Source organism: Pseudomonas sp. SWRI22 (assembly GCF_014268395.2).
GTDB classification, from domain to species: domain Bacteria; phylum Pseudomonadota; class Gammaproteobacteria; order Pseudomonadales; family Pseudomonadaceae; genus Aquipseudomonas; species Aquipseudomonas paracarnis.
Genome location: NZ_JABWQK020000001.1, coordinates 865074 through 922744, shown reverse-complemented (window position 1 = coordinate 922744; position 57671 = coordinate 865074). Strand labels below are relative to the sequence as shown.

Sequence of the window (57671 nt, the reverse complement as noted above, 5' to 3'; positions counted from 1 at the left end):
GTGTCGCCACGGTTAAGGCGCATGAAGTTCGCGCATAGCCCGGGGCCTGTCGCAGGGCCTTCGCAGCCCAAGGCGTCGCTGAGGTCCAGCGGTACCACGCGGGAGGGGCCATTGTCATACAGCGAGGCCGGAAAGCTGTGGTAGGGAATGCGGGAAATCAGGTTGGCACTGATGGGATTCGCCGCCTTGCTGTACTCGAAGTACTCGGCGTCCACTTGGTTGATATCCGTCAGTGCGGGGTCGAATTCACGGTTCATCAGGCTCACCTCAGTCTTGGGCTGGATCGCGCAGCACGGTTGAAGCGCTGCACGGGCTAAGTGGACTATAGGCATTGCCCACTGGCGGATGAATGCCTGTAACGGCACAGCAGTTATGCGAAACGGGGCAGTTAACGCAATTGGAACCAGGTGGTTTTCAACTGGGTGTACTTATCAAACGAATGCAGCGACAAATCGCGCCCGAACCCCGACTGTTTGCCGCCGCCAAACGGCACGGTCACATCCAGGGCGTCAATGGTGTTGACCGACACGGTGCCGGCATTCAGGGCACGCGCCACGCGATGCGCACGGTTCAGGTCATCACTCCACACCGATGCCGCCAGGCCGTAGACGCTGTCGTTGGCTTGCCGTATCGCCTGTTCTTCGGTATCGAAGGCACTCACCGCCAGCACGGGGCCAAACACCTCCTCACGGGACAGGCTCATGTCAGCGGTGACGCTGGCGAATATCGTCGGCTGGATGAAGTTTGAACAACCCTCGATGTTCAACTGTTGGCCACCGGTCAACAGCGTGGCGCCTTCTGCGCGAGCCTGCCCGATGGCTTGCATGATGCGTGCGGTTTGCCCGCTGTCGACAATTGCACCGGCGGCGCTGGCAGGGTTCAGTGGGTTGCCGGGCATCCAGGCGTGGGATTTATCGATCAGGCGCTCGATGAACTCGTCGTGGATGCAGCGTTGCACATAGAGGCGCGAATTGGCCGAACACACCTCGCCCTGGTTGAAGAATATCCCGAAGGCCGCCTTCTCCGCCGCCAGGTCCAGGTCCTGACAGTCTGCAAACACCAGGTTCGGGCTCTTGCCACCACACTCCAGCCACACCTGCTTGAGGTTGGACTGCGCGGAGTACTGCATGAAGTACTTGCCCACTTGGGTCGAACCGGTAAACACCAGGCAATCGACGTCCGGGTGCAACCCCAGTGCCTTGCCGGCGCCCTCGCCCATGCCTGGCACCACGTTCAGCACGCCCTCGGGGACGCCCGCCTCGAGCGCCAGTTGGGCCAGGCGCAAGGCGGAAAACGGCGATTGCTCAGCGGGCTTGAGTACCACGCTATTGCCTGCCGCCAAGGCGGGTGCCAATTTCCAGGCGGCCATGTCCAGCGGGAAGTTCCACGGCACCACCGCTGCGATCACGCCCAATGCTTCGCGGGTAATGGTCGCCAACGCGTTGTGGGCAGTCGGCGCGACCTGATCGTAGAGCTTGTCCAGGGCTTCACCGTACCAGGCGAAAACATGGGCCGCGCCGGGTACGTCGACGTTATAGGCGTCCATTACCGGCTTGCCCATGTTCAGGGAGTCCAGCAGTGCGAGTTCTTCGCGGTGGGTCATCAACAGGTCGGCGAGTTTGATCAGGACTTTTTTGCGTTCGCCTGGAGGCATGCGCCGCCAGGGGCCGATGTCAAAGGCGCGGCGTGCGGAGCGCACTGCCAAGTCCACTTCAATCTCACCGCAGGCGGCGACACGTGCAAGGAGCTGGTTGGTCGCCGGGTTGATGGCGTCAAAGGTCGCCCCGGACAGTGCAGCGACGGCCTGGCCGTCGATCAAGGCGGTGTTGATGAAGGTTTGCCGGGCAGCGCGTTGCTGCCAATAGTCGAGGTTGAACATGCTGTACTCCTGAATTGGGCCGTAAGGCTTTTGTAGGAGCGAGCTTGCTCGCGAAAAACTCAAGGGCGCCGCGTTCATCCAGGAAGAACGCGTTATCGTTGACGGTTTTCGCGAGCAAGCTCGCTCCTACGGATGAACCGAGGTGGGGCCTGTTCATTCGGCCATTTGCAGTTCCGGCATGCGTACCCGGAACCCACGCGTGACGCAGAACAAACACACCAGCCCCAGGGCCATCCAGCACAGGCCGATGGTGAACGACAGGCCGGACAGGCTCGTCCACAACCACAGCGTGCTGAGAAACCCCAGGCCCGGCAGGGCGGCGTACAGCAGATAGTTGCGTGTACCGCGCAGCTTCTGGTCGCCCAGGTAATGCTTGATCACGGCCAGGTTCACCGCCGAAAACGCGAACAGCGCGCCAAAGCTGATCATGTTGGCCACGGTGTCCAGGCTGATGAACAGCGCAATCAGCGAAAACAGGCTGACCAGCATGATCGCGTTGGCCGGCACGCGTTTTTTCGTCACCAGCTTGCCGAATACCCTGGGCAACGCGCCGTCGCGGCCCATGGCGAACAGCACGCGGGACACGCTGGCCTGGGAGACCATCGCGGAGGCGAAACAGCCCGCCACATAGGTGGCGGTAAACGCACTCACCAGTAGCTCGCCGCCGACCCGGCGCATCACATCGACCGAAGCCGAGTCGGGATCGGCAAAACTATTCCATTCCGGGAAGACCATCTGGGCGCAATACGACACCACCAAAAACAGCAACCCACCGATCAGCGACACCGCCATGATCGCCTGCGGAATGGTACGACGCGGGTCAGGTGTCTCCTCAGCCATGGTCGACACGGCATCAAACCCCAGGAACGACAAGCACAGCACCGCCGCGCCGGTCATGATCAGCGGCACGCTGAAACCTTCATGGTGAAACGGCTTGAGCAGCGACACCGGCTCGGCTTGCCCGCTGAGGTTGTGGATCGACAACCCCACGAACACCACGATGAACACCAGTTGGGCCACGATCAGCACCCAATTGACCCGGGTAATCGACTCGATACCCACCAGATTCAGCGCCGTCACCAGGGCAATGGAGCCCAATACCCATACCGCGGTGGGCACGGTAGGAAAGTATTCGGACAAGTAGATGCCGATCAGCAAATAGCTGAGCAGCGGCAGGAAGATGTAGTCCAGCAGCAAGGTCCAGCCGGCGATAAAGCCGAAGGAGGCGCCAAACGCCTTGCGCGTATAGGTGTAGACCGAGCCCGAATACGGGTGCGCCTTGACCATGCACCCATAGCTGTAGGCCGTCAGCAGCATGGCAGCCAGGGTCAACAGGTAGGCGGTGGGCAGGTGCCCCTTGGTCATTTGGGTCACCAGACCGTAGGTGGTGAACACCGCCAGCGGCACCATATACGCCAGCCCGAACAGTACAAGCCCGACAAGGCCCAGGGGTTGTCGAAAGCGGCGCGATGAGGTTGGTGGGGTTGGGGTTTGATGGACGGGAGTATCGGCTACGTTTGTTATTGTATTCATTGCTGACTCCTGGAAAGTGGAATGCAGGGCGCCGCGGCGTTCGATCAAATCGACACCTTTGATGAGTCATCCATTGGGAGCGGTGGGCAGGCCGCTATGGGCCGCCCACCCTGTTCAACCGAAGCGGCACGCGGGGGCTCAGCCCTTCACAGTTTTCCCGCGATCCGTGCGGTGCGGTCCACCGCAATGCGGGTCTTGTCGACCAGTTCATCGAGCTCCGCGCGGCTGGCTACCAGGGCCGGCGCCATGATCATGCGGCCCAGGGTCGAGCGAATGATCACGCCTTCTTCAAAGCCAAAAGTGCGGCATTGCCAGGCCAGGTCGTTTTCATTGGCAAAGCGTTTGCGCGTGCCTTTGTCCTCGACAAACTGCAAGGCTGCCAGCAGGCCGGTGCCCTGGATCTCGCCGATCAGCGGGTGGTTGCCAAAGACTTCGTGCAGGAGCTTGTGCAAATACGGCCCGGTGTCGTCCTTTACCTGGCGCACGATCCCTTCGTCACGCAAGGCCTTGAGGTTGGCCAGGGCCACCGCCGCCGCAACCGGGTGCCCGGAATACGTCAGTCCATGAGCAAACACCCCGCCCCGCTCTACCAGGGCTTCGGCCATGCGCTTGCTCAATACCAAACCGCCCATGGGCAGGTAACCTGAGGTCAGGCCCTTGGCGATCGACAACGTGTCGGGTTCGAAGCCGAAATGCTGATGGGCAAACCACTCACCTGTACGACCGAAACCGCCAATCACTTCATCAGCGCACAGCAGCACATCGTATTGGCGACAGATACGCTGGATCTCTGGCCAGTAGCTTTCTGGCGGAAAAATCATGCCGCCGGCGCCCTGGAAAGGTTCAGCGATAAAACCGGCGACGTTTTGCGCGCCCAACTCCAGAATTTTTTCTTCCAGTTGCAGGGCGCAGCGCCGCCCGAACTCGGCCGGAGTCAAGTCACCGCCCTGGGCGTACCAATAAGGCTCGTCAATGTGCGCGACGTCCGGGATCAAGCCGCCCATTTCATGCATGAATTTCATGCCGCCCAGGGCAGACGCCGCCAGGGTGGAGCCGTGATAGCCGTTCCAGCGACCGATCATGATCTTCTTCTGCGGCTTGCCGAGCACTTGCCAGTAGCGGCGTACGGTGCGGATCAGCACCTCATTGGCTTCGGAACCGGAGTTGGTGTAGATCACATGGCTGTAGTGCCCTGGCAACAGGCTGAACAGCAACTCGGACAGCTCGATCACCGCCGGATGAGTGGTGTGAAAGAACATGTTGTAGTACGCCAGCTGATCCATCTGCGCAGCCGCGGCAGCGGTCAGGTCCTTGCGCCCATAACCCAGCTGCGTGCACCACAGGCCCGACATCCCGTCCAGGTAACGCTTACCCTCGCTGTCCCACAGGTACAGGCCCTCACCGCGGACCATTACGCGCGGGCCTTCGGCATTCAGCGCCTTTTGATCCACAAAGGCATGGATATGGTGGGCCGCGTCCGAGGCCTGGTAGTCCTGGGTCTGGCGTTGCGGTTCAAAGGGTAGGTTCATGGCTTTTTCTCTTGTTGTGGGTAGTCATGCAGCCGGTCAACGGCCTTTGCTCATGTAGCGTTCGAGGGGGTCTTTGCTCAGCCCGCCCTGGGCCTCGGCCAACGAGTCGATAAACAGGGAAAACAGTTCCGATTGCGTGCCGATGTCGAGCTTGCTGTAGATGTGCTTGCGGTGGGACTTGATGGTGTCTTCGGAGACCCCGAGGCGCTCGGCCAGCGAACGTGTGGAGTGGCCGCGCAGGATCAACTGGGTGATCCGGCATTCGCGTTCGGTGAGCAGCGAGGAGCCGAAGTTGTTGAGTGCCGAGTGAATACGCTGTTCCAACAGGCTTTCGAAACGCGCGCCCTGAGTCTCCAGGCCGACGAAGTGCTTGCCCAGCACTGCCAATACCCATGGTGCTATGCGCTTGAAATGCTCGGTGGTGTCCGCGTCGAGCTTCTGCGTAAAGGCCAGCGACACCGCCAGGCTCAAGCCGTTGCTCGCCTGCAGGATGTAGTTGAGCTCATCCTCCAGGTGCGAATGCCGGTAAAACGACTGGTAGTACTCGCTGTGCTCAAAGTGGTCGGGGGCCACATCGGCGAGGTCGTAGCAGCCGGAAGTGGCGCCCTCCACGCAGGCGCCGTAGAACGGGTCGAGCAAGTAAAAACCGGAGAGGTACTGGCGCACATTGCCCTGGGGCAGCCATGGCCCGTCCAGTTCGAACAATGCGCTGGGCATGCCGTCGTGGGGGTACAGGTACAAGGTCGTGGCCTGAATGGGGCGGATACACCCTAGGGCATCGAACAACGTGGCGGCAAACCCCGCGTGCCCGATGCTCTCGGTCACCCTGGCTATCTGTTCGAACCACTGGGCTGAAGACAGTCGATCATTATCCACTTCGAAGACTCGCCGTCATAACGGTTGGGTGCGACACCAGGACACTGGCGCCGGGGACTGAAGTGATAGTCCCACACCCGCAAAGTCATCGAAATCACCCCTTAGGGTGAGGGGGTGCGCTGGAACCTCGGAATCGCCAAGCCCAGGCTTTCGCGCAAGGTCGAGCCCTCGTAGGCCGTGCGATAAACACCGCGCTCTTGCAGCAAAGGGATTACCTCCTGAGTAAAGCGATCAAATTGCCCAGGGTGCCCGATGTAGATATTGAACCCGTCCACCGCCCGTGCCTCGAACCAATCCGCCATTTTCTGCGCCACCGTGACGGCGCTGCCCACGAACGCGCCTGGGCGCAATTGCCGGCCAAATTCGACGGCCTGGCGCAGGCTGAAGCCCTGCTCCCGCGCCTGGTCGGCGATGCGTTTGGCAGCGGTGAAAAAACTGCTGCGCGCGGCCTCCAGGCTCTCTTGCGGGAACGGCGCATCCAGGTCGTATTGGCTGAAATCATGCCAGCCAAAATTGCGCCCGAACTCCTTGAGTGCCAGCGCAAAACTGTGGTCGAGCTGATGGTAGTGCTGCTCGATTTCCCGGGCATGGGCATCGGTGTCGCCCACATAAATTTCCGCACCGGGCATGATCAGTACCTGTTCCGGATCGCGCCCCCGTTGTGCCGCCCTGCCCTTGATATCCCGGTAAAACGCCTGGCCCTGCTCGATACTGGCCGCGTGGGTGAAGATCACATCGGCGGTGGCGGCGCCCAGGTCGCGGCCTTGCTCCGAGTCGCCGGCCTGGAAAATCACCGGCTGGCCTTGGGGCGAGCGCTGGATATTCAGCGGGCCCACCACCGAGAAGTGTTCGCCCTGGTGATTCAGGCTGTGCAGCTTGCTCGGGTCGAGAAACTGCCCAGTGGCACGGTTACGCACAAACGCATCGTCTTCGTAAGAGTTCCACAGCCCCTGTACCACCTGAACGTGTTCGGCGGCACGCCCGTAGCGGGTGGCATAGTCGTAATGTTCGTCGCGGCTGTAATTGCCGGCGGTACCGGCATCGCCACTGGTCACCACGTTCCAGCCGGCGCGGCCTTTGCTGATCAGGTCCAGGGAGGCGAGGCGCCGGGCGACGTTATAGGGCGAGTTATACGAGGTGGTCAGCGTACCGACCAGGCCGATATGCCGCGTGCTCACGGCCAGTGCCGACAGCAAGGTCAGCGGCTCCAGGCGATTGAGGTAATGGGAAGGCGAGCCTTCGGTGATGAACTGGCTGTCGACGATGAACAGCAGGTCGAACAGCGCCGCCTCGGCCTGGCGCGCTATCTGGATGTACCAATCGACGTTGACGCTGGCATCGGCCGGCAATTGCGGATCAAGCCACAGGTTATGGCGGCCCGGCCCACCGCAGCCCATGGTCAGGGCGCCCAGTTTGAGCTGTCTTTTAGTCATTGCGCAGTAGTCCTTCAAGCGGTCAGGGCTGGGTGGTGGCGACGGCGGGCTGCAAGGCGGCTGCAAATGAAGGGTCGAACAACGTGGCGGCCGAGTAAGACTTGACCAGGCCCAGGCCGGCAAAAAAGTCCACGGTCTTTTGCGCCTCGATGGGCGCCTGAGGCGTCAGCGGCTCGACGGTGGTGCGTGCGCGGGCAAACCAGACGCGAGCGATGTCGGCATCAGCGCGGGTGCGCTTGGCCCAGGCATCGGCATACGCGTTGGCGTTGGCCGGGCTTTGGCGGGCCCAGTCGCGGGCTTTTTTCAGGCGCTGGAGGAAGTCGCTGATGGGTTCACGCTTGGCCTCGACAGCACTGGCGTTGGCGGCAATGAAACTCTGGGCCGGGATCAAGTCTTCAGCGGTTGCCAGCACCCGCGCACCTTGGCGTTCCTGTTGCGTGACGTAGGGTTCCCAGGTGGCGATCACGTCAACTGCACCGCCTTCCAGCGCGTGGGAGGCATCCAGGGCGCTGAGGTAGCGCCATTGCAGCGAATCCCGCGCAACCCCGGCCTTGTCCAGTGCGGTCAGCAACAGTTGCTGGCTCCAGGAACCTTTCCAGATCGCAGCGCGCTTGCCTGCCAGATCGGCCAGGCTGTGGATCGACGAGTCTTTTTTTACCAGGATGGCTACGCCGTCGAGATTTTGCCGGCTGACGGCAATCACCTTGATCGGTGCACCCAAGGCGCCCAGGAACAACACCGGGGCATCCCCGAGCAGGCCCAGGTCCAGGCTGCCGACGTTGAGCGCTTCGGCCACCGGCGACCCGGCCGTGAACTGCTTCCAGTCCAGCGTGTAAGGCAGGTCATCGAGCACCCCCGCCGCTTCCATCACGGCCTGAGCGTTGTAGCTCTGGTCGCCGACCACCAGGGTTTGCGCCTGCGCCGTCAGGCACAGCAAAGAGGCGGCCAACCCGGCCACCAGGGTTTTGAGGTAACGCACGTTCGTCTCCAGATGCCTTGTGGGGCATTCAAGTCGATCCGCACGCACGGTCTCGGTTTTAAAAAGCTTTTATCTGTGGCGAGGGAGCTTGCTCCCGCTGGGCTGCGTAGCGGCCCCATGCTCCTGACAAGAGCAGGGCCGCTTCGCGCCCCAGCGGGAGCAAGCTCCCTCGCCACAGGTTTTTGGGTGTCCGGGCTATTTTCGTGGGGCTGAAGGCGAGATGTAAAATACTAATAACGCATAACCTAATTCATTAATAATGCGCATATCGCATCACGCTAGCGCGGCAATTCAACCCGAGCCACCAACCCCGACCCACGTCGATTGTTCAGGCTCAGCTCACCGCCCTGCTCGCGCACAATGGCCCGCGCTGCCGAGAGCCCAAGCCCTACCCCACCGGTATTGCGGTTGCGTGAGGTCTCGAGACGAAAGAAAGGGTCGAACACACGCTCCAGGTCCGCCTCGGGAATCCCCGGGCCCTCATCGTTGACTTCGATGCACACCCTCTGGTCGTCAACACTCAGAGCAATGCTGGGGTGCCGGGCGTACTTGGCGGCATTTTCCAGCAGGTTGACCACCACCCGTTTAAGCGCCAATGGCCGGCCGTGATAGACCAGATGGGGCGGCCCCCGGAAGTCGACCGCCAGCTGCTGGTCGCGATAGTCGTCGATGATGGTTTGCAGCAATTCAGACAAATCGAATGCCGTGCTGTGCTCCAGTACCGTATCGTCGCGGAAAAACGCCAGCGCGGCGTTGATCATCGACTGCATTTCCTCGACATCGCGAATCAGCTTGTGCTGATGGTCCAGATCCTCCATGAACTCACAGCGCAGGCGTATCCGCGTCAAAGGCGCGCGCAAGTCATGGGAAATGGCTGCCAGCATCTGGGTGCGTTCGCCGATGAAGTGCTGGATCTGCGCCTGCATGGTGTTGAAGGCGATAGTGGCCTGGCGTATTTCGTCGGGGCCTTCGATGTCGATGGGCGGTGCGCGCAGATCGCCGCCGAAGCGTCTGGCGGCACTGGCGAAACGCTGTAACGGCTTGGCCAATTGCCGGGTGGCCACCCAGGCGACCAGCAAGGTGGCGATCAACCCCAGGATGATGATCACCGCAATCCGCGTGGGTGCGCTCAGGCCCCAACTGCGTTCGGGTGGGATGAAGGACAACCAGCTGCCATCAAGTAACTGCACCAGCGCGACATAATGCGCGTCGGGGCTGCCACGGGGCCAATCGTCCGGGCTGTACACCTGAATGGTGCGCCCCGTGCCAAACAACGCCTGTATCCCAGGGACTTCGCCCGCCTGTAGCACGTTGCCGCCGCTGGGCAGGCCGAAATCCACGGGGTCGGTATGCCACGTCACCTGCAACCGCGCATCGCTGGCCGCTGCAGCCAGGTGCGAGCGCAACGGCGCAGGCGCCGCCTCGATCACTTTCAACGTCGCGGCCATTTGTTCCAGCAACCCCGTGCGGTCGATGGGCGGACGCGCCCACACCCCGGCCACCTGCACGAACAAGGCATTGAGGGCCAGTGAGGCGAGCATCGCGGCGAGAATGGTCAGGGCGATCCGCCGATTCAGGGTGTCGCGGCGCAGCAGGCGGCGAATCATGCGCGGGTCACCGGGGCAGTGAACAGATAGCCGCCATTGCGCACGGTGCGGATCAGGTCCGGGCGCTTGCAATCGGGCTCGATCTTGCGCCGCAGCCGGCTGACCTGCACGTCGATGCTGCGGTCGAAGGCGTCGTGGCCCTGGCCGTGGGTCAGGTCGATCAACTGGTCGCGGGTGAGAATGCGCTGGGGGTGTTCGAGAAACACTACCAGCAGGTCGAACTCGCCACCGGACAACGGGATCATGACGCCCTCCGGCGAACGCAGCTCGCGACAGGTGATATCCAGATGCCAACCGGCGAAGGCAATCACCGGGCGTGAGCGCTCGTCGGCCGCGATGACCGGCTGTCCCGCACGCCGTTGCACAGCGCGCAGGCGGGCCAGCAATTCGCGCGGGGCGAAGGGTTTGGTCAGGTAGTCGTCGGCGCCCAGCTCCAGGCCAACAATGCGGTCGCTCAGCTCGCCCATGGCCGTGAGCATGATGATAGGGATGCCGAACTGCGCCCGCACTTTCTGGCAGAGGCTGAGGCCGCCTTCGCCGGGCAACATGAGGTCGAGGATGATCGTGTCCGGCCGCTGTTGTGCGACGGCCGCCCACATGGCCTCGCCGTCGGCGGCCACGTCGACTTCATAGGCGTGCTGGACGAAGAATTTCTTCAGCAATGCCAGCACTTCCACGTCGTCATCGACGATCAGCAGTCTGCTCACGTTCACAGATTCCCAGGCCAAAAAAAGAACGACATCTAAAACCATTCCGGCGCTGGGGTCATTTATTTCAATCGAGCAACATTCCTTCGCCACGGACACAACCCGGACATCTTTGGGCAAAACCTGTCGGGCATTCTGCACATCTCCCACTCACGAAAGACGCCTATGAAAGTTTCGAGCAGCAGGTACACCGAGCAAGCAGCAGGCGATGCGCGGCCACTGGTACTGAGCCAGCGCACCTCTTCCCCGGCTCAGGACAGCCCGATGCTGTTCCAGGAATCCTGCCTGGGGCTGAACGCGGACCTGGACCGTATCGTGCTGCGTCGCTACTTCGAACACTACAGCCCCGACGCCGGGCGCTGGGTCGAGTACGCCCACTCCATTCCCATCGCCGAGCTTGTCCACTGGATCATGACCCATGGCCAGTTGCATATCGAATCGTCACACGACACTCCAAACGAACAGGCAACCCATTGATGGCCCGTAAATGCTCACTCCTGCTACTGATGGCGGCCACCCTGAGCCTGATGGCTTGCAGCAGCAACAAGGTCGAACCCGAGCGATATACAGGCTTTCTTCATGACTACAGCCTGCTTAAAGAGCAACAGAGCCCGTCGGGCCAGACCGTACTGAGTTGGATCAGCCCAGCCTTGAAGCGCGGCCGCTACAAGCAGGTCTACCTGGCGCCTAGCCAGTTTTTCCCGGCTGTTGAACCCAGCGCCCAGATCCCCCAAAGCACGCTCTCCCACGTCACCGGCTACTACGACCTGGTACTGCGCTCGGAACTTGGCAAATACGTTTATCTGGCCTCAAAACCTGGCCCTGACACCCTCACAGTACGCCCTGCGATCACCCGCATCGCCACCAGCCCCCAGGGACTGCGGTTTTATGAGTGGCTGCCGATCACCCTGGTCGCAGCGGGCGTGAGCGCCGCCACAGGCATACGCGATCGAGACAGTGAAATCGCCACGGAGCTGTCATTGGAAGATGGTTCGACCGGCGATGTCGTGGCGGCCATGGTGCGTAAAGGCACCGGCGCACCCCTGGCCAATGACAAGCAAGTCATGACCGCCGACAACGTCAAGGACGTGCTCGACGGCTGGGCCCGCGACCTGGGTACGTCGTACAGTGCAGTCGCTCGATAACCCTCGCCGCGCTCAAACGTCATAATCACAGGGGCATCTGCGTGGTAATCTCCCGGCACCACGAATAGACATTGATCGTCACTTGACGATGACCAAAGCCAGGAAAGACCATGCCCAAGATTTCTCACTCAGCGCTACGCCGTAACTTCCGTGACCTGCTGGCAACGCCCCTGTGCGTTGAAACCGCCTCCGTATTCGACCCCATGTCTGCCCGCATCGCGGCCGACCTGGGGTTTGAAGTGGGAATCCTGGGCGGCTCCGTCGCCTCCCTGCAGGTGCTGGCGGCCCCCGACTTTGCGTTGATTACCCTGAGTGAGTTCGTCGAGCAAGCCACCCGCATCGGCCGTGTGGCCCAGTTGCCCTTCATCGCCGATGCCGACCATGGCTACGGCAACGCCCTGAATGTAATGCGCACCGTCGAAGAGCTGGAACGCGCCGGCGTCGCTGCGCTGACCATCGAAGACACCCTCTTGCCTGCGCAATTCGGGCGTAAATCCACGGACCTGATTTCCGTCGAAGAAGGCATCGGCAAGGTCAAGGCCGCGCTGGAGGCGCGTGTCGACCCGGCGCTGTCGATCATTGCGCGCACCAACGCCGGCGTGCTGCCCACCCGCGACGTGATTGCGCGGACCAAGGCCTACGAAAAGGCCGGCGCTGACGGCATCTGCATGGTCGGCGTCATGGACTTCGACCACCTGGAGCAAATCGCGGAGAACCTCAGCGTTCCGCTGATGCTGGTGACCTACGGCAACCCACAACTGCACGACAGCGAGCGCCTGGCCAGCCTGGGCGTACGCATCGTGGTGGCCGGGCATGGCGCCTATTTCGCCGCGATCAAGGCCACTTACGACAGCCTGCGTGCCCAGCGCCAGTTGACCCACAGCACCTCCAACCTCAGTGCGACGGAATTGACCCACACCTACACCTTGCCTGAGAGCTATGTGGCGTGGGCCGAAGAGTTCATGGATGTAAAAGAGTAATCAATCACTCACGGCTCAGCCGTTGGCGCATCCCTGCGCTGGCGGCCGGGCCGGGCTGTACCACGCACTGATCCATCGCCACCCACGCACCCTCCTCCGTCGCCATCATCGGCTGCACCGGCCGGCCCGTCTCGCGTTCCACCACCTTGACACTGATGCCCTCCTCGGCGTAATGCCGATTGCCCCACGCAACCAACGCCATCAGCACCATACGAAAGTCTTCGCCTCTGGCCGTCGGCACGTATTCGTACCGTGGCGGCCGCTCGCTGTAGGCGCGGCGCTCCAGCATCCCCGCGTCTACCAAGCCATTAAGGCGGCGCGTCAGCATGTTGGGCGCGATGCCCAGGCTGCGCGAGAACTCGTCAAAACGGCGCAAGCCGTGCAAGGCGTCGCGCATGATCAGCATGCTCCACCACTCCCCTACCCGTTCAAGGCTACGGGCGATGGGGCATTCGGCACTGATGAGGGATTTGCGCTGCATAAGTATTCCTGTGTGCGAGTACAAACTTGTATGACGCCATGTTACTTTCATGATGATAGTGACGTCCATACGCTGTGTACCCTTCAAGCAACAGGAGTCGATTGAGCATGAGTAAACGTATCGTCGTGACGGGCATGGGCGCGCTGACGCCGCTGGGGTCGAGCGTGGAATCCACTTGGCAGCGCTTGCTGGACGGACAGTCGGGCATCCGCCGGTTGCCGCAAGAGTTGATCGGTGATCTGGCGGTCAGCATCGGCGGCCAGGTGCAGAGTGTGTTGCAAGACCCCGAAGCCGGTTTTGATCCTGATCGACTGTTGGCAGCCAAGGAACAGCGCAAGATGGACCGCTTTATCCTGTTTGCCCTGGCGGCGGCGGATGAAGCCCTGAAGCAGGCCAATTGGGCCCCCAGAACACCCGAAGAGCAGGAACGCACGGCAACCATCATCGCCTCCGGCGTCGGCGGTTTCCCGGCCATTGCCGATGCGGTGCGCACCACCGACAGCAAGGGCCCGCGTCGTTTGTCGCCCTTCACCATTCCATCGTTTCTGAGCAACATGGCCGCCGGGCATGTGTCGATCAACTATGGCTTGAAAGGCCCTCTGGGTGCGCCAGTAACCGCGTGTGCCGCCGGGGTTCAGGCTATCGGCGACGCAGCGCGAATGATTCGCTCCGGGGAAGTCGACGTCGCGGTATGCGGCGGTGCCGAAGCGGCGATTCATCGCGTCAGCCTTGCCGGATTCGCCGCAGCGCGAGCGCTGTCCAGCGATTTCAATGCCACCCCGCAGCGCGCTTCGCGACCCTTCGATCAGGCGCGCGACGGATTTGTGATGGGCGAAGGCGCCGGCATTCTGGTAATTGAAGAACTCGAACATGCCCTGGCGCGGGGCGCGCAGCCGATTGCCGAACTGGTGGGCTATGGCACCAGTGCAGACGCCTATCACATGACCGCAGGGCCTGAAGACGGTGACGGTGCGCGCCGGGCAATGACTCAAGCGTTGCGCCAGGCGGGCATCGAGGCGTCGCAGGTGCAGTACCTGAATGCCCACGCGACCTCCACACCTGTGGGAGACAAAGGCGAGCTGGCGGCAATCAGGACGCTATTCGGTACTGGCGGTAGCCCGGCGATCAGCTCGACAAAATCCGCCACCGGCCACTTGCTCGGTGCTGCGGGGGGCATCGAAGCCGTCTTCACCGTGCTTGCCCTGCGTGACCAGATCGCGCCAATGACACTCAACCTGGAAAACCCGGACGCCCTCGCCGACGGCCTGGACATGGTGCGCGATGAGGCGCGTCCCATGCCGATTGAATATGCGCTGTCCAATGGCTTCGGCTTTGGCGGCGTGAACGCCAGCGTGCTGTTCCGACGCTGGATATAAGCCGGGGTTTGCCCCTGGAGTGAATTTCACCGACCATGGCGCCTTTCTGTTCCTGCCAACACGAGGTGCCCATGGCCAACCACGACCTGTCCTATACCCCTGACCCGGACGCCGATTCCATCTCCTCCGACGTAATCGGCTTCAACGGCATCCTGGTCTCCACCCAGATTCCCACCCATGCCGATGGCAGCCTGGAACTGGGCGATATCACCCTGCAAAGCGAGTGCACCCTGCAAGCGCTGAAAGTCGCGCTGGAAAAAGCCGGCAGTTCCATGGACCGGGTCATGCACCTGACCATCTACCTCACCGACATGGCCGACCGTGCTGCGTTCAACGAGGTCTACAAGCGCTTTTTCGCCAAGCCCTGGCCAGTGCGGGCGGCAGTGGGCGTTGCCGCCTTGGCGGTGGAAGGTATGCGGGTGGAAGTGACGGCGATGGCTGCCAAGGCTTGAATCTGTGACGTTTTTAGAACCGAACTGATCGGAATGTTGAACGCGGTCAAAAAGGCGGGAGCTGGCTTGCCTGCGATAGCGGTGGTGAATGTTCAATCGCCATCGCAGGCAAGCCAGCTCCCACATTGGGGCTTCGTTGCGTTGAGTAATGCGTTCGCTTAACGGACTTGCATTAGGCCCGACAGCCCTGCGGTAGATGCCGCCCAGGCATTTCACGGCTACAATGCGCGCCTCGACCGTGACAAGCCTGACTAAAAAACTATGTCCTTGCCCAAGCATCACCTGGAATTGCTCAGCCCTGCCCGCGATGTCGCCATTGCGCGTGAGGCTATCCTGCACGGCGCCGACGCCGTTTATATCGGCGGGCCGAGCTTTGGCGCCCGCCACAATGCGTGTAACGACGTGAGCGATATCGCTCAACTGGTGGAATTCGCCCGCCGTTACCACGCCCGCGTCTTCACCACCATCAACACCATCCTGCATGACAACGAGCTGGAACCTGCGCGCAAGCTGATCCATCAGCTCTACGATGCCGGTGTGGATGCGTTGATCGTGCAAGACCTTGGCGTGATGGAGCTGGATATTCCGCCGATCGAGCTGCACGCCAGCACCCAGACCGACATCCGCACCCTGGGCCGGGCCAGGTTTCTCGACCAGGCCGGTTTCTCGCAGTTGGTACTGGCCCGCGAGCTGAACCTGCAAGAGATCCGCGCCATTGCCGACGAGACCGATGCCGCCATCGAGTTCTTTATCCACGGCGCCCTGTGCGTGGCGTTCTCCGGGCAGTGCAATATCTCCCACGCGCAAAATGGTCGCAGCGCCAACCGTGGCGACTGCTCCCAGGCCTGCCGCCTGCCCTACACCCTGAAAGATGACCAGGGCCGCGTGGTGGCCTTTGAAAAGCATCTGCTGTCGATGAAAGACAACAACCAGAGCGCCAACCTGCGTGCCCTGGTCGAAGCGGGCGTGCGTTCGTTCAAGATCGAAGGCCGCTACAAGGACATGGGTTATGTGAAGAACATCACCGCCTACTACCGTCAGCGCCTCGACGAGATCCTCGAAGACCGCCCGGACCTGGCCCGCGCTTCCAGCGGCCGTACCGCGCACTTCTTCCTGCCCGACCCGGAAAAAACCTTCCACCGTGGCAGCACCGATTACTTTGTCAGCGACCGCAAGATCGACATCGGTGCCTTTGACACCCCGACCTTTACCGGCCTGCCCGTGGGCACCGTGGAAAAAGCCGGCAAGCGCGACTTGCAGGTGGTCACCCATGAGCCACTGTCCAACGGCGACGGCCTCAATGTGCTGATCAAGCGTGAAGTGGTGGGTTTTCGCGCCAATATCGCCGAGCCCAAGGGTGAGTTCGAGGAAGACGGTGAGAAGCGCTACCGCTACCGCGTCGAGCCTAACGAAATGCCGGCCGGCTTGCACCAGCTGCGCCCGCATCACCCGCTCAATCGCAACCTGGACCACAACTGGCAACAGGCCCTGCTCAAGACCTCGGCCGAGCGCCGTATCGGTTTGTCATGGGTCGCGCGCCTGCGTGAAGAGCAGCTGCAAATCACCGCGACCAGCGAAGAAGGCATCAGCGCCAGTGTCACCCTGCCCGGCCCGTTTGGCGTGGCCAACAAGCCGGAACAGGCGCTGGACACCTTGCGCGACCTGCTCGGCCAGCTCGGCACCACCGAGTACCACGCCACCCGTATCGAACTGGATGCGCCGCAGGCGTTCTTCATCCCCAACTCGCAGCTCAAGGCGTTGCGCCGTGAAGTGATCGAAGCACTGACCGCCGCACGCGTCGCCGCGCATCCGCGGGGCGGGCGCAAGGCTGAAACTTCGCCGCCGCCGGTTTACCCTGAGGCGCACCTGTCGTTCCTGGCCAACGTCTACAACCAGAAGGCCCGGGACTTCTACCACCGTCACGGCGTGAAGCTGATCGATGCCGCCTTCGAAGCCCACGAAGAAACCGGCGAAGTGCCGGTGATGATCACCAAGCACTGCCTGCGTTTCTCGTTCAACCTTTGCCCTAAACAGGCCAAGGGTGTAACCGGGGTAAAGACCAAGGTGGCGCCGATGCAATTGATCCACGGTGACGAAGTGCTGACCTTGAAGTTCGACTGCAAACCCTGCGAAATGCATGTGGTGGGCAAGATCAAGGGGCATATCCTCGGCCTGCCCCAGCCTGGCAGCGCGGTGGAGCATTTCAGCCCGGAAAACCTTATCTACCAGGGCACGCACTAACCCTCTTCTGTAGGAGCGAGCTTGCTCGCGAAGAACGAGAGAAGGCCGCGTTTCAACCCTGATACGCTGCGTCATCGTTAACCTTCTTCGCGAGCAAGCTCGCGCCTACCGAGGTTGCGGGGCCACCACCAGCCCCTCTGCAACCCTGCCGCTGCCAGCAGAATCGCCGCCACACCCAGCCATTGCAGCCACCCCAGGCGATGCCCGAACGCAATCCAATCCACAAAGATCGCCGCAATCGGGTAGATGAACGACAGTGCGCCGGTAATGGCCGTCGGCAGTTTCTGGATCGCGCCATACAGCAGTACATACATCAAACCCGTGTGCACCACCCCCAAGGTGACCAAGGCCGCCCACGTCGTGGTGGATGCCGGCAGGCCATTCCAGGGCACCAGCGGCGCCAGCAATAGCGCGCCAGTCGTCACCTGGATCAATGCCATCAAATGCGGCGGTACTTCCTTGAGGCGCTTGATGATCAACGCCGCGACCGCATACAAAAATGCCGCGCCCAGGGCCAGCGCGATGCCTACCAGGTAATCTCCTCCACCCGTTTGCTCGCCATGGGCGGTAACAATTGCCAACATGCCCAGGAACGCCACGCTCAACCACGCCAGTTTCTGCACGGTGATTTTTTCACCGAGAAACACCGCCGCCAGCATCACCAGGATAAACGGCTGCACGTTGTACACCGCGGTGCTGATCGCGATGGAGGCACGGGAGTAGGATTCGAACAGCAGCAACCAGTTGCCGACAATGGCCACGCCGCTGAGCACGGCCAGCCCCAGTTTTGCCCAACTGAGCAGGTCCAGGCGCAGGTAACCCAGCCAGGCGCACACCAGTACCAGCGTCAGCGCACCGATCACGCAGCGCCAGAACACCACCTCGATCACCGACACGCCAGACACCAGCACAAACCAACCAATGCTGCCCGAGATCAGCATGGCGGCGACCATTTCCCACGACCCGCGACGGATGGATGAATCCATGATTGAGGCTCCTCAAGTGAGGCTCCAGTATGGCAATCTGTTGGCGACGGCTACAGCGACTAAAAAAGGCAAAAGCCCGAAATCACCTTTTCTTATTAGGCACAGACCATGATCGACACCATCGACCAGCAGTTGATCGCCGCTTTGATGGACGACTCGCGGTTGTCCCTCAAAGCCCTGGCAGGCATCACCGGGCTGTCTTCACCCAGCGTCAGCGAACGCCTGCGCCGCCTGGAAGAACGCGGCGTGCTGACCCACTACACCGTCGACATCGACCCCAAGCACTTCGGCTACCTGCTGCAAGCCATCGTGCGCATTCGCCCCCTGCCCGGCAAATTGCAGGAATTGGAGCGCCAGATCCAGGCGATCCCCGAGTTCACAGAGTGCGACAAGGTTACCGGGGACGACTGCTTTATCGCACGCCTGCACGTACGCACCATGGAACACCTCGACACGCTGCTGGACCGGCTGAATACCTATGCCGAAACCAACACCGCTATCGTCAAGAAAACCCCGGTGAAACGGCGTTTGCCGCCGTTGGCTGACTAAATGGGTTGTTCAGGTACTCATGCCCAATGCACGGCGCGCTCACTGGTCAGTTTTTCCACAAACCCCACAATCCGCCGACAGGCCTGCGCCAGGCGCTCCTCGCCCAGGGTAAAGGACAGTCGAACGAACCCCTGGGCCGGCTCGCCGAAGGCTGCCGCGTCCAGCACCGACACGCCCGCTTCACGAAACAGGCGCCAGGCAAAATCCAGCGACCCCAGCCCCGTGCCGCGCACATCCACCAGCACAAACATGCCGGCTTGCGGCGCCAGCACCCGGATGCCTGGGCAGGTGCTCAAGGCGGTCACTACCAGGTCACGTCGGCGTCGGTAGGTCTCCCGCATACCTTCAGTGACTTCATCGTGGGCCAACACCGCGGCGGTCGCCGCCTCCATCACAAAGCCGGGCAAGCCGTACATCATGCTCAACAGCAGGGTTTCGGCGTGCTGCACCATTTGCACTGGAGCGATGAGCCAGCCGATACGCCAGCCGGTCATGGCGTGGGACTTGGACAAGCTGCCGATCACAATGCAGCGCTGCGCCATGCCCGGTAATGCCGCGAGGCTGTGGTATTGACCGTCGAACACCAGGCTTTCGTAGACCTCATCCACCACCACCCACAGATCATGGGCGATGGCCAAGTCGGCAATGGCTTGCAGCTCCTGCAGGTCAAGCACCACGCCAGTGGGGTTGTTCGGATTGGAAAAGAATATCGCCCGGGTACGCGGGGTGATCGCGGCGGCGAGCAAGGACGGATTCAGGCGAAAGCCGGCCTCAGCACTGCAGGGCACCCGCACGAGGGTGGCGCCGCTGGCCTTGAGCGTGGCTTCGTAGGTGACATACATCGGGTCGAGCACCAACACTTCGTCGCCGCCCTGCAACAGGCACAGCGAACTGATGAACAGCGCGTTCTGCGCACCGGGCACGATGATCACGTTGTCGGCGGCCAACGGCCGGGCAAGGGTTCGGCTGTAACGGGCGGCGATCGCCTCGCGCAGTGCCGGGCGACCGGCGATCTCGGTGTAGTGAGAATCTCCCGCGTGCAAGGCATTGACGGCGGCGTCGGTGATAAAGGACGGCGTGGCGAAATCCGGGTCGCCGACGCTGAGGATGATGACGTCTTCGCCCTGGCTGGCGGCGGCGAACGCGGCGTGGTGGATGTCCCAGGCGGCAACGCCCTGCCCTGCAATTCGCTCGACGAAGGGGGAAAACTTCATGCCAGAGCCTCTGGTGAAAGAAGAAAGACGCAGATCCGTAGATGCGCGGGCGACAAGCGGCCAACTTAGTGCATGGCAAACCTTCGTTCAATGGCTAAATAAGGCCTTGCCCCCATGGCAGGCAATCACATTGAACCCCCTTCCGGTCGCCGTTCTCAAAGCTGCATAGACCACGGCCCTGGAACACGCACAATGACTTTCATTCTATGGCTGGCCGTATTGGGCGCCGTACTGCTTACCCTGGCCCTCACCTCCTCATACTTGCGCTGGATGCCGGTCACCACCTCGGCGGTGTGCCTGTTGCTGGGTATCGCCATCGGCCCTCTGGGTGTGGACCTGCTGCATCTGGACATCAAGGGCTCGGCGCGCTGGATGGAGCACCTGACCGAAGTGGCAGTGCTGTTTTCGCTGTTTGTCAGCGGCCTGAAATTGCGCCTGCCGCTCAAGCATCGCACCTGGCGCATCGCCTTCGGCCTGGCCGGCCCGGTCATGTTGTTGACCATCCTCGGCACCGGGCTGTTGCTGCATTACCTGCTTGATCTGTCGTGGGGGGTGTCTCTGCTGGTGGGCGCGATCCTGGCGCCGACCGACCCGGTGCTGGCGGGCCTGGTTCAGGTCAACAATGCCCAGGACTACGACGCGCTGCGCTTCGGTCTGTCAGGCGAAGCGGGGCTGAACGATGGCAGCGCCTTCCCGTTTGTGATCTTCGGCCTGCTGTTCATGCAACACGGCGGCTTCGATGGCGACTGGGTCGGCGGTTGGGTGCTGAAAAACCTGGTATGGGCGGTGCCGGTCGGGCTATTGATCGGCTACTGGATGGGCCGAGGTATCGGCCGGGTGACGTTGCGCCTGCGCCTGATCAATGCCGACAGCACCCTCTCGCCCAATGATTACCTGACACTGGCATTGATCGCCCTTGCCTATGTGACCGCCGAAGCCGTGGGCGGCTATGGCTTCCTGTCGGTATTCGCGGCGGGCCTGGGGTTGCGCCAGGCCGAGGTGAAGTCCACCGGCAACGCCCAGACACCCGCCGAGCACCTGGCGCAACCGGTGGTGGGCCACCTTGAAATCGAGCCCGAGCAAGCCTTGCATGGTGACGTCAGCCAGTTGAAGGACACCCAGATCGCGGCAGGCGTGATGATGGGCGACATGCTGGCCTTCGGCAGCCTGGTGGAGCGGGCCATGGAGGTGTTCCTGGTGACAGTCTTGGGCATCGTGCTGGTCAGCCACTGGGAGTGGGCCGCGTTGGCGGTGGCACCGTTGCTGTTTTGTGTGATTCGCCCCGCCAGTGTATTCGCCATGCCTTGGGGCCGCCTGTTGGACCGGCGGCAACGCAGCCTGGTCAGTTGGTTCGGCATTCGTGGGATCGGCAGCATTTACTACCTGTTCTATGCGCTCAACCACGGGCTGGTGGGCACCAGCAGTGCGGTGGCGGTCAACCTGACGTTGTCGGTCATCGCGTTGAGCATCCTGGCCCACGGGTTGAGCACCCAGCCCATGCTGGCGTGGTATGAGCGTCAAGCTGCGCAAAAAAATTGAATCCTGCACCGCGCCGGGGTTTCAAACAGTCAGGACCCACAGTGCGAGTCAACTAATGAAAAACATCGCCCAACGATTGCTTGAGGAACGCCAACGCCTGGGATATTCGCAGCAATACCTGGCGCAGGCAGGCGGCGTGACCACACGCGAGCAACGTCAATATGAACTGGGCGAAGACCTGCCCCATGCCAACTACCTGGCAGCTTTGGCCGAGCATGGGGTGGATGTGGTGTATGTGATCACTGGCAAGCGCAGCACAGTGGTCAATATCAGCCGCGATCAGGCGCAGACGCTGATCGATAACCGCGTGGTGGGCCAGGAGGTGTCGCTGGACGGCGGGGCCGAGGAAGACGTCTACTTCAAGCTCAGCAATCCCTCGGGCCCGCCGCCGGATCAGTCCTGATTTTCAGTGTTGCCAACGTCCGCCGCTTCATCCAGGTCGTTCAGCGGTACCTCGGCATCGTCCATCAGCGAACCCGGGTCTTCGTTGCCCGGGTCGTTGAGTTCATCGTCCAGTTCTTTTGACATGTGCGTCTCCTCTAACCGCCTTGGGTATCGATATCGGCATCGGTTTCAGGCTTGTGCTCACGCTCAGGCCTGAAGTCTGGACTGTAGTCGTTTTCCTTGGCCTTTGGGTCGCTCGCAGGCGTTGGATCCTTGGGCGCATCGGCGGCGGTGCCAGGGGCCGGCTCGCCGCCGTCGATGGCTGGGTCGTTGCGATTGTGGGTCTGGGGATCTTTAGGCTGGGTCATGAGGCACCTCTTTGCAGGCCGGTGAAAAATCTGTACCGCATAGAGCTAAGGCGTCACGGCCACGGCTGAAGTTCCGTCCGCGTGGTCAGCGCAGTGGATTGTCCACCTGGATATAAAACGCATAGATGCCCAACACCAGCCAGAACACCATGAACAACCACGGCGCGCGCATGGAAAACAACAACGACTTGCGATAGCCCTTGTGGCTCGACTCCACCTCGGAAAACAGTGGCGACTCATCGTAGGCCATGCCCATCACCGGCTCGCTGCGCAGCAATTCGCTTTGCTTGTAGTGCCAGTGGTCGATGATTTCATACGCCGCACGGATACCGGGCCAGGCATTCAGCGAACTGAGAATACCCAGCGAAACCAGGAAGATCGGCACCACCAGCGTGAACAGCTTGCCCCATTCCGGGTTGAGGTTGCCCATGCCGGAGACAAAGGCAATCACCAGGAAGGATTGCGCGGTCAGGTAGGCGTCGGTGCGGTTAGCCAGGATGCTGGTTTCGTACTGGATCTCGCGCCGGTAAAAGTCGAGGCGGTCCTTGGGCGAGCCGAAAATCTTTGCGTTGTGTTCGCTGTGGTCGTTCAGGGCCGCTTCCGGAGTGTGGGGGGAGATGATTCTGGACACGACGGTGCTCCACAAGGTGACGAAACTTCTTAGAAGAATCGGGGCTCGATGAAGTTCAAGTGGGTTGGCGCACCAATCTGAAACACGCCGCGCCCCATTGTGGTGAGCCCCCTCCTGTGGCGAGCGAGCTTGCTCGCGCTGGAGTGCGCAGCGCTCCCGCTTTTATTGGGGCCGCTGCGCAGCCCGGCGCGAGCAAGCTCGCTCGCCACAGGTTATTGATGCCTAGTTCGCATTCCGGCACAGGCATTGCTTTATCCATTCACCACCCGGAAAACAGGAGCATGCGTTACCCCCCGACCCAGAGCCGCCCCCATAAGAAAGTAAGGACCAGGTCTGTTGGCACCTTCAGCCACGGGCTCATAAAAACATGCGTTTTTTTAAGCGGCAGTGCCACCCAAAGCCACACTGGGCACTGACAAGGTACTGGAATGGCTCGATCTTTCTTTGATGAAATGAATGACGCAAACGGCGTATGCCGTGCGCACTATCAGGACTTCTCTCGCTGGCTGGCCAATACGCCGCCAGAACTGCTGGCCCAGCGTCGCCGTGAAGCGGACTTGCTGTTCCATCGCGCCGGGATCACCTTCACCCTGTATGGCGACGAGCAAGACACCGAACGCCTGATTCCCTTCGACATCATTCCCCGCAGCATCCCCGCCAGTGAATGGAGCCTGATCGAGCGTGGCTGCATCCAGCGGGTCAATGCACTGAACATGTTTCTCGCCGACATCTACCACGACCAGCGCATCATCAAGGCCGGGATCATTCCGGCAGAACAGGTGCTGGGCAACGAGGGCTATCAGAAGGCAATGGTCGGCCTGGACCTGCACCGCGACATTTACTCGCACATCTCCGGTGTCGACCTGGTGCGCGACGGTGACGGCACTTACTACGTGCTCGAAGACAACCTGCGCACCCCCAGCGGCGTGAGCTACATGCTCGAAGACCGCAAGATGATGATGCGGCTGTTCCCGGAAGTATTCGCCAAGCAGCGCATTGCACCCGTGGACCACTACCCCAACCTGTTGCTCAAGACCCTCAAGAGCGCCAGCCGCCTCGATAACCCGAATGTGGTGGTGTTGACGCCTGGGCGCTTCAACAGCGCCTTCTTCGAACACGCGTTCCTTGCCCGGGAAATGGGCGTGGAGCTGGTGGAAGGTGCCGATCTGTTTGTGCACGATCTCAAGGTGTTCATGCGCACCACCGACGGCCCCAAGCCCGTGGACGTGATCTACCGGCGCATTGACGACGCCTTCCTCGACCCCCAGGCGTTCAACCCCGAATCAATGCTCGGCGTGCCGGGGCTGGTGGCGGCTTACTGCGCCGGCAATGTGGTACTGGCCAACGCCATCGGCACCGGGGTGGCTGACGACAAGTCGATCTATCCCTATGTACCGGCGATGATCCGCTTCTACCTGGACGAGGAACCGATCCTGCAAAACGTGCCGACCTTCCAATGCCGCAAGCCCGATGAACTGTCCCATGTGCTGGCCAACCTCGAACAGTTGGTGGTCAAGGAAACCCAGGGCTCCGGCGGCTACGGCATGCTGGTGGGCCCGGCGTCGACGGCCGCCGAGATCGAAGACTTCCGCCAGCGCATCAAGGCCCGTCCCCATGCCTATATCGCCCAACCCACCCTGAGCCTGTCCACCTGCCCGACCTTCGTCGAAAACGGCATTGCGCCCCGGCATATCGACCTGCGCCCATTCGTACTCTCGGGCAAGGAAACCCGCCTGGTGCCCGGCGGCTTGACCCGCGTGGCGCTGAAGGAAGGCTCGCTGGTCGTGAACTCGTCGCAAGGCGGCGGAACCAAGGACACCTGGGTGGTGGAGGGCTGACTATGTTGAGTAGAACCGCTGCAGATCTGTATTGGATGTCCCGCTACCTGGAGCGCGCCGAGAACCTGGCACGCATGCTGGAAGTCAGTTATTCCCTGTCCTTGATGCCCCAGGCCGGGCGCAGCGATGGCCTGGATGAACTGGCCATGTCGTTGCTCAGCAGCGGCACCCTGGACAGTTACCTCGAACGCCACCACACCCTGGATGCCGAGCGCATGCTGCACTTCTTCGCCCTCGACGAAGAAAACCCGGCCAGCATCTACAACTGCCTGCGCGCCGCCCGGGGCAATGCCCACGCCGTGCGCGGACGCATCACCGCCGACATGTGGGAAAACCTCAATGCCACCTGGCTGGAAATGCGCAGCATTGCCGCCGGCGGCCTGGCGCGACATGGCATCAGCCACTTCTGTGACTGGGTCAAACAACGTTCGCACCTGTTTCGCGGCGCGACCTCGGGCACCATCATGCGCAATGACGCCTATCGCTTCATCCGCCTCGGCACCTTTGTCGAGCGCGCCGACAACACCCTGCGCCTGCTGGATGCACGCTACGAGATGTTCGGCGAAGAGTCCGAAGAAGTCAGCGACCTGTCGGCCCGCGGCTATTACCAGTGGAGCGCCCTGCTCCGCGCGTTGTCGTCATTCGAGGCGTATACCGAGCTGTACCCCAATGCCCTGAACGCCCGCTCGGTGTCGGAACTGCTGCTGTTGCGCAGTGACGTGCCGCGCTCGCTGCATGCGTGTATCGAGGAGTTGAGCCATATTCTCGCGGATCTGCCGGGTAGTTATGGGCGCACGGCGCAGCGCTTGGCTGCCGAGTTTGAAGCGCGGCTGCGGTATACGGGGATTGATGAGATTCTGGAGGATGGGTTGCATAGGCGGTTGACGGAGTTTATTGAGGGCGTGCGGGAGTTGGCGGGGGCGGTGCAGAGCTCTTATCTGGAAGTCGTTTGATTGATACTGGGTGGCAGTGACCTATCTCTTGGTACCAGCACAGTATTACGCCGGCCCGTATTGATCGTTGAAAGAGCGCCAGATCGGGCAGATTTACTATTTAAATAAATCTGCCCCGTATTTCCAAAGGTACGGTGCCGGTGTTGAGTGTCGAAGGTCGAGTGATCGAGGAGAGCCTGGAGATCATGCAATGGGCTCTGGCGCAGCACGACCCGGATGATTGGCTGCTGCAAGGTGCCCCTGCGGTGCTGGCGTTGATTGCCGAGAATGATCAGGTGTTCAAGCATCACTTGAATCGATATAAGTATGCCGAGCGCTACCCGGAACAGCCGATGGAGCATTATCGGGCCGAGGGTGAGGTGTTCTTGCAAAAGCTGGAAGGATTGCTGGCGGAGCGTGAGTACTTGCTCGCCGAACACCTGAGCCTGGCGGATGTGGCGCTGGCGCCGTTTGTGCGCCAGTTTGCCCATGTGGATCGGGAGTGGTTTGCGGGGACGCCGTATCAGCGTTTGCAGATTTGGTTGCAGCGATTTCTGGAGTCGCCGCTGTTTATCGCGGTGATGACAAAATCCTGACGACACCCAATATTGTATTAATGAATAAGCTTATTTTCACACTTCAAACTTAGAAAAAACCCACCCCATACTTTATCCGCACCGATAGAGTATGGAGCAGGCTCACTTTTAAACACCCCCATACCACCTTATACATCCCGCACACCAATATTATCTACGAAAATAAAGGTGTTTGCTGCTGCTGGTATTTGAAAATCAATTTGAATATTAAAGGCAGTACTAGTTTCAACACGAAAGGTTCCCGAGAAATGACGCCAAGACGCCCCCGTAAATGAACCTCTAAAATTAATGTATGTATTTGCCACCGCGACATGAAAACTAGCAGTTATTAAAGGATTCTCTGGCCTTACATCGAACGACAACTGATACGTCTTACCCATTCGAAGATTATAATATGTCTTATATATTACTTTGTAATGTCCATTTGAATTTGTATCGAACAACAGACCGCCGCAACGATTTCCATCTATCACCTTGTCACGCATGCTACCGCCGACGACATACCACCCAGTGTTCGGACCATGCTCAAATGTCGTCAGATCATTAACCTTTGTAGCAACTATGTACTCCACCACTGGAAATCTAATGGCATCAGCTTCAGCTTTACTAGGACTGAAAGCCGCTTTGAGCTCCATCTGCAGCTTGGTGCCATCACCCAATCCATTCAGATAACTACGAAAGATCGCTTGTTGGATTCTCCGCTGAGCGATCCAAGTCGGGTTGACAGCTGCGCTACCTGCACCGTTATACACCGTCAGCGAATGATCAACGCCCTTGTCCGTTTTCCCCAGCAGCCTCAACCAGACGGGGTAAGGCGCAGTGATAAACGGCCAGACACCAATTTCCCCTGTGATATTGCCGGCAACTTGATCCAAGTCCAGTACTCGAGTGGCCGCGTTAGCCTGATTGATCTGGAGCACCGTTTTGGCCAACTCAGCCTGGGGTATCGGCGTCACCGTCACCGTCAACACCTTGGACGAAATAACCTTGCCGTTGCGGGCCACTTCGTAATCAAGGGTGACCGTCTTGTTGGCATTACCGACGTTGGCGGCAATCGCGGCCTTGGTAATGTCGAACGTGACCTTGCCCGCCGTTACCCCATTCTTGGCCGGGATCACCGGAGAACCCGCACCGGCTGTCCCCACCATCGTCACCTTGATGCTGTCTGTGGTGTACATCGGTGTGTACTCCACCGACACCGTGCCACCGTTTTGTGCGTTCAACGGCGCCAGGGTAACTGAGGTACCCGTCCCCGTGGCCTGGGTCAACTTGGGAATAGGGAATTCTGCCGGCAGTGTGTTAACAGTGTATTCCACTATCGGGAAGATGATGGCGTCAGCCTCGGCTTGACTAGATGAAAGCGTCGCCTTGAACTGAAGTTTCAGTTTCGTATCATGACCCAGTTCAAGGAAGTACGAGGCGGCGACGCGTTGATCATAGAAACCATTGCTGAACCACCCAGCAGTCACCGCGTTGCTCGCCAGAGTCCATACCTGCAGCTCATGTACCGATCCATCGGCCTTGAAGCCACTCAATAACATGGCTACCGGTTGGAAGCTCGCGATAAACGGCCATGACCCAACGCGTAGAGTTTTATTGGTAACCGATCCACTCAAATCCAGGACTTTGGTAGCAGCATCCGCTTCATTTATCCGGATCACTGTCTTTGCCAACTCAGTTGTCGGTATCGGTGTCACCGTCACCGTCAACACCTTGGACGCAACCACCTTGCCGCTACGGGTTACGTCGTACTTAAGCGTGAGCGTCTTGTTGGCATTGCCGACGTTGGCGGCAATCGCGGCCTTGGTAATATCGAACGTGACTTTGCCCGTCGTTACCCCATTCTTGGCCGGGATCACCGGAGAACCCGCACCGGCTGTCCCCACCATCGTCACCTTGATGCTGTCTGTGGTGTACATCGGTGTGTACTCCACCGACACCGTGCCGCCGTTTTGTGCATTCAACGGCGCCAGGGTAACTGAGGTACCCGTCCCCGTGGCCTGGGTCAACTTGGGAACAGGGAATTCTGCCGGCAGTGTATTAACAGTGTATTCCACTATCGGGAAGATGATGGCGTCAGCCTCGGCTTGACTAGATGAAAGCGTCGCCTTGAACTGAAGTTTCAGTTTCGTATCATGACCCAGTTCAAGGAAGTACGAGGCGGCGACGCGTTGATCATAGAAACCATTGCTGAACCACCCAGCAGTCACCGCGTTGCTCGCCAGAGTCCATACCTGCAGCTCATGTACCGATCCATCGGCCTTGAAGCCACTCAATAACATGGCTACCGGTTGGAAGCTCGCGATAAACGGCCATGACCCAACGCGTAGAGTTTTATTGGTAACCGATCCACTCAAATCCAGGACTTTGGTAGCAGCATCCGCTTCATTTATCCGGATCACTGTCTTTGCCAACTCAGTTGTCGGTATCGGTGTCACCGTCACCGTCAACACCTTGGACGCAACCACCTTGCCGCTACGGGTTACGTCGTACTTAAGCGTGAGCGTCTTGTTGGCATTGCCGACGTTGGCGGCAATCGCGGCCTTGGTAATATCGAACGTGACTTTGCCCGCCGTTACCCCATTCTTGGCCGGGATCACCGGAGAACCCGCACCGGCTGTCCCCACCATCGTCACCTTGATGCTGTCTGTGGTGTACATCGGTGTGTACTCCACGGACACGGTGCCACCGTTTTGTGCATTCAACGGCGCCAGGGTAACGGAGGTACCCGTCCCCGTGGCCTGGGTCAACTTGGGAACAGGGAATTCTGCCGGCAGTGTATTGACGGTGTACTCCACCACCGAAAAGCTGATCGCCTCGGCTTCAACCTTGCTAAGACTGACGGCGGCTTTGAATTCCATCCTCAATTTTGTGCCATGGCCCAACCCATCGAGGTAAGTGCGCAACAGGCGATATTCATAGCGGCCTTGGGCAACCCAGTTCGGATTGACATACGAGCTGTTGAAACTGAACAGCGTCAGGTCATGAGCAACATTAGCGGCTGTTCTACCAAAAAACTTCAACGAGACCGGATAAGGGGCGGTGATAAACGGCCAGGTGCCGACATGCGCCATCGCGTTGCCGACGAAGCTATCCAGGTCCAGCACCTTTGTCGCGCTATTGGCCTCGTTGAGCCTGATGACCGTCTTGGCCAGCTCCGATTGCGGTATCGGCCTCACGGTCACCGTCAAGGTTGCCGACGTGACCGAGACACCCGCACGGGTTACCACGTATTGGTATTTCACCGTGGTGGCGTGGTCACGAATGTTCGCCGCAATCGCCGCCCTGGAAATATCGAACGCCACCTCCTGCAAGGCTTCATTCCCAGGTTTGGCCGGGATATCTGGCGAACCGCCATTGCCGGCACCGTTCATGGTGACTTTGATCGAGTCGCTGTTGCGCATCCCCACATAGCTCACCACCAGTTGGGTACCCTGTTGCACCCTGAGCGGCTCCAGTTCGGCGGTGTCGGGGCCGGTCGTCTGGGCTTCGCGCAAGGTCGGCGACGGCAACTCGCCCACGCCACGGCTGATCAGCACCTCGGTGATCTCAGAATACCGCGGCATCGCCTCATCACTACGTGTCAACGTGTAGAACACCGTCACCGACTCATCCAGGTTGTTCTCCACGTAGTATTTTTCGATGTCGTGGGTGGTGGTGGCGCCATTCACGGCCACTTGCACTGGCACTTCGGTGCGGGCGCCCCGGCCAAGCCAGTACATGCGGATCCAGTCGCCGCGCAGTGTTTCGCCAAACGGTGCAAACACGGTGGCGAAGGCACCTACATCATCCGGATTCAACTGGCCGCTGACCGCCTTGTCGACAATCGGCTTGGGCATCGTACGCTTGATCTGACCCACCACGATCTGCAACCGCAGGGACTCCTGCGGGCGGCCGCCGGGCCGGGTGTGGGCGTAAAACACGTCAGTCAGGTGGCCGTCGAAACGCCGCAGTTCGTCGGGGTATACCGTAAACAACAAATCCCCACCGGCCGTGGGCGGAATATCGTCGACCTCGCGGCCGATGCGATGTTCGATGGTGTTATCGGCGCTGCTGACCCGGAAGATGACTTCGATATAACCGTCCTTCGGCCAGCTCCCTTGAAGGGGGAAGCGTACGGTCGCGTCGACATCCGGCTCGATATGGCCACCCTGGTCCTCGTCTATCGTCGGTGCCGGCCACCTGACGACTTGCCCAATGACGTCCAGATAGAGCTTTTCGGAAGGCTGTTGCACCGCGCCATTCTGATACAGGGCATGCACACTCGCGCTGCCTTCGGCAATCGCGCTCACCAGCGCGTTGGGAACCTCAAAGGTATAAAGGCCTGCTCTACTGAGTTCTTCGGTGTGCGTATAAGGGATCGAATTGCCTTCACTGTCCAAACCGGCCCAGATCAGCGTCACGTGGGAATACGCGCTAGCCTCCTGGGAGAGGACCCAAAGGGCCACTTCCACATCCCAACTGCCCAGTTCCGCGAGGTCGATTTTCGTACCGGTGTCTGGAAACTGCAGCCACGGCGCTTCGGGGCGCACCTCATTGAGGTGCACATCAATCAACGACACCGCCGACCAGCGTGCCCGCTCCTCCGGCAGATTGCCGCCCGCGTCCCGCACCTGGTAAGCCACGCGCGTAAGCCGGTTATTGCCCGCGGCGCTGATAGTGGCGTAGTCGACGGTCAAGGTGATGTCACGGCCCACTTCGCCGGGCTGGACCCGGTGCTGAACCACTTGCGAGCCCCAGGCCAGAGTGATCAGGTCATAAGCGCGCATGTTTAGCCAGTAGCGAATGATGATCTTGACACCCGCCAGTGCCTGCTCCTGATTGACGCCACGCAGCACAACATCCGGTGGGACCTGATACGCCAGCCCCTGGTGGCCGGGCAGACTGTCTTTGTCTTCGCCACCGGGGCGAGTCAGGCTGACCCGTAACTTGATTTCTTCGGTGAATGACTCATTGCCGCTTCTGCGCCTTAGCATGGCACATACCGGGTAGACCAAGAACGGGACGATATGGTGCGCGGGAACAGTCAGCGGGATCAGGTCAAGGTTTTCCTCGCCTTCGCGAATCGGCGTAGAGGCCACGGGAATATTACGGTTGCCCCAGAACAGTGAGGCAACACTGCCCGGAGTGACGCCATCTTTGGGGTTGATCAGGTAGACCACCAACGGCACCTCGGTATGCCGCAGGCCGATACCGCCATGCGCCCCTTCGATATCACCATCAATGGCCGGTTCCATCAGCGGGACAACGATGGGCGGCAGGAGGGGGTCAAGTGTTTTGTTCTTGGGCATGGCGAGAATCCTCACGGTCGTGCGCTGTTGGCTTACCGCTATCAAACGCCTGAAATCGCGGCGTGCCTACTGTCAGAATTAACAGGTAGTGCAGGATGACCCTGGATCGGTACCTGTTAATTCTGACAGTAGGCAATGCCCGGTTTCAGGTGTTTGATAGCGCCAACAACACCCTTCGTAATTACGTGATTTCGACCAGTTTCACTCGGGCGGGCGCCGTAGTCTTGGATGAGTCATTGCGCAGGGTGTGGACCATCATTTATATGCCCACCATTTGGGGAGCAGCTGCCGCACCCGCTGCTCGCCAAACCGATCATCAATCAACATCACCACCCCCCGATCCTGTTGGCTGCGAATCACCCTCCCCGCCGCCTGCACGACTTTTTGAATACCCGGGTACAGATACGTGTAGTCGTACCCCGCGCCGAAAATCGCGCCCATGCGCTGTTTCATCTGCTCGTTCACCGGGTTGAGCTGGGGCAAGCCCAGGGTGGCGATAAACGCGCCGATCAAGCGCGCGCCGGGCAAGTCAATGCCTTCGCCGAACGCTCCGCCCAGTACCGCAAAGCCGATGCCCTGGCTGTGCGGGGTGAACTGGTCGAGAAAGGCCTGGCGCTCGGCCTCGGCCATACCTCGGGATTGCAGCCACAGCGCAATCTGTGGGTGTCGCTCAGCCAGTAGCTGCGCGACCTGTTGCAGGTAATCGAAGCTGGAGAAAAACGCCAGATAGTTACCCGGTTGCGCGGCGAACTGCTGGGCGATCAATGCCACGATGGGTTCCAGCGATGCCTGGCGATGCACGAACCGCGTGGAGATCCGCTCAACGATGCTCACCTGCAACTGCTCGGCCTTGAACGGTGATTCAACGTCGACCCAGGCGGTGTCCGCTGGCAGGCCCAGCAAATCGGCGTAATAGTGCCGTGGGCTCAAGGTCGCGGAAAACAACACGCTGCTGCGCGCAGCGGTCAGCCTGGGCCGGATGAACTCGGCCGGTACCACGTTGCGCAGGCACAGGGTCGAGCTGCTGCGCTTGGCGGTGAACGAGCGCTTAGTGATATCGAAAATAAAGTGCTCGTTAAACAGCTCCGCCACTTTGGCCCATTGCAGCGCGTCGAAGTAGAAGGCTTGCAGGTCACCGGTGAGGGCATCGGGGTGATCGTTGAAGTAATCGCCCATGGCGCTGGTGCACAGGCTCAGGGCCTGGAGCAGTTTGTCGGGTTTGGCGGCGTAGGCCTGATAAGGCGCCAGTTGATCCTTGTGCAACGCGTTCCACTCACGGTTGAGGCGCTGCAAGGGTTTTTTCAGCGCTTCGGGTGCACTGTCACGCACGGTCATGAGGCTGTATTGATCCAGGCTGGCGCTGTACATCGAGCGGGCTCGCTCGACTAGGTTGTGGGCTTCATCCACCAGCACCGAGACCTGCCATTGGTTGAGCTGGGCGAGGCCGAACAGCATCGCGCCAAAGTCGAAGTAATAGTTGTAGTCGGCGACGATCAGGTCGCTCCAGCGCGCCATTTCCTGGCTCAAATAGTACGGGCAAACCTGATGGGCCAGCGCCACGTTGCGCAGGCTTTGCTGATCGAGCAGGCGCACCTGGGACGCGGCCTGGCGGGCAGCAGGCAGGCGGTCGTAAAAGCCCTTGGCCAACGGGCAGGAGTCGCCATGGCAGGCTTTGTCCAGGTGTTCGCACGCCTTGTCCCGGGCCACCAGTTCAAGCACACGCAGTGACAGCTCGGGGCTGCTGTCGTACAGCACCTGGGCGGCATCTAGGGCCAGCTTGCGCCCGGGCGTCTTGGCGGTGAGGAAGAACACCTTGTCCAGTTGCTGCGGCGCCAAGGCCTTGAGCTGCGGGAAGATAGTGCCGATGGTCTTGCCAATGCCGGTGGGCGCCTGGGCCATCAGGCACCGGCCGGTACTCACCGCTTTGTAGACCGACTCGGCCAAGGTGCGCTGCCCGGTACGGAAGTCGGCATGGGGGAATGCCAGGCTCTGCGCGCCAGCGTTGCGTGCCGCGCGGTGCTGCATCTCCTGCCGGGCCCAGTCCAGGAACAGCGCGCATTGTTGCTTGAAGAACTGCTCAAGGTCTGGCGCATCGAATCGCTGGTTGAGCAAGGTTTCGCCTTCGCCGACGATATCGAAGTACACCAGCGCCAGGTCGATCTCACTGAGCCCGAGCTTCTGGCACATCAGCCAGCCATACACTTTGACCTGGGCCCAGTGCAGTTGCCGATGGTTGGCGGGCTGGGCAGCGAGGTCGCCGCGGTAGGTCTTCACCTCTTCGAGGCGGTTGCTGTCGGGGTCATAGCCGTCCGCCCTGCCCCGTACTTTGAGTTGCTGGTACTCGCCTTCAAGCGCCACTTCACTCTGGTAGTGCGCATTGCGCCGTGACGCTACCGTGCGATGGCCGACGATGCCTTCCTGGGCACTGGGCGACGGCGTAAAGCGCAGGTCGAGGTCACCGACCTTGGCCGTGAACTCACACAGCGCCCGCACGGCCACGCTGTAACTCAAGCGGGTTGCTCCGCCCAGCGCACGTAGCAGACGGTGACTGGCATCTGGTGCTCGCCGCAGAATTGCAGCCAACGCAACTGGTTGTCTTGCAGGCGGTCGCCGGGGCCTTTGACCTCGATCATGCGATAGGTATTTTGCGCGGGCCAGAACTGGATAAGGTCCGGCATCCCGGCCCGGTTGGCACGGATATCCTGCAACAGGCGCGTAAACCAATGGCGCAAGTGTTCGGCGGGCAGGCAGGCCAGGGCTTGCTCCAGCAGTTCTTCGCTGAGCAGGTTCCAGAACACAAAAGGCGACTGAATGCCCCATTTCTCTACATAGCGTTGGCGGATGCTAGCCTTGTAGCGACCATCCTTCAGTTGTGCAAAGCACGCGGCAAACAAAGCTTCTCGACGTTGATAAAAGTCCTCGCTGTGCAAATCCGCCGGCCCACGCTGGAACGGGTGGAAGAATGCCCCCGGCAGCGGGGCGAAAATCGCCTCCCAGCACAGCAAGCCGAACAGCGAATTGATCAGGCCATTCTCGACGTAATGCACGGGCGCATCCGGTTCGCTCAGGTGCGCCAGCACACTGGATTCCACCGACAGCAGCGGTTCCTGCATCAGTGCCAGGTCCAGGCGCGCCACCGCTTGGGGTTTGGCCCTGGGCAGCGCCGGCCCGCCAAGTTTGCGCCGCAGGCGCGGCACTACCCTTAGCAGCTGTTGGTGTTCTGCGGCGCTGTGTGGGGCCTGCTGTGCCTCGGTCGCCAGGGCCATGGCTTGGGCGTAATCCTCCTGGCGCTCCAGTACGCGAATCAGCCGCGCCCGGGCACCGGGGTGCGTGCAACCGCGGTAAATCTGTTCGGCCAGCGCCAGCTCGGCGCAGCGTTCGCAATACTGGCCGATCTGGAACAACAGCTTGGCGCGGCGCTTTTCCAGCCAGGGGTTGTCGGTACACAACGTGGCGACCTGCGCCAACACCGTATCCAGCGCTTCACCGGCTTCAAAGGCTTGCTGGCACTGGTTCAGGAACAGGAACCCATGCACGTCGTCCCGGCTGCGTAACCCACGCGACTCGGCGCAGAACTCGACTTTTTCATAGGTGTAGATGCCCAGGTCTGCCAGCACGAATTCCGACCAGTCCTGGTGCAGATTGCCGAAGAACATCAGGCGCAGGCGATCACACAACTCCATTACCGTCAGGCTGTAGAGCGCGTCGTCTACGTCGGGGCACCACTGGGCAAAGCTGCGCGGCTCGGTAAATTGCGCGGCCAAAGGTTCAAGCCAATCGGCCTTGTTACCCTTGGGTTGGTCGATCCAAGGCTTGAAGGCGCCGAGCAATTCACTCTTTTGCAGCAGCGCGAAGAGGGTGGCAAACGGCAGCGGGCTTTGATCCTCCACCCATCCCAGCTCACGCAATGGCCCTGCCGCCGCATGGGGGCAACCGATTTCCAGGTAATGGAGTTTAGTGGCGCGAAAATGCACGCCCTTGCGCATCACCATGCGCACCAACAACGCCTGGGACGCCTGTGGCAACCTGTCAAATTGCTGAATGAATTGCTGTTCGTGCGCATTGAGCAAATCGGCGTAGCGTTGCCCCAACCAAACCAGCACTTGGCGGAAGTTATGCAGGTAATACAAGGGGTCTTCGAGGGGGTTGGCCATGGTGCAATGCAATCAAATACTGGTTATGCATACAGAGTGCCGGGGCAAAGCCGTTGTTGCAATCAGTAATAGATAAATGGCGCCTGCAACTTTTTGCAAAAAAACAATCTGATGAGTGGGTTGATCGCGTAATATTTATGGCCCCGCAAGCAGACGCTGCGGGACTTTTCAGGGTTAAAGGTAAGGGTTATGAACATGAAGAATTTGGGTCTGCCACTGGTTGCACTCACTTTTCTGGTATTGGCCGGTTGCTCCACGCAAACCGTGGTGACCTTGCAGAACGGCACGCAGTATTTGACCAAGGACACGCCCAACGCCAAGACCGCCGACGGCTTCTACGAGTTCACCGATATTGCCGGCAAGCGTATTCGTATCAAGGCCGATGATGTGGCCACGGTGCGTAAGGAAAAATGATCATCTAGCAAAACCCATCAAATGTGGGAGCTGGCTTGCCTGCGATAGCGATTTTTCAGTCACCGCATGGCTGTCTCGACCGCCGCCATCGCAGGCAAGCCAGCTCCCACACCGAATGCGTTAGCTGATGACTATCCCCTCCCCCGACAAGCTGCTCACACCCACCAGCGTCACCGAATCCGTCCCAAAGCCAATGACGGTATCCCCGCCCACCACCTTGATGTGATCGCGGTAATCATTGCTGCCCGCCACGTCGTTGAACACCAGCTTGTCCGTCGCCTGGTAGCCGATCACCCGGTCATTGCCAAACTGCCCGCTGAACAAAAACGTGTTGTGCCCACTGCTGTCGCGGATGGTGTCATTGCCCTTGCCACCTTCGATAAAGTCCGCGCCCCTGCCGCCTTTGATCAAGTCGTCGCCGTCGCTGCCGATGATGAAGGTATTGCCCTTGTGCGCCTCGGCATTGCGGTTGAGGTCTTGCACCCAGGTGGTGGCCCTTGCCGGGTCGGACAGGTTGGCGACTATCACCGTGGAGTCGCGGGTCATCTGTTCGTAGAACCCCGAGTCGAGGATACGGGTCATGCCGTCACCGTAACCGGTGGGCAAGTGCGAAACCCAAGTGGGCAGGTTGAGGATGGAAAACGGCAGGACGTTCCACAGGGATGAGGCGTAGTGATCGTTGAAACTGACAATGTTGTCGGTGCTCGATTCGTGGGCCTTGTCGTGCACGCCCAGGGACGACAGGTTGAATGACGAGCCATCCAGGGCTCGGAATACTGGATCGTTTTCATAACCGACGTTAAGCACCTTGTCGCCGGCGCTCTGGGTCGGCGATGCGTAGGCCACGTAATTGGCGTCTTTATAGAACCCCGACCAAGTACTGTCGCTCAAGTCGGCCATGCTGTTGACCGCCATGCCGCCCAGGCTGTGGCCGCTGACCACTACGTCATTGCCGCCCAGGCCCTGGGCAGTGGCGTAGTCCGCCACGTTCTTGAGCAACCCGCCAAAAGCCTCCCCCGCGTAGTTCTTGGCATAATCCTTGGGCCCGAAGGCGGCGAGCAGGTCGTTGATCACATCGCCGATGGAGTCGGTGATCACGTTTTCCCGAGGCCCTGAAGTGCCGCGGAAACTGATGCCGATTTCCAGCAGCTTGCCAGCGTCATCGTACTTGCCCAGCACCTCGGCCTGCGCCGTGCCGTAGCCGAATTTTTCGCCAAAGTAGGTGCCGCGTGCATCGACCTTGCCGCTATAGCCCAGGGTACTGGCGCTGATGGGCGTCCAGCCGGCTGCTTGCACCGCCTCAAGGGCGGCTTTTTCCGAGTCGGGGTTCCAGGGAATCCCGGGGATGACCCCTTGGGCATTGCTGCCGCCAATCAGCGCGCTGACCAGGGTGGCCGGTAACCCAAGCCCGAGGCCATTGTTCTGGTAGCCGACGGCAAAGCCGTTATCCAGGTTGTGGTAGGAATACAGCGTGATCGCCATGGCATCAGCGAACAACGCCTTGGAGCCCTCGGTACCGAGGTTTTTATAGTCAAAGATACCCATTGGTAGTGCCTCTCTGTTGTTGGATTTGTAGAGAAAGCCAAAACACCTGTTATCCGTTACCACCTGTAGGAGCGAGCTTGTGTGGCGAGGGAGCTTGCTCCCGCTGGGCTGCGCAGCGGCCCCAAAAACTTGCGGGCGCTGCGCACCCGAGCGGGAGCAAGCTCCCTCGCCACAACCAACTGCACCTGGCCTTTAGAACGCCCAGTCCAGGCTCAAGCCGACACCGTGCACCTTCTCCTTGCTGGCCAGCAGGCCGTTGTAATCGAAGTTCACCCGCGCATCCTTGCTCAATGCCAGGCTGACCCGTGCCCCGACCAACGCCGCATCGCGCACCATTGGCGCACTTTCCACCGTGAACGAAGGGCCGCCCGAGGCAAACGCCAGGTGCTGTTCCGAATCGGTGCTGCTCAGGTTGTGCTGCCAGCCCAGGGTGCCGGAGACTTCCAATTGCTGATGGTCGTTGATATTGAAGGTCTTCAAGGCACGCATACCCAGGGTGCTGAGCACCAGGTCACGGCTGTCGTCGCCACTTCTCAGCGCGGCGGCGTCGCCCTTCTCTTTGAAGCTGTCAGTTGCCAGGTGCACGTAGGCCAGGTTGGCGAACGGCTCCAGGGCCAGTGGTTGCAGGTTGATGCGGTACGCCGCTTCCGTGAACACCTGGGTACTGTGGGCATCGACCTTGGCTTTTTGCTTGCCGCTGACATCGCCGTATTGCAGGTCGCGTTTGACATCGGCGCGGTGCCAGCTGTAGGTCGCGCCGCCACTCAGGCGCCAGGCGCCGATTTCATGCCCGGCATAGGCGCCGAAATGGTAGCTGTCGACCGAGGCGCGGCTGTGGGTGCCGCTGCCCATGTTCAACGACGTGTCGCTGTAACCGGCCACTAGGCCAATGCGTGTGGCCTCATCGACGGCGCCGTCCACACCGGCGAGCATGCCGCCGATAGAGGTGGTGTAGCCCGCCGTGTCGTTGCGGCTGTCGGTCTTGCCCCATGCGCCCAATGCCTTGACCCACACGTTGCCACGGCTGTCGATGGCTTGGCTGGTAGCGCCCATCTCGCCATTGCGCAGACGCTCGCCCACCGCTTCGCGTACGTAGCGGCTGTCATTGACCAGTGCGGTTTCCAGCGCCGGGTAGACTTCCCCACTCAGTTGCTGAAACGCGCCCTGGGCCGAAGCGGCCGTGGGTGCCAGCAGCAGGCTTTCATACACACCGTTGCCCGCGCCCAATTGCTCGACGGCTGCGGCCACGGCGCGCTGGTTCGGCGTGGCGGCCACACTGGCGAAGCTGTTGGTGCGTGCCACATCCAGCTGCACGCCGTTGGCGGCATAGTTCAAGGTACCGCCGACAAACAGGTAGTTGGGAACCACTGCCGCGAAGCTGCCGGTGACGCCACCTGCCGCTTGCAGGATGTTGTATTGGCGGCCGATCAGACTTTGGGCCTGGGGCGCGCTCAACAAGGTCGGGCTGTTTTCCAGGGCCAGGGTCACGGTGCCGCCGTTGAGGGTGGCCGTGCCGCCCGCGACGATACGATCGCTGCTGGTGGGCGACAGTTCTACCGCATAGGTCGAGCCCGGTTCAAAGTTGACGTTGCCCGCCACGTTCAAGGTGCCAATGGAATTGCCCGGTGCCACAGTACCGCCGCTTTTCGCGCTCAGCGAACCGATACGCCCCGAACCACCGACCACGCCGCTCTGGCTCACGGTGACGTCGGAGGTGACCGAACCGTTGATCGCCAGCAAGCCCTGGTTGACCAGCGTCGGCCCGCTGTAGGTGTTGGCGCCGGTGAGCACCAAGGTACCGATGCCCTGCTTGGTCAGGCCGCCATGGCCCGAGATGTCGTTGCTCCACACATCCCGCCCGCAGTGCAAGTCATCGCACACACGCTGGGTGGGTTTGCCGGCATCCACCACCGCGCCGACGCCCGGCAGGTCCGCCACGAACTGGCCGCTGCCGTAGGCGCCGTCGATACGGAACTCGGCCGGGATATCCTCGGCGGTGATAAACATCCCTGGGCCGTTGACCGCCTTGCCCAGGTTGATCATGCCCCAGCCATAGAGGGAGTCGATGCCCGGCGCGCCGAGGTCGGTGGCGGTGGTCTTGAGCACGGTGGAGATCTGGTCGCCGCTCATGTATTGGAAGCGTTCCATCAGCACCGCTGCGCTGCCGGCTACGTGAGGCGCGGCCATGGATGTGCCGTTGAAGTTGGCGTAGTCGTTGGTGAGGTTGTCCAGGTTGGTGCCGTTGATGATCGAGCTGTAGATCTTGGTGCCGGGCGCCGATACGCAAAAGCTCGCCGCATAGCCACAGCGCGACGAGAAGGTGCTGATCACATAGGGGTTGGCACTTGCGGTGTCCGGGTTTTGCTGCAAAGCGGCCACCGACAGCCAGTTCGGGGCAATCTCCGGCACAAAGTACGCCAGACCGGAAATGGCATCCGGGTTGTTACGGTTGTAGTCATTACCCGCGGCGAAGATGGTCAGCACACCGCTGCGGGCCGCATCGATGGCGCCTTGATAAGCCCCCCCTGCGATTGTGCCGAGGATCGGTCGAATGGTATTGAATTGCGCCTGGGCTTCGTTGACGGTGAAATTGGGAAACGCCGGATCGCGCCCGCCCTTGGCGTACTGATCACCGATGCCGATACCCCAGCTGTTGTTGATGATGCGAGCGCCGCTGGCAACCAGCGCATCCCAACCGGCTTTGTACACCGCGCCATCGTTGCCCAGGATAATTCCGTCTTCCGGGCCCGGGTCACCGTTTTCGGCACTGATGATTTGCGCATTGAACGCCACGCCATGCATCGGCCCGCCATCGCGGTTACCCGCAGCAATCCCGCCGACATGCGTGCCGTGGTTGCCCAGCTTGCCATTGGAGCCCAGGGACGGAGTGCCGTCGTAACGGAATGCATCTCCGGCCTTCACCGGGATATACGGGTCGGTGTATTGGCGGATGCCCTCGGTGACAATGGTCACCACTTTGTTGGGGCTGGCGAATTCCGGATGTGGCGCATACACCGGCTGGTCGAAGATCCCCAGCTTGACGCCCTTGCCGGTATAGCCGGCCGCATAGGCGGTGTCGGCGTGCACGGCGCCCAGGCCCCAGTCGGCCTTGAACTCATTGCTGCGCCAGCTGGCGGCGTCGCCCAGTTTGCCGGTTTCCACATAGGGTGCAGCCTGGGCGGTCCCCAGGCTTGCCAGGCAACACAGCAACGCGCCGTATGGCACGCAGCTCAGCGCCTTGAGCGGATAGCCCGGGCCTGTGTGGATGGCGGTAGTTAACCCTGACTTGCGTTTTTTCACGGTGACCTTCCTTAGTTTTCTTATTGCACGTGTGTAAATCACTTTCTCCAGAACACCGCCGCTGATCGTTCCCACGCTCCGCGTGGGAATGCGGCCCCGGACGCTCTGCGTCCCAAAGCGTGACGCGGAGCGTCACAAGAGGCGTTACCACGCGGAGCGTGGGAACGATCAGCGGAGCGTGGGAACGATCAGGCTCGCGGTGTCTTCAGAACTGCCAGTTCAGGCTCAAACCCACGCCCTGGGCTTTCGCGCGCCCACCCAGTTGGCCGTTGTAATCCAGGTTGACCCGTGTCGATGCATTCAGCGCCAGGCTGGCCTGCACGCCCACCAGGGCGGCATCGCGCAGCAACGGTGCACTGCGCACCGCAAATGAAGGCCCGCCTGCGACAAACGCCAGGTGCTCTTCGGACTCCACCGCCGTCAGGCTGTGTTGCCAGCCCAACGAACCGGACAGGTCCAGTTGCTGGTGGTCATTGAGGGCCAGGGTTTTCAGGGCACGCACGCCAAGGGTGCTGAGCACTGCATCACGCCGGTCGCTGCCGCGTTCCAGGGCAGCGGCGTCGCCTTTTTCGTGGAAGGACTCGCTGTTCAGATGCACATAGGCCAGGTTGGCGAACGGCTCCAGGGCCACCGCTTGCAGGCGGATGCGGTACGCGGCTTCGGTGAAGACTTGCGCCGTGGTCGCGTCCAGCTTGGTTTTTTGCTTGCCGCTGACATCACCCCATTGCAGGTCGCGCTTCACGTCGCCGCGATGCCAGCTGTAGGCACCGCCGACGCTCAGGCGCCAGTCACCCAGCTCGCGCCCGGCGTACGCGCCAAAGTGGTAGCTGTCGATGGACGCCGATGAATGGGTACCGCTGCCCATATTCAGCGAGCTGTCGCTGTAGCCGGCGACCACACCCACGCGGGTCTGCTCATCCAGCGCGCCATCCACGCCCGCCAACAGGCCACCGATAGAGGTGGTGGAACCCGCCGTTTCAGTGCGGCTGTCGGTCTTGCCCCAGGCGCCCAGCGCCTTGAGCCACAGGTTGCTTTCACCGGTCACTGGCACATGGCGCAGGCGCTCGCCCACGGCATTACGCAGTTGCAGGCTGTCGTTGATCAGCATCGCACCCACGGCGGGGTAGATTTCCCCGGACAGTTGCTGCAAACCCTGCTGGGCGGTGGCGACTGACTGCGACTGCAGCAGGCTTTCAAACACTGGGTTGCCAGCGCCCAATTGCTCGGCCGCCGCCGCAACGTTGCGCTGGTTGCGGGTCGCGCCGACGCTGGCGAAGCTGGCGCCATTGCGCCCAACATTCAGTTGCACCGCATTGGCGGCGTAGTCAAGGGTGCCACCGAGGAACAGGTAGTTGGGCAGCACTTGCCCGAACTGGCCCTGGATACCGCCCGCTGCCTCGAGAATCGAGTATTGGCGGCCAATCAGGCTTTGCGCCTGGCTCTGGCTGAGCAAGGTCGGGCTGTTTTCCAGCGCCAGCGTGACCGTGCCGCCGCCCAGAACCGCCTGGCCGCCGGCAACAATGCGGTCACTGCTGGTGGGCGTCAGCTCCACGGCATAGGTAGAGCCGGCGCCGAGGTTTACGTCCCCTGCCACTTGCAAGGTGCCCACGGAGTTGCCCGGGGCCACACGGCCGCCGTTGTTTACCGACAACGCGGCGATACGCCCGGAACCGCCGAGGGTGCCGCTGTCATTCACCGTCACTGCCGAGGTCAGCGAGCCATTGACGGCCAACAGACCACCGTTGACGAGGGTCGCACCGCGATAGGTGCTGTCGCCGCTGAGCACCAGGCTGCCGGCACCGGCCTTGATCAGGCTGCCCTCGTACACGCGGTTGGCAGCGGCCTGGTCGCGGGCGCTGCCAATGGCGTAATCGGTCTGGTCCTGCTGGCTGGCAGTGGCGCCCACGCCGTTTTGCCAGCCCTTGTCGATCAGGGTTTGCTGCCAGGCAGTGTGTTCGGCGCGGTCCTCGGCCTGGCGCTGAAGCAGCGCCTGGTCGGAGATGCCATTGCTCCACACATCGCCCTGCCCGGCGGCCAGGTTCACCTCCATAGGCCCGAGCAATTGCCCCGGGCCATGCATCGCCCGGCCCAGGTCAGGCACACCCCAGCCGACAATCGCATTGGGCGCCTGGGTGATCGAGCCGTCGAGCTGCGTGGCGGTGGTCAGCAGCACCTGCAAGGCTTGCTCGTTGGTCATGTAGGGATAACGTTCCATCACCAGCGCCAACGCGCCGGTGGCATGGGGCGCTGCCATCGAGGTGCCGGACTTGACCCCGTAACCACCGTCGGGAATGGTGCTGTTGATCAACGCGCCCGGCGTGGAAATGCACCAGTATTTGGCGACGCCGCACTTGTTGTATTTCTGGTTATTGGCCTTGTCCAGCCCAGACACGGCAAGCCAGTGGCCTTCCAGTTCCGGCTGGAAATACGGCAAGGCCGAGCGCACGCTCGCGTTGGCATAGCCGCTGTTGCCGGCGCTGAACACATTGATCACGCCAGCCTTGGCCACGTCCGCTGCCGCGTCCAGCCAGGTGCCACGGTTGTAATGCTGGGCATACGCCGCGTGCATGTTGTCCAGGGTCTGGTAGCTGACGTCCTTTGGCTGGCTGCCCCAGCTGTTGTTGATGGCGCGCACGCCGGAGTCCACCAAAGCGGTGTACACGGTCTTGAAGTATTTGGGGTCTGGCGTCGGGCCGAACAGGAAGCTGTCGTTGGCGTTGGTGTTGCCCACAAAAACTTGCGCGTTGTAGGCCACGCCATGCATGCCCACGCCGTCGCGGGCGGCGCCCATGGTGCCGGTGACGTGGGTGCCGTGGGAATCATTGTTCGGGTTGAGCGCGCCCGTGGTGGTGAAGGCGCTGCCATCGACATAGGTGCCAGTGGCAGTGACCGGGTGGAAACGGTCTTTGGAGGCTTCGGGGTGATTGGCATCGAACCCTGAGTCCAGCGCGCCGATTTTCACGCCTTGGCCGCTGATCCCGGCGGCGTAGGCTTCATCGGCTTTCATGCGGCCCAGGCCCCAGTCGCTCTGGTACTCGGCCGAGCGCCAACTGGCGGGGTTACCCGGCTGGCCGGTCTCGGTGTATTGCGCCTGTGCCGCAACGGACAGCAAGAGCAAGGAACCTGCGGTGAAGGGTTTGAAACGCGGTGAATCGGTGATCATGTGCACACTCCCTATTATTGTTATTCCCTGCCCTGTGGCGAGGGAGCTTGCTCCCGCTGGAGTGCGAAGCGCTCCCTAAAAAAGCCGGCTCCAGCTTCGCTGTCGAGCGGGAGCAAGCGCCCTCGCCACAAAACACGCGCTCCTACAGTTTTCCATCCGGGCCGAAGGCTTCGTCCACTTTGGCCAAGTCGGTATCGCGCAAGTTGCCCGCGTAGTAGTGCAATTTGGTCCAGGCCATCAAGTAGTCATAACGTGCCTGGGCCAGGTCGCGGCGGGTGCTGTACAACTGCTGTTCGGCGTTCAGTGCGTCGAGGTTGACGCGCTCGCCGCCGAGAATGCTTTGCTTGGTCGACACCACCAGCGCCTCCGCGGATGCCAGCGCTTTCTGATAGGCGCGCAACTTGCTCACGCCTGACAAGCACGCGCTGAACTGGCGACGCAGTTCGATCAGGGTTTCGCGGGTCTTGCCCTCCAGCTCGTACTCGGCCTGCTCCATCGCACGGCTGGCCTGGCGGGTGGAAGCCGAGATACCGCCACCGGCATACAGCGGCATGCTTACTTCGACGCCGATGGTGTTGGTGTCGTAGCGCTGGTTATAAGTGTTGCCGCTGTCGGACTCCTGTTTGCGCGAGGTGGCATACGCGGTGATTCGCGGCAAATGCCCGGCGCGGTTGCGTTCCACTTCATAGCGCGCCACTTCCAGGGACTGGCGCTGCGAAGCCAGCACCGGGTTGTTGGTGAGTGCCAACTCATGCCAGGTGTCGTAATTGGCCGGGGTCAGGGTGAACGCGGCGAAGCTCTGGTTCAGGGGTGCCAGATCGCTGATGTTGACGCTTTGCACGCCGATCAACGCGCCCAGTTCCCGGAGCGAGGCGTCCTGCTCATCCAGGGCCTGGATCTCTTCGGCGGTGGCCAGCTCATAGCGCGACTCGGCTTCCAGGATATCGGTGCGGGTGCCCTCGCCTTGCTGGAACAGATGCCGGTTCTGCTGGAACTGTTGTTCGAACGCCTTCTTCTTGGCCCTGGCGATGTCGATCTGGTCCTGGGCGAACAGCGCCTGGGTGTAATAGCTCAACACCCGCACCAGCAACGCCTGGCTCTTGTCCCGAAAGCTTTCATCGGCGAACAGCGCCTGGGCCACGCCCTTGCGGTAGTTGGCATAGGCTTCGTAATCGAACAGCGGCTGTTGCAGGCTGAAGGTCGAGCCGTAGCTGTTGTAGTTGCGGTCGTCGCGGTAACTGCCGCCGCGCCCGTCAGGCAGGTGCGCTTCGGAGTTGTTGCGGCCCTTGTTGTAGTTGTAGGACAGCCGCGGCAGCAAGCCGGCGCGGCCAATGGTGCGGTTTTCCAGGCCGGCGTCGCGCTCCTTGATGGCGCCCAGGAACACCGGGTCGTTGCGCAGCGCCTGCTCATACACATCGAAGGGCCCCATGGCTGCCTGGGCACTGCCACACACCAGCAACAGCGAAATGAACACTGGCTTCATGCTCATTCCTCGGTCAACGCGGAGCCGGCGCGGTCCAGCAGCGGCTTGAACAGGTAATTGAGCAAGGAACGCTCACCAGTGCGCACGAACATCTCGGCGGGCATGCCGGGCTTGATTACCAGGCCGTTGAGTTTTTCCATGGCCGCCTCGCTGACGCTGGTGCGCAGCACGTAATACGGCGCACCGGTTTTTTCGTCGAGCATCTGGTCGGCGGAGATCAGGCTGACTTCACCCGGCACCCGTGGCGTGCGGCTTTGGTTGAAGGCGGTGAAGAGGATGTCGACCGGCAAGTGTGTGCCGACCTTGTCCACCAGGTGCACGGGCAAATGCCCTTCCACTTCCAGGCGTGTGCCCTGGGGCACGATCTCCAGCAGGGTTTCACCGGCGCGCACCACGGCGCCTTCGGTATGCACGCTGAGGTTGACCGCGATGCCATCGGCCGGCGCGTTGATCTCGCTGTGTTGCAGGTTGAAGCCGGCGGAGGTCAGTTGCTGCTCCAGGGTCAGGGCGCGCAGTTGCGCGTCGGCCAGTTGGCTGCGCACTTCCTTCTGATACTCCTCGCCGTGCTGCTGCAATTTGAGCCGCGACTCGACAATGCCCTGCTCTATCCGGCCGCTTTCCCCGGCGTTTTGCGCCAGGTCCTGCTGCACCTGGGACAACTGGCGCTGATAGTCCATCAGCCGGTTGCGCGGGATATAGCCGTTGTCGGCCAAAGGTTGCAGATTGCTCAGTTGCGCGCGCAGGGATTGGGCCTGGGCGGTCAAGTCACTGCGGGCACGGCGCATACCGCTCAACTGTGACGTGGCGCCTTCGATGCTGGCGCGGATCCCGGCTTGTTCACGGGCAAACGCGTCGCGACGGCTGCTGAACAACTGGCGCTGACCTTCCAGCACCAGCATCAGGGCCGAATCGGGATTGGCGCTCAGCTCAGCAGGAAAGGTAATACCGGGCAGGTTGTCACGCTCGCTCTGCCAGCGCGCCACGCTGGCCCAGGCCATGCGGTACTGGGCTTGCAGCGATTGCACATCGGCCTGGTTCTGGGTCTGGTCAAGACGGAACAGCGGCTGGCCTTGCTTGACCAGTTCGCCCTCTTTTACCAGGATGCGGCTGACCACACCGGGGCTGAAGGTTTGTACCGCCTTGCGCTTGCCCGACACCACCACGGTGCCTTGTACCGGGATGCCCTGGTCCAAGGGTGCAAGGCTGGCCCAGAGGAAAAACCCACCGGCACCGACAATGGTCATCACCCAGCCCATTTTTACGAAAAAGCCGGCATCGCGTTCTTTGATTTGAGGTTCAACGGTAAGGCTGCTCATGCGCCTGGATTCCTTCCGGCCTGGTACTGACGACTGAAACTGACACCGGTTTTTTCTTTCGGCGCTTCCTGCTGCCCGGACAACGCCCGCAGCACCTCTTGGCTGGGCCCGAACGCTTGCAGTTGGCCTTCGCCGAGCACTAGCAACTTATCGGCCTGGGCCAATGCCGAGGAACGATGGGTGACCAGCACCACGCTGCTGCCCTGGGCTTTCATCTGCATGATGGCGCTGGCCAATGCGGCTTCGCCGACGGTGTCGAGGTTGGAGTTGGGTTCGTCCAGCACGATCAGGCGCGGCCCGCCGTATAGGGCGCGGGCCAGGGCCACGCGTTGTTTCTGGCCGCCGGACAAGCCACCGCCGTTGTCGCCCAGCACGGTGTCGTAGCCCTGGGGCAGGCGCAGGATCAGTTCATGCACACCGGCCTGTTGCGCGGCCTTGACCACCAGCTCCGGGTCGGCCTCGCGAAAGCGCGCGATGTTGTCGGCGATGCTGCCGCTGAACAGCTCGATGTCCTGGGGCAAATAGCCGATATGCGGGCCGAGGTCGTCGCGGTTCCAGCGGTGAATATCCGCGCCGTCCAGGCGCACGGTACCAGCCAGGGTCGGCCATACGCCCACCAGCACGCGAGCCAGGGTGGACTTGCCGGAGCCCGACGCACCCAGCACGCCCAGCACTTCACCGGCAGCCAGGTTGAAGCTGACCTGATGCAGGGTCGCCATGCGTCGCCCCGGCGGGCCGGCGCTGACCTGCTCGAAACTGACCTGGCCGTGGGGCGCAGGCAAAGCCATGTGCTCGACCTCTGGCGGGAATTCGCGCAGCAGTTCGTCGAGGCGCTGGTAGGCCAGCTTGGCCGAGCTCCATTGCTTCCACACTGCAATCAATTGGTCGATGGGGCTGAGTACGCGGCCCATCAAGATGGAGCCTGCGATCATCATCCCGGCGGTCATGTCGCCCTTGATCACCAGGTAGGCGCCCAGGCCCAGCACCAAGGATTGCAGGCACAGGCGCAGGGATTTGCTCAACGAGGTGATGATCGAACCGGTGTCGCTAGCCTTGTTCTGCAAACCCAAGAACTGCGAATGCACGCCAAACCAGCGTTGGCGCAGCGCACCAAGCATGCCCATGGCCTGGATGGTTTCGGCGTTGTGCAAATGGCTGGTGGCCAGTTGGGTCGACTGCTGCGAAAAACCGCTGGCCTCGCCCAATGGCTTTTTGGTCAGGTATTCGTTAAGGCACGCCAGGCCAATCAACAGTACCGCGCCGGCCGTGGCCAGCACGCCGAGCCACACGTTGAACAGGAAAATCACGAACAGGTAGATCGGGAACCATGGCGCATCAAAGAATGCGAACAGCGCAGGCCCCGTTATGAATTGGCGCAAAGCGGTCAGGTCGCCCAAGGATTGCCCGGCATGCCCCTGGCCACGCTGCAAGTTGCGCTCGAAGGCGGCCTTGTACACGCGCAAGTTGAAACGTCGCTCCAACTGGCTGCCAATGCGGATCACGATGAAGCTGCGCACCACTTCCAGCAGGCCGATAAACGCAAAGAAGCCCACGACCATCAGCGTCAACATCACCAGGGTGGTTTCATTCTGGGAGGACAGCACACGGTCATACACTTGCAGCATGTAAATCGAGGGCACCAGCATTAACAGGTTAATCAATGCCGTGAAACAGCCAACGCTGATCAAAATACTCTTGTATTCACCCAGCGCCCTGAATAAGGGCGCCACCCCATGGGACTTCGCCATATTAATTGTTTTTCCTTGCAGCGAATTACGCAAAAGGGTCTCCCCTACCAAGTAGGGTACGGCCGCCTAACAAATCGAGTTATATGCTTATAACTTTTAATTAAGGTTTACGTTGCAGCGTTACAACTTCGCCAGCTTTAGTGCGGGCTTGATAGTCGCCCTCTTTCTGGCGATTCAAATGGGTGATCCCTGAGCCATCAGCGTTAAACAGCCAGATACCATCCGGGGTGGGCGACCACGTCAGCGGCTTGTCGCCCAGCCATTGCTCGGCACAGGCGATATCGCCTTCCAAGACGTTGGCTTGCTCCACTAACTTGAGCGCGCACACCTGATCCTGCTGCTTCAGTTCCCACTGCCCGGCAAGCTGCGCGGAAGTGGGTAATACAAGACTGCTAGCCATTGCGTGGGCTCCTGCCGACACGAACAACACCTGCACAACACAGGCGATCAAAGGGGAAAAACGTGGCATATCCAACTCCAGCCTGGAGCGCGGCGCCGAAGCGCCGCGCGCTTTACATCAGGCTACGATGTCACTGGCAGCCGCCTGGCCAACGGTGGTGACGAGGAAATCCGCCACGCCGTGCCCGGAGAAGTCCACCGCCAAGGTGCCCAGGTTGGTACCTGAGGCATAGGTCAGTACAGCATCGCCGGCATGCCCGGTAAATGCGTTGACAAAGGTCACGCCCGCACCCTTGGTGATACCGGACAGGTCGATCTTGTCCGAACCGGAGGTGAAGTCGAAGATCTTGTCCGCAGCCCCTGGCTTGGAGTCGGAACTGGCACCGTACACGAAAGTGTCGCTGCCAGCGCCGCCCCACAGCTGGTCTGCACCGCCGCCGCCGTAGATGAGGTCGTTGCCGGCCCCGCCCTTGATGGTGTTGGCAACCTGGTTACCAATGATCAGGTCGTTACCCGAACCGCCGAACGCGTTCTCGATGGTGACGCCCTTGGCGATGGACACGTTGCCCACCAGGCCGCCCACATCAGAGAACGAGGTGGCAGTGAGGTTGATCTTCTGGTTCTGGGTGAAACCGGAGAAGTCCAGGGTGTCGTTGCCGCCACCGTCCCATACCGAAAACACCAGCTTGTCGGCATTGGACGTGGCGCTGAGGAAATCACGCCCGGTGTTGGAGTTGAACCCGTAAGTGGTGTCAGTGGCGCGGGTGTTGAAATTGGCACCGTAGAGCTTCTGGATCGCCGCAATGTCGTCGATCAGCGGGCCGGAAGCGTAAGCCTCGACGCCGCCCTTGCTGAAGTTCTGGTTGGTGTTGCTCTCGCTCCAGTAACTCATGAGGCTATAGCCACGCGTGTCCTGTCCATAGGTTGCGTCGTTATAGGTCGGGTTGCCGTTCCCGGCGTTGTAGTCGCCAGGGTGAGCCAGGCCCAGGGTATGGCCGATTTCGTGGGTCAGGGTCTGCCGGCCATAGTTGTTCAGGTCCGGAGTCTTGTTCGGCGTGTAGCTGTTGTTGGTCAGGTACCACGAAGTGCCGTCGTACCCAGCACCGGTACCGGGCAGGTAAGCGAAGGCCGCCGCGCCGTCCTGGCCGCTGCTGTAGTTGCCGAAGGTCATGTGGCCGTCACCGCCGGAAGCCTTTTCGGTAAAGGTCACGTTGGCGACATCCGCCCAGGATTGCATGGCCAGTGCGGCCTGTGCTTTCTGCTGGGTGTTGAATTGGCTGAACCCGGAGATGCCATGTTTGTTCATGGTGCTCTGGGTAGCCGAGGTGAGGAAGGTGTAGGTCAGATCGATCTTGCCGTTGCCATCAAAGTCCCGGTACGCAGCACCATCCCGCAGCAGCTGGGTCGCTGCCTGGTCCACGGTGTAGGACGGTTTGCCATTGACCGTGAGATTACCGCCACGGTCATACAAATGGCTGAAGCTATCGATTTGCGAGTAAGCAGTGCTGGCTTGCGCGGCAGATACAATAGCCTTGTCTTTTACTTTTGACATAAACGTACTTCCTTGTTTGCAAGTGCATCAGTCTTTGTTCGATAGGAACCTCGCGGGCGAGGATAGTCCTATCACTCACCTCTTTTGAAGGCGTAAGAAAACTGACACAACTTGAAATCTTTCGTCTACATCTATTTCCATCGCACAATTGTGACGCAGGTTCAAGTTGCAGAAGTCCCACGCAGTGTTTATTGGGGGCCGTTGCGTTTATGTGGCCGAATCGGCGCACACCACTATTTAAATATTAAATACAAGTAAAGCCGCTCTAAGCGAACGGCTCACTTGATTAATGGATCCAATATATTGTCACGGTGTCATTAGCAACATTAAAGAGCCACTATTCGCACTATTAAAGTGCGCTGTCCCCCATTACCGGGACATACTCCAGCCACACTGTTGCAGCGCTGCCAAGAGGGTTTCGCCAGCCAGGCCCGGCACCTCGACGCCGTCTTGGGTGGTCATGTCTTCACCTGCCAGAATGGCGTTGATGATCGCCTCCTCCACCGCCTCTGCCGCCGCGCTGAACAGCGGCGAAATATGGTCGTTGTTGACCATCTGCAACCCGGTGCTGAGGGGCAGGTCCTTGCGCCCATAGTCGGCCGGCGGCAAATCACGGTTACCGGTGGCAAACGCCAGGAACAGGTCCCCGCTGGAATCCTCGGTACCGCCACCGGTGCGCGCAATGCCGATGGACGCGCGCTGCGCCAGGCGCTGGCATTGGTGGGGCAGCAAGGGGGCGTCCGTGGCGATGATCACCACGATGGAGCCCATGCCGGGGGTGCCTCGCTCGGCAAAGGGCGAAGCAATGTCCATCAAGTGACGGCCCACCGGGTAGCCATCGACCCGCAGCTCCTGACGCTTGCCATGGTTGGCCTGCACCAGTACGCCGACGGTCCAGCCGCCCTGCTCTGCTGGCAACCGCCGTGACGCCGTGCCGATGCCGCCCTTGAACTCGTGGCAAATCATGCCGGTACCACCGCCCACCGCGCCTTCCTGCACCGGGCCGCTTTCAGCCTGGTCCAGAGCCTGGCGCACATGCTCTGGGCGCACGTGCTGGCCCCAGATATCGTTGAGCAGGCCATCGTAGGTTTCCATGACCACCGGCATGCACCAGTACACCGCAGGGTCCGCCAGGCGCTCGCGCTCCAGGGCGATCAGGCTGTCGCGCACCACCCCGATACTGTGGGTGTTGGTGATGGCCATCGGCGTGGTCAACAGCCCCGCCTCGCTGATCCACTCAAGGCCCGTGGCGTCGCCGTTACCGTTGAGCACGTGGTAGCCGGCAAAACACGGTTGCTGCCGCGCTTCCCCGGCTCGCGGCTGGACCAGCGTGACGCCGGTGCGCACCTGCTTACCGTCCACACAGGCTTTGAGCGTCGAGTGACCGACCCGAACACCGGGAACATCGGTGATGGCATTGAGTTCGCCGGGCATGCCCAACCCCAACGTAATGCCCAATTGACGTGCACGCATACCCACTCCTTACAGTTTCTGGAACGCCGGACTCAACCGGCCACTGATGCAATACAAGATCACCGACAGGGCCAGCAAGCCGATGATAATCATGATGTCGCGTACCGAGGCCTCCAGGATCAAGGTGACCAGCAGGTAACCGGCACCCAGTACCGCCAGCAATGCCGGCAGCGGCCATAACGGCATGCGATAGGGATGCTCGCGATCACGCAGCAGCACCCGGCTCATCAGCGCGCTCAGCGCCACCACCAGGTACACCAGCATGATCAGCAGCACGCTGAACGAGGTCAGGTCGGCCAGGTTAGAACTGAAGCTCAACAGCGCCGAGGGTATCGCCAGGAACAGCGTCGCCAGCCACGGCGAGTCCCAGCGCGGGTGAATACGCGTGAACAGCTTGTTGATGCTCGGCGTCCACAGCGCATCGCGACCGCTGCTGAACACCACGCGGCCAATCTGGATCACGATGGCAACGATGGCGTTGAACACCGACAGGAAAATCCCGGCACTCACCAGCCGCGACAAGGTTTCATTGCCATGACTGGTCAACAGATAGCCGATCGGGTCGGGGCTGCTGATCATTGCGCTCAGGGACGGCGCGCCGATCAACAGCGCAGTGATCGGCACCAACTCGATGACCACCACCAACCCCAACGACCATAGCACCGCCTTGTGCACGCCCTTGCCGCCGCACTTCATGTCTTCGGCCAGCAACACCGCCGGGCCGTAGCCGTTGAACGAGAACAGGCCGATGCCGACGGCGCCGATCACCAAGGCCCAGGGCGCCAGGTGCAACACGCCGTTTTCGACGATCTGCGGCTGCAACAACACACTGGCCGGTTGCACCGGGTTACCGAAGCCGATCACCACAATCACCAGCAACGCCGCCACTTCCAATAGCAGGCAGGTGCCGGTGATCCAGGCGTTGAGCTTGATGTTGAGGATGCCCAGGGCGTAGCTGCACACCACGATCACCAGGGCGACGGTTTGCGAATCGAATGTCGTGCCGAGGGCGTTATTCAGATAAGTCGCCGCACCGGTCGCCAATACCGGCGGGATAAACAGCAACATCACCAGCACCGTCAGGAAGGTGGCGTAACCGGCCATGCCGCCAAACACGCGCTTGGCATACACATACTCGCCGCCGGCGCTGTTATGGGCGCGGCCGAGTTCGGCGTAACAGAAGGCGAACATCAACGCGAGCAACGCCGCCATCACAAACGCCAGGAACACGCCACTGCCCGCCTGCTGGATGGCAAACGGGGCGATCACGAAGACGGAACTGGCCGGCGTTACCGCTGAAACGGTAATCGCCACGACATCAAAGACGCTCAGGGTGGGCTTGAGCACGCCATCGGGCGCAGGGGTGGCACTCATATCGTTATCCTCTGTCGTTGTTTTTGGTGTGAGGCAGAAACGAAAAATGATTGTTCCTCGGGATATGCTTCCCGTTGGACAGTGTCGACGTTATCGGCTGGTGGGGCTGCCGGCCAATTCCCCTATTGGCGTACTCCCCTTGACGGTGCCCTGCAGAAGCCTAACCCTTGGCCGATCATTTGAGGGTGGGGGATGTTGAGATGAGCCTGTTCCGGGAAATCGGTATGCACGAGGGGTTGGGCCGCACCCTGTCACAGATCGGCACCGAGCGGTTCTGGAAGCAACTGGTGCTGTTATTGCACCAGTGCCTGCCCTTCGATAATGCCCTGGCGATTTTCTACCCGCTGGATGGCCCGCCCCAGGCCCTGGAGGAGTACGACGCCCAACCCAGCAGCAAGCCGGCGTCGATGCTGGTGTACCTCAACGGCCTGTACCTGCTCGACCCGTTTTACCAGGCTTGCCGCGAAAACTATGCCAGCGGCGTATACCGCCTGGAGGAAGTGGCGCCGGACCATTTTCGCCAGAGTGAGTACTTCCTCAATTACTTCCACGACAATGTGCTGGAAGACGAAGTGCAAGTGATCCTGCAACTGCCCGGCGTGGGCACGCTGTCGCTGTCGCTGGGCATGCAGCGGCGCTTCAGCTTCGAAGAAACCGGGCTGTTGACCACGCTGTCGGCGTGGGTGTTGCCGCTCATGCACCAGCATTGGCAGCAAAGCACCCAGCGGGCACCGGCCATGGACAGCCAGATTCGCGATGCCCTGAGTCATTTCGGCAGCGGTGTGCTGTCGGACCGCGAGCTGGAAATCGCCCGGCTGGTGTTGCGAGGGTTCTCCTCCAAGGCCATGGCCGAACGCTTGAAGATCTCGCCGGACACCGTAAAAGTGCACCGCAGGCATCTGTACGCCAAGCTGGACATTTCGTCGCAGCCCGAGTTGTTTTCACTATTCATCCAGTCATTGGGGCATGACCTGGAGAACCCATAAACCTCATTCGAGCTGAAAGCGTGGTTGGCGCCTGTCAACGCCCCGTCCGTATGGTATTCCATACCCGAGTACGCACCCGGTCGATATTCAACGGCATGGCTTGCAGTGCAAACAGCTTGCCCATCATCTCCGGGCTCGGATACACCTTGGTGTCGGCCTTGATCGCCGGGTCTACCAGGCTGTCGGCCGCCGCGTTGCCGTTAGCGTAGTGCACGTAGTTGGTGACACTCGCCATCACGTCGGGGCGCAGCAGATAGTTCATGAAGGCATAGCCGGCTTTCTCATCCGGCGCGTCGGCGGGCATGGCGACCATGTCAAACCAGATCGCCGCGCCTTCCTTGGGAATGTTGTAGCCGATATTCACGCCGTTCCTGGCTTCCTTGGCGCGGCTTTCGGCCTGCAGGATGTCGCCGGAGAAACCGACGGCTACACAGATATCGCCATTGGCCAGATCGGCGGTGTATTTCGAGGAATGAAAATACGCCACGTAAGGCCGCACTTGCATCAGCAGGGCTTCGGCCTTCTTGTAGTCCTCGGCTTTTTTGCTGTGGTGCGGCAAGCCCAGGTAATTGAGCGCGGCCGGCAGCAATTCGGGGCCGTTGTCGAGGATGGCGACCCCGCACTTTTGCAGCTTGGCCATGTTTTCCGGCTTGAAGATCAAGTCCCAGGAGTCCACCGGGGCGTCGTCGCCGAGTACCGCCTTGACCTTGTCGATGTTGTAGCCAATGCCGGTGCTGCCCCACAGGTACGGAAAGCCGTGAGCATTGCCAGGATCGTTGTTTTCTACGGCCTTGAGCAGCACCGGGTTGAGATTTTTCCAGTTGGGCAGCTGGCTCTTGTCGAGCTTTTTAAGGGCGCCGCCCTGGATCTGCCGAGCCATGAAATGGTTGGAGGGAAACACCACGTCGTAACCCGATTTACCGGTCATCAGCTTGCCATCGAGGGTTTCGTTGCTGTCGTACAGGTCATAGGTGAAACCGATGCCGGTGTCTTTCTGGAAATTCCTGGTGGTGTCCGGTGCGATGTAGTCCGACCAGTTATAGATCTTCACGGTCTCGGCAGCCTGGCTGATAGTAGCCAGCAACATCAAGGGCAACAGGGCAATGGCTTTCATGGTTCGATTTCCTGGCGGTTTTAGGGCTGTTTTTATGGCAGGCGATCAAGGATCAAAGCGTTACAGAATCAGGACGTAGGTCTTGCGCACGGTTTCCTGGATATCCCAGATACCGGTGCTATTGGCTGGCAACATCAGTGCGTCACCGGCTTGTATGTGCAGGGTTTCCCCGTTGTCGGGCGTGAAGGTGCAGCGCCCCTGGATGAAATGGCAAAACTCCTGGGACGTGATCTGCCGACGCCAGCGCCCCGGGGTGCAGGCCCAGATGCCGGTCTCGACCCCGTCGTTGCGCTCCACGCTCAGGGTCGAGGCCACGGCGATAGGCGCGCCCAGGGGCACCGCCACCGGTGATGAATCTGGCAGCGCGGTGTTCAGCGTGTCTTTGAATTGCGTGATGCTCATGGGTTTTCCCCTGTGGGTGGAACGAGTCAGTGCATGAAGCCTTCCATGAAACCGGCAACGCCGGTTGCCAGCTTGCGGCGCCAGGGCGGGGTGTTGGGGTTGGCCAACACCTGGTCTTCATGGACAAAACTGCGAATGATCGCGTTGTAACCCAGCCAGCGGCACGGCTCGGGCTCCCAGGCCTTGAGCGCCTGGAGTCCGCCTTCGCGAATCACCCAGGGTTGTCGGGTCAACGGGGTGTCGCGGCCCAGGATCAAGTCGGCCAGGGTACGGCCGCCGAGGTTGGTGGCGCCCACGCCCTCCCCGCCATAACCGCCGGACAGTGCGATGCCAGTGGCGTGGTCACAGAGCATGTGCGGACGAAAACGGCGCGACATGCCCAGGTTGCCGCCCCAGGAGTGGGTAATCCTGGCCTTTTTCAGCTGTGGGAAGAGTTCACCAAACAGGTAGCGACGCAACTCTACTTCGCTGTCCGTCAGGTCGAAGTTGTGCCGTAACTTGCCGGCAAATTGATAGCCACCACGGGCGCCGAACACCAGGCGATTGTCGGCCGTGCGCTGGCCGTAGGTAACTTGTCGGCTGCTCTCGCCAAAAGCCTGGCCCTGGCTGAGCCCGATGCCCTCCCAGGTGCTGGCCGGCAGCGGTTCGGTGGCGACGATCAAGCTCTGCACCGGTAACTGGTAGCGGCCCAACGGCGGCAAGGTATTGGCGTAACCCTCGACAGCAGGCACCACCCAGGCGGCGTGCACGCTGGCCCTGGCGGTGCGCAGGCCGCCGGACTGCCAATGGGTCACGGGGCTGTTTTCGTAAATGGTCACGCCCAGGTTCTCAACCGCCCGCGCCAGGCCACGCACCAGCTTCGCTGGGTTGATCGTCGCGACGTGGGGGGCATAGATGCCGCCATAAGGCTTGGCAATGCGGACCTGCTCGGCCAATTGCTGCGGGCTGAGCCAGCGGTAGTCGTCTTCGGTGAGGCCCTGGGCGTACAGCTTGTCCAGATAGCGGCGCAGGCTGCCTTCCTGCTCGGGGTAGCGTGCGGCGCAATACAAGGCGCCGCCTTTGCGGTAGTCGCAGTCAATGCCTTCGCGGACCAGCACCTGTGCCACTTCATCAGGAATGCCATGCAAGATGTCAAACGAAGCGCGACGCTGCTGGGGGGCAAGCTCAGCCAGCAGACGGTCTTCTCCCAAGAGGTTGCCCATCAACCAGCCACCATTGCGCCCGGATGCGCCGAAACCGGCCGTTTGCGCCTCGATGATTGCAATTTTCAGCTCAGGGGCCTGGCGCTTCAGGTAATAGGCGGTCCACAGGCCGGTGTAGCCGGCGCCGATAATCGCCACATTGACGTCCAGGTCGTGCTCCAGCGACGGGCGCGCTACCAGCGGGTCGTCCAACTGGTCCATCCATAAACTGATACTGCGCCATGCCGGCATGCCAGGTTCCCCTACCTCGGTTCGATAGGGCCGATCCTAGAGTGCAGCGTCAGGGGCTGTCTTGCGCGCGTGCACGCACAGAAATTTGTTTGAGGTACGCCTTGGGCGATTGCCCGGTGTGCTGGCGAAAAGCGCTGTAGAACGCCGAGAGTGAATTGAAACCGGCGGCAAAGGCCAACTCATCGACTTTGACCGGCGCGGTGGCGTGGTCCAGCGCGGCCAGTACATGCTGGAGTCGCGCCTGGTTGACGTAGCGATAGAAGCTCTGC

44 protein-coding genes and 2 pseudogenes (2 of these 46 cut by a window edge) are annotated in these 57671 nt (G+C 61.0%); 14 read left to right on the top strand and 32 right to left on the bottom strand.

The window, feature by feature from the left end:
- From HU730_RS03820 to HU730_RS03780, 9 genes are all read right to left on the bottom strand, one after another.
- A protein-coding gene (locus HU730_RS03820; RefSeq protein ID WP_186527317.1) for a cupin crosses the window boundary here: on the bottom strand, positions 1–257 show its 5' end (the start). Its footprint begins 676 nt before the window's first position; only the first 257 of its 933 coding nucleotides appear in the window; its start codon is at positions 255–257; its stop codon lies off the left edge, out of view.
- Positions 258–388: 131 nt separating this feature from the next.
- Positions 389–1879 carry an aldehyde dehydrogenase gene (locus HU730_RS03815; RefSeq protein WP_186527316.1) on the bottom strand — a complete coding sequence of 497 codons (1491 nt, stop codon included), beginning with the start codon at positions 1877–1879 and terminating at the stop codon, positions 389–391.
- Positions 1880–2032: 153 nt separating this feature from the next.
- Positions 2033–3412, bottom strand: coding sequence for an APC family permease (locus HU730_RS03810; RefSeq protein WP_186527315.1), 1380 nt, complete (start codon positions 3410–3412; stop codon positions 2033–2035).
- 146 nt (positions 3413–3558) lie between these two features.
- A complete protein-coding gene (locus HU730_RS03805; protein WP_186527314.1) occupies positions 3559–4941 on the bottom strand; it encodes an aspartate aminotransferase family protein in 1383 nt (460 codons plus the stop codon).
- Between the two features lie 36 nt (positions 4942–4977).
- Positions 4978–5817 (bottom strand): helix-turn-helix transcriptional regulator, encoded by an 840-nt coding sequence (locus tag HU730_RS03800; protein ID WP_054898486.1) that lies wholly within the window; start codon positions 5815–5817, stop codon positions 4978–4980.
- 101 nt (positions 5818–5918) lie between these two features.
- Positions 5919–7250 (bottom strand): LLM class flavin-dependent oxidoreductase, encoded by a 1332-nt coding sequence (locus HU730_RS03795; RefSeq protein WP_186527313.1) that lies wholly within the window; start codon positions 7248–7250, stop codon positions 5919–5921.
- A gap of 22 nt (positions 7251–7272) precedes the next feature.
- A complete protein-coding gene (locus HU730_RS03790) occupies positions 7273–8229 on the bottom strand; it encodes an ABC transporter substrate-binding protein (protein ID WP_106118144.1) in 957 nt (318 codons plus the stop codon).
- 278 nt (positions 8230–8507) lie between these two features.
- Complete coding sequence (locus HU730_RS03785) at positions 8508–9836, bottom strand: ATP-binding protein (protein WP_096144662.1); 1329 nt, start codon at positions 9834–9836, stop codon at positions 8508–8510.
- Positions 9833–10588, bottom strand: coding sequence for a response regulator (locus tag HU730_RS03780; protein WP_054898482.1), 756 nt, complete (start codon positions 10586–10588; stop codon positions 9833–9835). Before HU730_RS03780 ends, HU730_RS03785 begins: the two co-directional genes overlap by 4 nt.
- A 120-nt stretch (positions 10589–10708) precedes the next feature.
- Between HU730_RS03780 and HU730_RS03775 the strand changes: the two genes are divergently transcribed.
- From HU730_RS03775 to HU730_RS03765, 3 genes are all read left to right on the top strand, one after another.
- Positions 10709–11020, top strand: coding sequence for a hypothetical protein (locus HU730_RS03775; protein WP_034127413.1), 312 nt, complete (start codon positions 10709–10711; stop codon positions 11018–11020).
- Positions 11020–11688: a DUF3313 domain-containing protein gene (locus tag HU730_RS03770; protein ID WP_089041669.1), complete on the top strand. Its 669-nt coding sequence runs from the start codon at positions 11020–11022 to the stop codon at positions 11686–11688. The genes HU730_RS03775 and HU730_RS03770 overlap by 1 nt, the downstream gene beginning before the upstream one ends.
- Positions 11689–11798: 110 nt before the next feature.
- Entirely contained in the window at positions 11799–12668 is an 870-nt protein-coding gene (locus HU730_RS03765; RefSeq protein WP_186527312.1) for an oxaloacetate decarboxylase, read from the top strand.
- A 4-nt stretch (positions 12669–12672) separates the two neighbouring features.
- Here HU730_RS03765 and HU730_RS03760 read toward each other — a convergent pair whose 3' ends face one another.
- Positions 12673–13149: a helix-turn-helix domain-containing protein gene (locus HU730_RS03760; protein ID WP_096144663.1), complete on the bottom strand. Its 477-nt coding sequence runs from the start codon at positions 13147–13149 to the stop codon at positions 12673–12675.
- Positions 13150–13256: 107 nt separating this feature from the next.
- On the opposite strand from HU730_RS03760, the gene fabF reads away from it, so the two are divergent.
- From fabF to HU730_RS03745, 3 genes are all read left to right on the top strand, one after another.
- The gene (gene fabF, locus HU730_RS03755) at positions 13257–14525 is read left to right on the top strand and encodes a beta-ketoacyl-ACP synthase II (RefSeq protein ID WP_034127410.1); all 1269 of its coding nucleotides are present in this window, start codon (positions 13257–13259) and stop codon (positions 14523–14525) included.
- Between the two features lie 71 nt (positions 14526–14596).
- Positions 14597–14977 (top strand): RidA family protein, encoded by a 381-nt coding sequence (locus tag HU730_RS03750; RefSeq protein ID WP_014718423.1) that lies wholly within the window; start codon positions 14597–14599, stop codon positions 14975–14977.
- A gap of 261 nt (positions 14978–15238) precedes the next feature.
- On the top strand, positions 15239–17218 hold the full coding sequence (locus HU730_RS03745; protein ID WP_186527311.1) for a U32 family peptidase: 1980 nt from the start codon (positions 15239–15241) through the stop codon (positions 17216–17218).
- Between the two features lie 77 nt (positions 17219–17295).
- Here the strand turns inward: HU730_RS03745 and HU730_RS03740 are convergent, their stop codons facing one another.
- Positions 17296–18204 carry a DMT family transporter gene (locus tag HU730_RS03740; RefSeq protein WP_034127661.1) on the bottom strand — a complete coding sequence of 303 codons (909 nt, stop codon included), beginning with the start codon at positions 18202–18204 and terminating at the stop codon, positions 17296–17298.
- A 108-nt stretch (positions 18205–18312) separates the two neighbouring features.
- Here HU730_RS03740 and HU730_RS03735 point away from each other — a divergent pair, with 108 nt between their 5' ends.
- Positions 18313–18753, top strand: a complete 441-nt coding sequence (locus HU730_RS03735; protein ID WP_186527310.1) for an Lrp/AsnC family transcriptional regulator — start codon at positions 18313–18315, stop codon at positions 18751–18753.
- A gap of 47 nt (positions 18754–18800) precedes the next feature.
- On the opposite strand, the pseudogene HU730_RS03730 reads toward HU730_RS03735, so the two are convergent.
- A pseudogene (locus tag HU730_RS03730) lies at positions 18801–19967 on the bottom strand (aminotransferase class I/II-fold pyridoxal phosphate-dependent enzyme); the annotation flags it as partial.
- Between the two features lie 192 nt (positions 19968–20159).
- Here HU730_RS03730 and HU730_RS03725 point away from each other — a divergent pair.
- Both HU730_RS03725 and HU730_RS03720 read left to right on the top strand, forming a co-directional pair.
- Entirely contained in the window at positions 20160–21506 is a 1347-nt protein-coding gene (locus HU730_RS03725) for a cation:proton antiporter (protein WP_054899060.1), read from the top strand.
- A 55-nt stretch (positions 21507–21561) separates the two neighbouring features.
- Complete coding sequence (locus HU730_RS03720) at positions 21562–21909, top strand: helix-turn-helix domain-containing protein (RefSeq protein WP_054899059.1); 348 nt, start codon at positions 21562–21564, stop codon at positions 21907–21909.
- Here HU730_RS03720 and HU730_RS26570 read toward each other — a convergent pair.
- From HU730_RS26570 to HU730_RS03710, 3 genes are all read right to left on the bottom strand, one after another.
- Positions 21900–22034, bottom strand: a complete 135-nt coding sequence (locus tag HU730_RS26570) for a hypothetical protein (RefSeq protein WP_014718417.1) — start codon at positions 22032–22034, stop codon at positions 21900–21902. The genes HU730_RS03720 and HU730_RS26570 overlap by 10 nt on opposite strands.
- An 11-nt stretch (positions 22035–22045) precedes the next feature.
- Positions 22046–22258 (bottom strand): hypothetical protein, encoded by a 213-nt coding sequence (locus HU730_RS03715; protein WP_096144667.1) that lies wholly within the window; start codon positions 22256–22258, stop codon positions 22046–22048.
- 85 nt (positions 22259–22343) lie between these two features.
- Complete coding sequence (locus HU730_RS03710; RefSeq protein ID WP_014718415.1) at positions 22344–22889, bottom strand: hypothetical protein; 546 nt, start codon at positions 22887–22889, stop codon at positions 22344–22346.
- A gap of 428 nt (positions 22890–23317) precedes the next feature.
- On the opposite strand from HU730_RS03710, the gene HU730_RS03705 reads away from it, so the two are divergent.
- The 3 genes and pseudogenes from HU730_RS03705 to HU730_RS03695 all read left to right on the top strand — a co-directional run.
- Entirely contained in the window at positions 23318–24727 is a 1410-nt protein-coding gene (locus HU730_RS03705; RefSeq protein WP_034127666.1) for a circularly permuted type 2 ATP-grasp protein, read from the top strand.
- 2 nt (positions 24728–24729) lie between these two features.
- On the top strand, positions 24730–25680 hold the full coding sequence (locus tag HU730_RS03700) for an alpha-E domain-containing protein (RefSeq protein ID WP_057975962.1): 951 nt from the start codon (positions 24730–24732) through the stop codon (positions 25678–25680).
- A gap of 125 nt (positions 25681–25805) precedes the next feature.
- Positions 25806–26255 (top strand): annotated as a pseudogene (locus HU730_RS03695) (glutathione S-transferase); the annotation flags it as partial.
- 128 nt (positions 26256–26383) lie between these two features.
- On the opposite strand, the gene HU730_RS03690 reads toward HU730_RS03695, so the two are convergent.
- The 3 genes from HU730_RS03690 to HU730_RS03680 form a co-directional block, all read right to left on the bottom strand.
- Positions 26384–31546 (bottom strand): hypothetical protein, encoded by a 5163-nt coding sequence (locus HU730_RS03690; RefSeq protein ID WP_217862436.1) that lies wholly within the window; start codon positions 31544–31546, stop codon positions 26384–26386.
- A 255-nt stretch (positions 31547–31801) separates the two neighbouring features.
- Positions 31802–34057, bottom strand: coding sequence for an ATP-dependent DNA helicase (locus tag HU730_RS03685; RefSeq protein WP_186527748.1), 2256 nt, complete (start codon positions 34055–34057; stop codon positions 31802–31804).
- Entirely contained in the window at positions 34054–35700 is a 1647-nt protein-coding gene (locus HU730_RS03680; protein ID WP_186527747.1) for a VRR-NUC domain-containing protein, read from the bottom strand. Before HU730_RS03680 ends, HU730_RS03685 begins: the two co-directional genes overlap by 4 nt.
- A 189-nt stretch (positions 35701–35889) precedes the next feature.
- Between HU730_RS03680 and HU730_RS03675 the strand changes: the two genes are divergently transcribed.
- Complete coding sequence (locus tag HU730_RS03675; RefSeq protein ID WP_003191162.1) at positions 35890–36114, top strand: YgdI/YgdR family lipoprotein; 225 nt, start codon at positions 35890–35892, stop codon at positions 36112–36114.
- 120 nt (positions 36115–36234) lie between these two features.
- On the opposite strand, the gene HU730_RS03670 is transcribed toward HU730_RS03675, so the two are convergent.
- The 10 genes from HU730_RS03670 to HU730_RS03625 form a co-directional block, all read right to left on the bottom strand.
- On the bottom strand, positions 36235–37659 hold the full coding sequence (locus HU730_RS03670; RefSeq protein ID WP_186527746.1) for a lipase: 1425 nt from the start codon (positions 37657–37659) through the stop codon (positions 36235–36237).
- Positions 37660–37851: 192 nt separating this feature from the next.
- Entirely contained in the window at positions 37852–40959 is a 3108-nt protein-coding gene (locus HU730_RS03665; protein ID WP_034127690.1) for an autotransporter serine protease, read from the bottom strand.
- Positions 40960–41164: 205 nt separating this feature from the next.
- Positions 41165–44122 (bottom strand): autotransporter serine protease, encoded by a 2958-nt coding sequence (locus HU730_RS03660; RefSeq protein ID WP_186527745.1) that lies wholly within the window; start codon positions 44120–44122, stop codon positions 41165–41167.
- A 142-nt stretch (positions 44123–44264) separates the two neighbouring features.
- Positions 44265–45605: a TolC family outer membrane protein gene (locus tag HU730_RS03655; RefSeq protein WP_034127692.1), complete on the bottom strand. Its 1341-nt coding sequence runs from the start codon at positions 45603–45605 to the stop codon at positions 44265–44267.
- Positions 45606–45607: 2 nt separating this feature from the next.
- Entirely contained in the window at positions 45608–46921 is a 1314-nt protein-coding gene (locus tag HU730_RS03650) for an HlyD family type I secretion periplasmic adaptor subunit (protein WP_096143117.1), read from the bottom strand.
- Entirely contained in the window at positions 46918–48669 is a 1752-nt protein-coding gene (locus HU730_RS03645) for a type I secretion system permease/ATPase (RefSeq protein ID WP_034127694.1), read from the bottom strand. Before HU730_RS03645 ends, HU730_RS03650 begins: the two co-directional genes overlap by 4 nt.
- A 100-nt stretch (positions 48670–48769) precedes the next feature.
- Positions 48770–49138 (bottom strand): AprI/Inh family metalloprotease inhibitor, encoded by a 369-nt coding sequence (locus tag HU730_RS03640; RefSeq protein WP_057977338.1) that lies wholly within the window; start codon positions 49136–49138, stop codon positions 48770–48772.
- A 48-nt stretch (positions 49139–49186) separates the two neighbouring features.
- Entirely contained in the window at positions 49187–50620 is a 1434-nt protein-coding gene (locus HU730_RS03635) for a serralysin family metalloprotease (protein ID WP_054898106.1), read from the bottom strand.
- A gap of 369 nt (positions 50621–50989) precedes the next feature.
- Complete coding sequence (locus HU730_RS03630) at positions 50990–52093, bottom strand: P1 family peptidase (protein WP_186527744.1); 1104 nt, start codon at positions 52091–52093, stop codon at positions 50990–50992.
- Positions 52094–52102: 9 nt separating this feature from the next.
- Entirely contained in the window at positions 52103–53467 is a 1365-nt protein-coding gene (locus HU730_RS03625) for an APC family permease (protein WP_034127698.1), read from the bottom strand.
- Positions 53468–53667: 200 nt separating this feature from the next.
- Here HU730_RS03625 and HU730_RS03620 point away from each other — a divergent pair, with 200 nt between their 5' ends.
- The gene (locus tag HU730_RS03620) at positions 53668–54453 is read left to right on the top strand and encodes a helix-turn-helix transcriptional regulator (protein WP_186527743.1); all 786 of its coding nucleotides are present in this window, start codon (positions 53668–53670) and stop codon (positions 54451–54453) included.
- Positions 54454–54487: 34 nt separating this feature from the next.
- Here the strand turns inward: HU730_RS03620 and HU730_RS03615 are convergent, their stop codons facing one another.
- The 4 genes in view from HU730_RS03615 to HU730_RS03600 are tightly spaced (at most 60 nt apart) and all read right to left on the bottom strand, a layout consistent with a single transcriptional unit that may run on beyond the window.
- Positions 54488–55567, bottom strand: coding sequence for a polyamine ABC transporter substrate-binding protein (locus HU730_RS03615; protein WP_106118660.1), 1080 nt, complete (start codon positions 55565–55567; stop codon positions 54488–54490).
- Between the two features lie 60 nt (positions 55568–55627).
- Positions 55628–55969 carry a cupin domain-containing protein gene (locus tag HU730_RS03610; RefSeq protein ID WP_060764350.1) on the bottom strand — a complete coding sequence of 114 codons (342 nt, stop codon included), beginning with the start codon at positions 55967–55969 and terminating at the stop codon, positions 55628–55630.
- A 26-nt stretch (positions 55970–55995) separates the two neighbouring features.
- Positions 55996–57402, bottom strand: a complete 1407-nt coding sequence (locus HU730_RS03605) for an FAD-dependent oxidoreductase (protein WP_186527742.1) — start codon at positions 57400–57402, stop codon at positions 55996–55998.
- Between the two features lie 49 nt (positions 57403–57451).
- Positions 57452–57671: the end of a helix-turn-helix domain-containing protein gene (locus tag HU730_RS03600; RefSeq protein ID WP_034127703.1), read on the bottom strand. 590 nt of this gene lie beyond the right edge of the window; 220 of the gene's 810 nt are visible here — the last part of the coding sequence; its start codon lies beyond the right edge, outside the window; it ends in the stop codon at positions 57452–57454.

What these genes read in the sequence shown, in the direction of transcription:
- HU730_RS03815 (WP_186527316.1), bottom strand. Translation starts at nt 1,879, where the DNA reads ATGTTCAACCTCGACTATTGGCAGCAACGCGCTGCCCGGCAAACCTTC.
- HU730_RS03810 (WP_186527315.1), bottom strand. Translation starts at nt 3,412, where the DNA reads ATGAATACAATAACAAACGTAGCCGATACTCCCGTCCATCAAACCCCA.
- HU730_RS03805 (WP_186527314.1), bottom strand. Translation starts at nt 4,941, where the DNA reads ATGAACCTACCCTTTGAACCGCAACGCCAGACCCAGGACTACCAGGCC.
- HU730_RS03795 (WP_186527313.1), bottom strand. Translation starts at nt 7,250, where the DNA reads ATGACTAAAAGACAGCTCAAACTGGGCGCCCTGACCATGGGCTGCGGT.
- HU730_RS03785 (WP_096144662.1), bottom strand. Translation starts at nt 9,836, where the DNA reads ATGATTCGCCGCCTGCTGCGCCGCGACACCCTGAATCGGCGGATCGCC.
- HU730_RS03780 (WP_054898482.1), bottom strand. Translation starts at nt 10,588, where the DNA reads ATGGTTTTAGATGTCGTTCTTTTTTTGGCCTGGGAATCTGTGAACGTG.
- HU730_RS03775 (WP_034127413.1), top strand. Translation starts at nt 10,709, where the DNA reads ATGAAAGTTTCGAGCAGCAGGTACACCGAGCAAGCAGCAGGCGATGCG.
- HU730_RS03770 (WP_089041669.1), top strand. Translation starts at nt 11,020, where the DNA reads ATGGCCCGTAAATGCTCACTCCTGCTACTGATGGCGGCCACCCTGAGC.
- HU730_RS03765 (WP_186527312.1), top strand. Translation starts at nt 11,799, where the DNA reads ATGCCCAAGATTTCTCACTCAGCGCTACGCCGTAACTTCCGTGACCTG.
- HU730_RS03760 (WP_096144663.1), bottom strand. Translation starts at nt 13,149, where the DNA reads ATGCAGCGCAAATCCCTCATCAGTGCCGAATGCCCCATCGCCCGTAGC.
- fabF (WP_034127410.1), top strand. Translation starts at nt 13,257, where the DNA reads ATGAGTAAACGTATCGTCGTGACGGGCATGGGCGCGCTGACGCCGCTG.
- HU730_RS03750 (WP_014718423.1), top strand. Translation starts at nt 14,597, where the DNA reads ATGGCCAACCACGACCTGTCCTATACCCCTGACCCGGACGCCGATTCC.
- HU730_RS03745 (WP_186527311.1), top strand. Translation starts at nt 15,239, where the DNA reads ATGTCCTTGCCCAAGCATCACCTGGAATTGCTCAGCCCTGCCCGCGAT.
- HU730_RS03740 (WP_034127661.1), bottom strand. Translation starts at nt 18,204, where the DNA reads ATGGATTCATCCATCCGTCGCGGGTCGTGGGAAATGGTCGCCGCCATG.
- HU730_RS03735 (WP_186527310.1), top strand. Translation starts at nt 18,313, where the DNA reads ATGATCGACACCATCGACCAGCAGTTGATCGCCGCTTTGATGGACGAC.
- HU730_RS03725 (WP_054899060.1), top strand. Translation starts at nt 20,160, where the DNA reads ATGACTTTCATTCTATGGCTGGCCGTATTGGGCGCCGTACTGCTTACC.
- HU730_RS03720 (WP_054899059.1), top strand. Translation starts at nt 21,562, where the DNA reads ATGAAAAACATCGCCCAACGATTGCTTGAGGAACGCCAACGCCTGGGA.
- HU730_RS26570 (WP_014718417.1), bottom strand. Translation starts at nt 22,034, where the DNA reads ATGTCAAAAGAACTGGACGATGAACTCAACGACCCGGGCAACGAAGAC.
- HU730_RS03715 (WP_096144667.1), bottom strand. Translation starts at nt 22,258, where the DNA reads ATGACCCAGCCTAAAGATCCCCAGACCCACAATCGCAACGACCCAGCC.
- HU730_RS03705 (WP_034127666.1), top strand. Translation starts at nt 23,318, where the DNA reads ATGGCTCGATCTTTCTTTGATGAAATGAATGACGCAAACGGCGTATGC.
- HU730_RS03700 (WP_057975962.1), top strand. Translation starts at nt 24,730, where the DNA reads ATGTTGAGTAGAACCGCTGCAGATCTGTATTGGATGTCCCGCTACCTG.
- HU730_RS03690 (WP_217862436.1), bottom strand. Translation starts at nt 31,546, where the DNA reads ATGCCCAAGAACAAAACACTTGACCCCCTCCTGCCGCCCATCGTTGTC.
- HU730_RS03680 (WP_186527747.1), bottom strand. Translation starts at nt 35,700, where the DNA reads ATGGCCAACCCCCTCGAAGACCCCTTGTATTACCTGCATAACTTCCGC.
- HU730_RS03675 (WP_003191162.1), top strand. Translation starts at nt 35,890, where the DNA reads ATGAACATGAAGAATTTGGGTCTGCCACTGGTTGCACTCACTTTTCTG.
- HU730_RS03670 (WP_186527746.1), bottom strand. Translation starts at nt 37,659, where the DNA reads ATGGGTATCTTTGACTATAAAAACCTCGGTACCGAGGGCTCCAAGGCG.
- HU730_RS03660 (WP_186527745.1), bottom strand. Translation starts at nt 44,122, where the DNA reads ATGATCACCGATTCACCGCGTTTCAAACCCTTCACCGCAGGTTCCTTG.
- HU730_RS03655 (WP_034127692.1), bottom strand. Translation starts at nt 45,605, where the DNA reads ATGAAGCCAGTGTTCATTTCGCTGTTGCTGGTGTGTGGCAGTGCCCAG.
- HU730_RS03650 (WP_096143117.1), bottom strand. Translation starts at nt 46,921, where the DNA reads ATGAGCAGCCTTACCGTTGAACCTCAAATCAAAGAACGCGATGCCGGC.
- HU730_RS03645 (WP_034127694.1), bottom strand. Translation starts at nt 48,669, where the DNA reads ATGGCGAAGTCCCATGGGGTGGCGCCCTTATTCAGGGCGCTGGGTGAA.
- HU730_RS03640 (WP_057977338.1), bottom strand. Translation starts at nt 49,138, where the DNA reads ATGCCACGTTTTTCCCCTTTGATCGCCTGTGTTGTGCAGGTGTTGTTC.
- HU730_RS03635 (WP_054898106.1), bottom strand. Translation starts at nt 50,620, where the DNA reads ATGTCAAAAGTAAAAGACAAGGCTATTGTATCTGCCGCGCAAGCCAGC.
- HU730_RS03630 (WP_186527744.1), bottom strand. Translation starts at nt 52,093, where the DNA reads ATGCGTGCACGTCAATTGGGCATTACGTTGGGGTTGGGCATGCCCGGC.
- HU730_RS03625 (WP_034127698.1), bottom strand. Translation starts at nt 53,467, where the DNA reads ATGAGTGCCACCCCTGCGCCCGATGGCGTGCTCAAGCCCACCCTGAGC.
- HU730_RS03620 (WP_186527743.1), top strand. Translation starts at nt 53,668, where the DNA reads ATGAGCCTGTTCCGGGAAATCGGTATGCACGAGGGGTTGGGCCGCACC.
- HU730_RS03615 (WP_106118660.1), bottom strand. Translation starts at nt 55,567, where the DNA reads ATGAAAGCCATTGCCCTGTTGCCCTTGATGTTGCTGGCTACTATCAGC.
- HU730_RS03610 (WP_060764350.1), bottom strand. Translation starts at nt 55,969, where the DNA reads ATGAGCATCACGCAATTCAAAGACACGCTGAACACCGCGCTGCCAGAT.
- HU730_RS03605 (WP_186527742.1), bottom strand. Translation starts at nt 57,402, where the DNA reads ATGCCGGCATGGCGCAGTATCAGTTTATGGATGGACCAGTTGGACGAC.